This window comes from Ureibacillus sp. FSL W8-0352 (genome assembly GCF_038004345.1).
In the GTDB taxonomy this organism is placed as follows: domain Bacteria; phylum Bacillota; class Bacilli; order Bacillales_A; family Planococcaceae; genus Ureibacillus; species Ureibacillus thermosphaericus.
This window is the reverse complement of sequence record NZ_JBBOQT010000001.1, coordinates 2,921,201-2,978,871: the sequence shown is the minus strand read 5'-3', so window position 1 is coordinate 2,978,871 and position 57,671 is coordinate 2,921,201. Positions and strand designations below refer to the sequence as shown.

The following is a 57,671-nucleotide window of genomic DNA, read 5'->3' as shown; positions in this document are numbered from 1 at the left end:
AATTGAAACACTTAAAGAAATCAAAGAAATCAGTCCTGAGACGAAGGTTATAATGGCCTCTTCCGTTGGTACAAGCAGCAAATTAAAAGAAGCCCTTCAACTTGGTGCATATGATTTTATTCAAAAACCTATTCAATTTGAAACTCTTACGAACATTGTTGAGAAAGCCTTAAAGGAGGGATAATCCATGTTTAGCCAATATTTCGGTCACTACTTATTAAATCGTGGATTGATTACAAATGAACAACTTCAAGATGTGCTAGAGTATCAAGAAGCGGTGCACGTAAAGTTTGGTGTTATTGCTGTCGACAAAGGTTTGATGACTTCTAATCAAGTAAATGAAGTCCATGAAAAACAAAAACAAATGGACAAGCGTTTCGGTGAAATTGCTATTGAACTTGGATATCTAACAGAAGAACAAGTTGAAGAGCTTATTTCCCATCAAAAACAAGGCCATTTATATTTAGCACAAGCGTTAATAGACCGCGGTTATATGACAATGGACGAATTCAGTTCAGCTTTAAATGACTATAAGAACGAATATAGTCTATCCACCGAAAAGTTTGAGGAAATTCAAAGCGGAAATATCGATGCATTAGTGGAAAACATTTTAACTAAAGATCACAAAGAAATTCGTGAACAATACGGAGACTACATTTCCCTTTTTGCGAAAAATATGATTCGCTTCATTGATCGCCAAACATTTCTTAAAATTTCAAACGAAGAAGTTCATCATTCAAAATGGTTCGTAAGTCAAGAAATTACTGGAAGTGCTCCACTATTTACAGCAATTGCAGCTGATGATCAATCGTTGCTGCACATTGCATCGAACTATGCAGAAGAGAATTTAACTGAAATTGACGAACTTGCCAAAGATGCCTTTAGTGAATTCCTAAATTTACATAACGGAATCTATTTAGTCAACATGTCGAACTGGGGCACAGAACTTTCTATGAATCCTCAAAAATTCCAAGAAAATGTCAAGGTCTCAGGCGAATTTGTAACGGTAACAGTGAAAACTCAAAAAGGATCCTTCCAATTAATCCTTTCTACAAATCCCGAAAAAGTGAACATCCATTAATTTGCATCAATGGTCGAATACGGCCATTGTTTTTTTAGATGAATGAAAACTCCAATCCTTTATGATACAATAACCATATTAATGTGACTGAACATGAAAGATGGGAGTTAATTATGTTGACAAAACGAGAAATTGAACAGCAAATTGCTGAAATTAAAATGGATTATATCAATTTGCAAGGCGATATAGAGAAACTTGAAAATACTGGCCATATTGATTCGGTAATGCAAGCAGAAGAACGACTAGCTCGTATGGAAAAGAAATTAGCAGAGCTCAATAAGCTACTCGCGGAAATGTAAATCGCGAGTTTTTTCTTTTTTCAATTCATTTCCCTTTCTAACAGAAATTGTACTTTGCATTATTATAATTAAGAAATCCATTAAATTCTCTTACTCTTCCAGAAAATTTATTTTTACTGTGAAAATCAAAATTTCCCCTTCTGTAATATTCAACTAAAATAATTTCCCTAAAATTGAAACTTTCGCCCAATAAAAACGTAATTATTATTAGAAAAATGGTTATACATTATTTAGTCGTCCACTTTTTTCAAAATTGACTTTGATTTATCTTACTGGTAAGATATCTAATGCTGTTTTCTCTTACAATACCAAAACACAACTCTAAACCATTATTGGAGGCGGTATATATGACAGTTACCATCTACACCCAATCTAGTTGTTCTTCTTCACGCAAAGCAATTAAATGGCTTAAAGAACACAATATCCCTTTTACAGAAAAACGGATTACATCTCAACCACTAACATTATCAGAGTTTAAAAACATATTGCGCATGACGGAAGATGGAACAGATGAAATTATTGCAACAAACTCAAACGACTTCAAAAACTTAGATGTTGACATTGATCAACTTTCCATCCAAGAGCTTTATGAATTAATTAAAGAACATCCTCGAATGCTGCGTAGTCCAATTTTAATTGATGAAAAACGCATCCAAGTCGGTTATAACGAAATGGACATCCGTCGATTTATTCCACGCAAAGTTCGTGTATATGAATTAAATGAATTGAGAAAGCATGCTGACGAAATTGTAAGTTAAATTATCTTCCCCTACCCTTGTACTGAAAATGAAAGTGGAGCTGAAAATAATGGATAACCAACGATATGAAACCATTTCCAGCCTATTTGAAGTGATTTCAACGCTAGAGCGAAAATGGTCTAATGAATGGAATCAAATTAATGATTTAGGTTTTTCAAAAACCCATATTCTTTTGTTAGATTTACTTGCAAAAGAAGGTCCAAAACGCCCTTCTCTCATTGCGGAACGACTAAAAATTACAACAGGCGGAGTAACCGTTTTAACATCGAAACTGTTAAAAAGCGGATATATTCAAAAAACACAAAGTGCAAACGATCGCCGCGTATCTCAAATCGCAATTACTCCTGAAGGAAGAAAAGTATTAGAACAATCCAAAACTCAGGTGATGGCATTAGTTCATTCCATGTTTGGCATGTTATCAAACGAGGAAATCCAAACATTGCATAACATTTTTGAAAAATGTTTAGAAAATTATCCTTATAAATAAAAAGGGGGTGGAAGTATGTTTGTACGTCGAATGATAAGGAAAATGCAAGTTGCCTATAATAGCAGCTTGCATTTACTGTTTCCATAGAAAAAACTTGTGGCCATAGGATGACCACAAGCTACTTTTCATTGTTATACAGGCACAACCACATCTACCAAGTTGTTATCTGACATTAAAATTTCTTTCAGTCTTTGCTTCGCACGGAATAAGCGGGATTTTACAGTGCCGATTGATACTTTCATTAAATTGGATATTTCAGCTAAAGAATATTGCTCAACGTAAAAATACCAAAGCGTCTTTTGATAAATACTATCTAATTGTTTCATCTTTTCCTGCACAATTTTAGTAATGACCACTTTTTCAATTTGTTCTTCTGTGGAAACTTCATTATTTGGAACCAATTCTAGTATTGGAACGTCTAAAGTTTCAGGTTGATTCATTACATACTTACTGCGGCGCACATTTTTCCGATAACGATCTCGAAACGTATTCATCGTAATGGTCGTAAGCCATGCTTTTACATGATCAACTTGTTCCACTTGCTTTTGGTTGCGGACAACTTTTACCCACACCTCTTGCATTAAATCCTCAGCTTCTAAAGGATTGCGCGTTAATTTTAAACATAAATGATATATATAACGATTAAACTCTTCGTAAACATCACAAATTTTACTCATCGTTCAATTCCTCCGTATTTAAGAGCTTTCTGTATACATTTTCCCAAAAATTTGTATTACACTCTATATGATTAGCTTTCAATTACATTACATTCCTGTAAGATTTCTATTATTGATTTCCCCTTTTTATTACCTTTCTCAAAATGTTCTGACATTCGCTTGAAATTTCCAATTCTATGATATACTAATTTTTAGAAAATTTTTTTTGAATCGGGGGATTTATATGGACTTGCAACGTTTTCATGAGTATTTTGAAAAAAATCGCGAAAAGCATTTACAGGAGCTATTTGAATTTTTATCTATTCCTAGCATCAGCGCACTATCCGACCATAAGCAAGATATAGAGCGTGCAGCTCAATGGCTAAAAAATCAGATGGAACAATTGAACCTTGAAAATGTATCCATTGACCAAACAGCTGGGCATCCTGTCGTTTATGGTGAATGGCTTCATGCTGAAGGAAAACCAACAGTATTAATTTACGGACATTATGACGTTCAACCAGTTGATCCATTGCACTTATGGAAAACAGAACCTTTCAAACCTGAAATCATTGAAAATAAATTGTATGCTCGAGGAGCGTCCGATGATAAGGGACAAATATTCATGCACCTAAAAGCAATTGAAGCACTTTTCGCGATTCTCGGTACATTGCCTGTCAATGTAAAATTCATTTATGAAGGTGAAGAAGAAATTGGAAGCGCTAACCTTCCTTCTTATATAGAGGAAAATAAAGATAAATTAGCAGCAGATTTCATTTTAATCTCTGACACAAATATGTATGGTCCAGGTAAACCGGCAATCTGCTATGGATTACGAGGACTTACAGGCCTCCAAATCGATGTGCGTGGAGCGAAAAGCGACCTGCACTCTGGTCTTTACGGTGGTGGAGTGCAAAATGCAATCCATGCGTTAGTAGCAATTCTTGATTCATTCCGAGATCATACAGGTAAAATTTTAGTCGAAGGATTTTATGATGACGTTCGACCACTATCAAATGAGGAACGTAAAGCCTTTGCTGACCTACAATTTAATGAAGAAGCATTAAAAGAGGAACTGGAAGTTAATGAATTGTTTGGCGAGGAAGGCTACTCCTATCTTGAAAGAACTTGGGCTCGCCCTACTTTAGAAATCAATGGAATTTTCGGTGGATTTTCCGGAGAGGGAATTAAAACCGTTTTACCAAATGAAGCAGGAGCAAAAATAACTTGCCGACTTGTTCCAGACCAAGATCCCGACAAAATCATTGCGTTAATACAAAATCATATTGAAAAACATACACCTAAAGGGGTAACAGTCACTGTAACGAAATTTGACAGCGGGGCACCATATCTTACACCTTTTGACCACCCATTAATTCAAACAGCAAGCAAATCGTATGAAAAAGTGTATGAATCCCCTACTGCATTCACTCGCGGCGGAGGATCTATTCCAATTGTTGCAACCTTTGATCAAATCTTAAATATCCCTGTCGTGTTAATGGGATTTGGTTTAAGTACAGAAAACTTCCATGCACCAAATGAACACTTCCACTTAGAAAACTTTGATAAAGGATTGCGTGTTCTTTGCGATTATTTATGTGAAGTTGCCAACCTCTCTTTGTAATTGAGTAGTAAAATTTTCGTTAAAACTTTTTCTCACTAACCTAAATTTTCCATAAAAAACGTTTAAGAATTTTGTACTGTTTAGACCCCTTATGAAAAGTCATGAAATTACTTTTATATTGTCAAATATTGTATACATTTTAGTATCCCTTTGAAGTTTATAATATAAATAGGGAAGAAATACCCAGAAAACCATTGTATTTCCAAGGTATTTCTTCCTTCCTTCAAAGAGAGGGGTAGAAAAATGAACGCTCAATTGTACCATTTAACAAGGTTGGAATCGCTCACAGGAAACCTTTTTATCGATGGCAAGTATACAGAAGCTATTGAGTTGGGTAAAGAACTATTAGAAACCGCTAAAAAAACCGAAGATATTAAGGCCACGATGAATGCCCATTTGAATCTTGCTTGTTGTTATTATTATTTAGGTGAAATTGAAATCGCTTTCCAACATATTCTTGATTATAAAGTGTTGTGTGATGAATTCGGAGACGATCGGGATAAGTATTACTTATATTACCTAAGTGCTTTGATATATGCTTATGAAGAAAATTTCGAAGAAGCAAAAGAAGCGATGAAGCAATGTATACGGATTGCACAAGAATTAGAAATGTTTTATTCAGTAAGCAGCAGTTTCAACTCCTACAGCAACTACTTATTGCATGAAGGAAACTATGAAAAAGCACTTCACTATGCGTTAAAAGCATTAGCCATTGCAAAAGAACATTGCCCTAGTGAAATATTATTGCAATGTCATATCTATTTAAGTATTGCATCAAGTTATATCGGTTTGAATGAATTATCGAAGGCAGAAAAAATTATCAATCAACTAGAGCTCAACCAGTATATCAACAACCTACCTCATGAAAAAGCGCACTTTCTCCATGTGAAAGCCACATTTCATCGTTCCAAAGGTGAGCATGATATAGCATTGCAATTATTACATAAATCTTTCAACATATATTCTGAATATAATAATCAAATGAAATTAAAGTCTATATTGAAAGTAATTGCAGAAATTTATGAATCCCTTGGCAATTATAAGAAATCTTACGAAGCGATGAAAGAATATTTAACAATTGTTGAAAAACTGTTTTCCACTCGCCTTTCATCTAAAATACGAGAATTGGATGTCAATCAAAGCATTAAAGCGATAGAAAAACGGGCAAATGTGGACAGTTTAACAGGAGTATATAATCGTTATTATATTGAAACAACATGTGACAAGTGGCTCAAAGAAATGAAAAAAACAGATGAACATATTTGTTGTGTCGTCATCGACATTGACTCGTTTAAAAATATTAATGATACCTTTGGCCATTTAATAGGTGATGAAGTGATTAAAGGGGTCGCACAGGCTTGTTTAAAGGTGGCTAATGAAGATAAAGAAAATATCATCGTCGGTCGTTACGGTGGGGATGAATTTATTGTCCTCTTAAAAGGATATCCTTCACATTCCATTATGGAAAGAGCAAAACAACTTTATAATGAAATTACTTCCTTTCAGATAAACTATTTAACAAATGAAATTAAAGTGACTGTTAGCATCGGAGTAGTATGTACCAATAGCATTCCATATGCTAAAAAGTTCACTCAAATCTTTAAAGTTGCCGATCAAGCTCTCTATATGGCAAAAAGACAAGGAAAAAATCAAATTGTCTACCTCTCAAGTGAAAACTGTTAACATATCGAGTAGGAGGGAGCGATTAACTCCCGTCCTCTCACACCACCGTACGTACGGTTCCGTATACGGCGGTTCAATTAAGATAATTGACGCAAGTTTTCATAACGAGCTTCAAGACTTTTCAGCCCTTGGTTTCTCCAATAGGAGTTACCAAGGGTTCTGTGTAATATTGGACTTTTTGAAATACGCCAATAACTCTTCCGAGTATTTCCCCATTCATACGCTTGCCATTGTGGTACGCCAAGTTGAATAAGGTTGCGTATCTTTGTTTTCGGTTTCTTCCAGTTCTTCCATAGACACATTCGAAGTCTTCTACGAATCCATTTATCTAATTCAGGGAATATAGATTTGGTGTCTGCTAACGCAAAATATCCACACCATCCCATTAGATATTGATTCAGTTTCTGAATGCGGTATTCCATCGGGTAGGGCATCTTGCGTGATGTGATTTCACGAACTTTATTCTTCATTCGTTTAAGGCTTTCTTTTGCGATACGAACCTTTGGCTCTTTATGATAGGTAAAGCTAAATCCTAGAAACTTACGTTTCCATGGACGGTCGACCGCTGATTTCTTTTCATTTACTTTCAGTCGTAGTTTTCCTTCAATAAATCGCTGGATACTTGCCATTGTGCGAAGTCCTGCTCGTTTACTTTTCACGTAAATGTTACAGTCATCCGCATATCGAACGAATTTGTGTCCTCTTCTTTCCAATTCTTTATCTAGTTCATCTAGTACAATGTTAGATAGTAGCGGACTTAATGGTCCTCCTTGTGGAGTTCCTTCTAATGTGCTTGACACCACACCATTAATCATGACGCCCGATTGTAAATACTTACGAATCAATTTCAGTAATGGTTTATCTTGGATTCTCTTCGCGAGTGTACCCATTAATCTGTCATGGTTGACCTTATCAAAGAATTTCTCCAAGTCCATATCTACAACCCATCGATATCCATCTCTTATATATTCTTTCGCTTTCCTCGCCGCATCATGAGCACTTCGGTTTGGTCGAAATCCGTAGCTGTTTTCAGAGAATGTAGGGTCGTACACTTTTGAAAGTACTTGGGCGATTGCTTGTTGAATCAAACGGTCTGTTACGGTAGGGATTCCTAGTAAACGAACACCGCCATCAGGTTTCGGGATTTCGACTCTGCGGACTGGCATCGGTTCATAAGTTCCCTTGAGAATTGCTTCTTTAATCGATAGCCAATTTTCAACTATGTGCTGTCGTAGATTTTGTACGGGCATCATATCTACTCCGTGGCTTCCTTTATTCTGTTCTACACGTTTTAGTGCTTGAAGCATGTTCTCCCGTGACAGGATTTGATTCAAAAGCATCGTTATTCTCCTTCCGTGAATAGCTGTTCTCTTTATGCCAGTGGTCACTCCACCCTCCAAGAGGTCCCCCACGGGATTCACCGCTTCCTTCCTCAAGTGAGGTACTACGTTTTCTGTGTTCATCATGACTCACTGAATGCCAAGGGCTATTCTCTCTTAATTGTTCGGTCCTTCTCAGTTGTTCTAGACCAACTAATACTATGACCTCTGCTGACTTCTGATGGTTCAGCTACTTATCACTAAGTAGGTTATGAAGTGTACTTCACGTATCCATCAGACCTCCCTGGGTAAGAATGTAATCTTTCCTTCCATCTATCTGCTTCATTTACTCTGTATCACCTTCGGCAGAAAGGACTTTGTTTTGTTGTGCAAACTCATCCAATGATACCTAGCCTTGTATGAAGTTCGTGTTCCTCAGACCGGAAGTTTGCCGCTCGCTTCCTTCAGATTCCGCGTCACCACAGACACCCTTGCGTTAAGCTAACCGTTACTTCTGCCTTCACGGCTCGGGACTTGCACCCTATAGATTACATCCATGCCAGGCGCACACAAAAAGGCTGGTTCGCCAATGCGTCCAGCCTTTTCCAAACCTTATAAGCTAGTTATAAAAAATATAGGGGAGGTTTTATTGATCAGTCGAACAAATTTTAGGTTCTTATGAGCTTACATGATACTTTTACTAAAAGAGCAATTTTTTATACAGCAACTACATTTTTCGCTGTATTGTAATATTACTATAGCACCCCATCATCTCTTTGTACATCAACTCTCGAAATATGTCACATTTTTATCATATTTTTGTTCACAAATTTAATATTTTTATTTTTTCATCATTGCATTTTTTGTTACATATACAGGAATTTCCTTGCAACTAAACTTTATTGACATAGTTATGGCAGAGTTTTTATGAATAACTATGTTAATTTATTGATATATGTAAACAAAATCAGACCGAAAGTTAACAATAATGAACTTTCGGTCTCATCATACTTTAACGTAATATCATTCCTACTCCGGCATAAATAATGACTGTGGCAAACACTGCTGTCATGTAAATTAATGAATAACCAAACATTTTATTTGCCCATTTATTCCCGTCCATTTGTCTATATCCTACTAAACTAATCCATAGCCAAATGCCGCCAAGCATTAGTGAAGAAAGCGTTAACCCCCAGCTTAACGGAACAAACAGAAAGCTCGTTAGCATGAGCAAAATTAAGTACACATTCGTTTGGATATATGTGCGTTTAACGCCCTTTACAACTGGAAGCATTGGGATTTTTGCTGCTGCATAATCATCCTTCTTACGGATGGCCAGTGCATAGAAATGCGGCATTTGCCAAATGATCATAATGATAAAGAGCGCCCAACATGCTGGGTGCCAGATCGTAGGTGCAACAGCCGCCCATCCAATTAACGGTGGAACCGCACCAGAAATACTCCCCACTTCAGTGTTCCAAATAGTTCTTCTCTTCGTCCACATCGTATATGGAACAACGTAGAAAAATACACCAAGGAATCCAAGAATTGCAGCTGTTAGTGTTGTTAAGGCTAAAAATCCAAGTCCGATAATCAGTAATAGTATTCCGACAATCAACAACGTGCGAAGATTAATTTCACCAGTAACAGATGGTCTCAATTTTGTACGGGACATCTTCGCATCAATATCATGATCATATATATTGTTGAATATTCCAGCTGCTCCGATGACTGCCGCCGAACCGATAAGAGCAAAAATCATATTCGGTATATTTTCAATAAAACTTAAATGATAAGTATAAAGGGCAAGCATTAAAGCGGCGAACATCGGAATTAAATTCGACTTGATGATTCCTGTTTTCACAGCTTTTTTCCACAATTCTATTTTTTTGTTTTGCATTTTATGTCATATTCCCCTTATCATTTCATAGACAAACTAATATATATCATACCATTTTTTCTTGTGAATCAACAATCGACAGTTTTTTACTATATTCGTCTGGTTTTTATGGCGACCCTACCATTAATAGTATCTATAAATGTTACTAGAAACAACCTTTCTGATTCTTTTAAGTATTAGTATTCCTTTCATCAATATATCGGCAAGATACTTTTAATAATGGTAAAACAACGATAAAAACAAATAAAATTCGAAACATTTGAAAGACCGTCACGATCGATACATCCGCTCCAATGGCACTGGCAAGTAGACTCATTTGATCCAGCCCTCCTGCCGCTGTACTTAATATACTTGTTGACAAGGAATATTTCATCATTTGTGTTAACATCCACCCTTGTACAAAAGTAAAGAGCAACAGGAATATGGCAGTTCCAACACCTAATAATAGAACCCGCTTCCCCAATTTTAGCATGTTAGGCTTTAGCAGCTGTCCTATATAAGCACCAATCATTAACTGTGCCATATTGAGAAAGAGGTTTGGGACTTCTGGCATTTCAATTGAAAACAATTGGAGACCAATCACGAATAATACGGGAGATAAAAAAGAAGAAACCGGAATTTTTATCTTCTTCCCTATCCTTGCAGCTACTATAGATCCGAGAATCAGTAGCAATAATGCCATCATTGAAGAGAAGGATAACATCGCTTCTTTCTTATCAGCTACTGCGTGGGCATGTAATATTAAGGGAATACCAATCACAATAGTGATTACACGAACAACATGAAAGTACGTGACAATGGCAATATCAATGCCTTCTTCCTCTTCTGCAAAGGCCACAATTTGAGAAAGTCCTCCGGGAACCGTACATGTCAATGCGGTTTTTAATGAAAGCTCCCCCACTCTCACAAGTCCAAATGCTAATAGAACACTAAATATTATAATCATGATGTTCAATAACAACATGATTCCAATAAGCCAGCCCATGCCGGAAAAAACAGTTAATTGAAAGCTTTGGCCAATGGTAATTCCTACGATGATTAATCCGAAGTTGCGTAATGTCGATGGCCAATAGAGGTGTGTTTTGATAAAAAATTGACTGATTAACACTGTAAAAATCGGACCGAGTAACCAAGGAACGGGTAAATGCAAAATGTTAAAAAGGTATACGCCCAATAAACTGATAACTAGTACAATGCCCATCGATTGAATTTTGTGCACACAGAAGTCCCCTTTTCCATATTCTTTCTATTAATCTAACATAATTTAGCAATGCTTAAAATCTGCTTGCCAATATGGAGGGCTGCAATAATCATAAATATTTGATTATTATTTCTATAGATGAAAAAAACGGGAGCCTGTAAATCTTGCTCCCGTAAACATATTACTCTTCATCCATTTCATCCATCATTTGATCAAAGGCTTCTGACACTTTATCGAATTCTTCATCGGATTCAATCACGTCGAAGTCCCCCTCATCATCCACTTTCAAGAAAAAGACTTCGATATCCTCTTCATTCTCTTCATGTAAATCATCTGTAAAGGCAACTGCGACATAATCTTGTCCATCTACTGTCAGCGTTGCAACAACTTCAACTTCCTCTTCTTGTTCGTCATCCCCGATGGTAAATACTTCGCCAACTTCGATTTTTTCCATTTGAGTTCCTCCATTCTTTGCGAGTTTTACGTACCGCAATAGGTAATATACGGTTCATCTGGATATTCAGGCAATGTACAGTATTCCTCTTGTTCCGCTGAATATGCATAAGGATTCGCGATAATCGATAGCAATTTTTTCATAACGGTGAAGTCTCCTCGCTCCACCGCTGCTTCGATTGCTTCTTCTACCCGGTGGTTTCGAGGAATCACAGAAGGGTTATGTTGCTTCATTATTTGCATGATATCTATAGAATTTTGGCGTTTTAGGCGATCTTGATAACGTTGGTACCAATCTTGAAATTCTGGAGTTTGGAAAAATGGTTCTTCGAATTTTTGCAAAGTTAACGCTCTAAACGTATTTGTATAATCTTGTTTATATGTTTCCATTAATTGAAGTAAATCTTGTATGAGTGCTTCATCTTCCGCTTCTTCATTAAGGAGCCCTAATTTTTTACGCATACCGTCGAGATAATAAAATACGTAAAGGTCTGGGTAAGTTTCTATGGCTTCTTTTGCCAGACCGACCGCCTTTTCTTTATTTTCATCAAGCAGCGGAATAAGCGCCTCGGCAAACCTTGCTAAGTTCCATCCTCCAATTTTAGGTTGATTTCCATAAGCATAGCGGCCGCAAGTATCTATTGAGCTGAAGACTGTTTCCGGATGATAAAGGTCCATAAAAGCGCATGGCCCGTAATCAATGGTCTCCCCGCTAACGGTCATGTTATCAGTATTCATCACACCATGGACAAAGCCGACGAGTTGCCACTTAGCAATAAGTGCTGCTTGCTTTTCGATGACTTCTTTTAATAATTGCAGATATGGATTCTTTTCTTTTGCAAGATGAGGATAATGTCTTTCAATAGTATAGTCGCAAAGAGCTTGTAAGTCTTCTTTTGAACCAAATTTTCGTGCAAATTCAAAAGTTCCAACGCGGATATGGCTTGAAGCCACTCTTGTTAAAATAGCACCTGGAAGCAGTTGTTCTCGAATGACCGTTTCCCCTGTTGTGATAACGGCTAAACTTCTCGTTGTAGGAATCCCAAGGGCATGCATCGCTTCACTAATAATGTACTCTCGAAGCATTGGTCCAAGAGCTGCTCGTCCATCACCGCCGCGGGAATATGGCGTTCTTCCCGAACCTTTTAGCTGTATATCAAAGCGCTGATTCTGAGTATTCACATGCTCTCCCAAAAGAATGGCTCGTCCATCGCCCAACATAGTGAAATAACCGAATTGATGCCCTGCATAAGCTTGAGCGAGCGGCTCCGCTCCTTCCGGTATTTTGTTACCCGCAAATGTAGCAACCTCTTCTTCTGTCTGCAGTGCATCACTATTCAAATTCAATTCTTCAGCAAGAGATTCATTGAAAACAACTAGCTTGGGAGATGCTACTGGTGTAGGGTTTAGTTGTGTATAGAAAATGGGTGGTAATGTTGCATAACTGTTATGGAAATTCCATCCATGTTTTAATTGCATTTGAATCGTTCCTTTTTTTCTTTTTATTTTTGCAAGTAAGTGGCGGTTTATACTTTCTTCGCATTTAGGATATGTGATGAACAAATTCGTGCGGTATCGAAGGTAGTTTGGCAATTAATCAAATACTTGCGACATGCGCCCATTTACTTGCAGCTTTCAATAAAATATTCGCATCTCTCATATTAATGCAATTTTGAATCCTTGATTATCCAATCGACTGCAGTCAATAAATCCGGAAAGGTTGCATCGGCTAAAGGTTCCTCGTCTCCAATAAAAACCGTCTTTGTACCTGCATTTTTCCCTGCTAGGATATCTGTATCCGTATCCCCCACCATGTAAGATTTGGGCAGGTCCACGTTATATTTTTCAGCCAAATCTTCAATCATTTTAGAACCTGGTTTGCGACAGGCACATCCAGCTTTCGGTTTATGTGGACAATAGACAACATCATGTATAATTGCCCCTTGTTTTTTCAATTCATTCACCATATGCTCATGAACCTTTTGAAGCTGGATTTCTCTCATAAATCCAAGCCCAACGCCTCCTTGGTTCGTCACCACGAAAATATAATCAAAATGTTCATTTAGTTTTCGAATAGCTTCCGGTACGCCCGGTAAAAAGTAAAGATCTTTTGGTTTATTTACGAATTTTACTCTCTCTGTAAGCACTTCATTAATAACGCCATCTCGATCTAAAAAGACCGCTGTTTTCATTTTGCCCTCCTCCTCTTGTTATTGTTTGCGGAGAGACTTAAATTCATTAAATGAATCTGAGCGATAAAATGAACTGAACTTTATTCAAACACTTGATAATTACTTGCGGTTTACCGCTAAATACTTGCATCATCACAAATTCATACAATGAAGAGCAATAAAATAACGCCACCCTATAATAATAAAAGCATGTATAAACATGCTTTAACCAACAAGCGCTTCCTTCAATTTGACCTCATAATATCTCATGCCTCGGAGTTCACCTTGATATTCTACTTTCCCTTCGGCAATTAATTGGCGCAAGCGGTACTCAAGCCATTCATAGCTCGTATGCTGCTGCATATGACCAAGCACTTCTCCAATTAATCTAGCAGCTTTAAGGAAATCCTTTTTCCCTTGCGTTTCATGAATCTCCTTCAATTTTTCAATGATGAACTCGTCATCCCGATTACTTTCAGCGCTCAAAATTTGCCCATTTTTATACGTTCGTAAAATCGACTCGGAAGTGAATAATTGTTCCCCTTCTTTTGCTAAAGAATGGCGCATTTCTACCGTCAATTCCTTCATTTTTACAAGTTCGTAACATGCACGCAACTGTTCAATATTTAATTCTCCCGTATGGCGAGGAAAATCTTCTTCTTTTCCTTTGTAAAGTTTGTGATAAGCTTCATACGTATTGATTTTACACACCGCATTTGTTTTTTCTTTCAATAAATAAAGCACTAGGCGTAATCCTGTTTGTTCACTTGCATTTGAAGAAGTCCAAATCACCACTCGCTGCCTAGGGTTAATCGATTGAATTTTTTCAAACGCTTCTTTCATTTTAAACTTGTACCACTCTGCATGCTCTGAATCCCACTGATAGTTTTCTTTAAACCATTGATAACGTTGTTCGAAACCTTCTGGGGTATGATAATGTTTCAATGGACCTTCTGCAAAATAATCCGGTAATTCGATGATTTCCTCTGTTTGTTGATCTTTAAAAGCGTGTTTCAAACCACCAGCTGCGGAAGCACCGAATACAATATGGATGGTTTCAGGATTTTTCATGTTCGGTGTTTTTTCTCTTTTAATAAGGGCGTTTTTCAAGGATTGCATAAATTCTGGGAAGTCTTCATCAATATGTTCAGAACGGATCATAATCAAATGTAATAAACTTTTGACTTCCTGCTCGCTGAGATTTGAAATTGCTTTTTTTAATTGATTGATATCCATTTTTTACTCCCCTTTCTGAATTTCGTATTGTCAAAACTTTATATAGAAATAGGTTATAGAATCCTATATTAGAGGGCTTTATAAGCAAAAAACTTGCCACCCCCTTAAAATTAGGGTATTTATGAGGTAACCACACACTCAAAAATCCCTAATAAAGGAAGTGACAAGTTGTTACCTCAATTATTAACCTATTTGCTTGAATATATCAAGTACCAAGATCAAATGATTCGAACATTACTTACCCTTCTGATTGGAAAAAACATGTTTGATAAGCCAACTGAAAAGCCTGTCAATAAGCCTTATCAAAAACTCCAGGTGGATGAGCTGCCAATCATTGAAACTCTACAAAAGCTCGATTATCAAATTCTTCTCAAAGAATATTTGGAGAAGAACGGGAAACCTCTCAAACCTGTTCAGAGGCGTTCCAATTCAAAAGGTAAAGTACCTTCATCCATGAAATGTCCAAGGTGTGGTGCTCCGTCAGATTATCTTTATGCCAATAACGGAGGTAAAGGACAGTATCAATGCAAGGTGTGTGCGTGTCTGTTTAATAAAAAGAATCAATATGCCAAGGAGGCTATACTAAAATGTCCACACTGTTCGAAAACACTCGAGAAGATCAAGGAAAGAAAAGATTTTCTCGTATTTAAGTGCAAAAACAATGACTGTCCGTATTACAAAAAGAAACTGCAAGGAATGTCTAAAAAAGAGAAAAAGCAGTTCGAAAAGGATCCTCCGTCTTTTAAAGTTCGATACATATTCCGTCAGTTTCAAATTGATTATCAGCCGTTAGCCAAACATTCACCTAAGAAGCCAAAAGTGGATTTGTCCAGGCTTCATGTGTCACCGCACACATTGGGGCTCATTTTAACCTACCATGTAAACTATGGCTTATCGGCTCGGAAAACAGCTGCACTGATGAAGGATGTTCATGGCGTACCCATCTCTCACCAGAGTATATTGAATTACGAAAACAGCGTAGCACTTCTTCTCAAACCTTATGTGGATCATTATCCTTACGAGCTTTCTGATCAATTCTGCGGAGACGAAACATACATTAAGGTGAATGGTCGTTGGCATTATCTTTTTTTCTTTTTTGATGCGGTAAAGAAAATTATTCTGTCCTACCCTGTTTCTCCAAATCGTGATACGGTATCAGCCATTCGTGCGATTGATGAGGCCTTATGGAAGATGAAAGAGATCCCGGAAGACCTCACCTTTGTCGTAGATGGCAATCCGATTTACCTTTTAGCACAACACTTTTTTGCCCAGCACGGTATTACGTTTGATGTGAAGCAGGTCATTGGACTAACCAACGAAGACCAGGTTTCAACGGAATACAGACCGCTAAAACAAATTATTGAAAGACTGAATCGAACATTTAAGGGCAATTACAGATCGACACACGGATCCGTTTCTTATGTGACTTTGTTTGTGGCTTATTTTAATTTCTTGCGGCCACATTCAGCCCTGGAAGGCAAAGTGCCTGTAGTTATTCCAGAGCTAAAAGGACTGCCGAATATGCCTGCACGTTGGACAAAACTGATTGGTTTAGCTCAACAATGGCTAGTAGAGCAAACTGCCTAACTTTTTGTTTAGCAGAGCCCTTACCAGCATCGGCGAAGCGAACTCTTGACAAACCGAACCAGTCAATGGTTTAAAATGGGAATTGGCAAGGGCTTCTTTGGTGTGCCTTCTTTTTGTTCCCTTCGCCCTTGTTGGTTCGAAATCAAACCATTGACGTGTTTGTCAAGAGCGATTGCGGCGGCATTTCCTCTAGTTTCGCTAGATCACATCCCTCCAAAACTAAGTTTTCATAGATTTTTTGACACTACCCTGAATTTTTAGAAGGCAATTGAAGCAGCAATAATAATGAAAAGTAACGACCATGCGGAAATTTCATCGAATGCAATTGTTTGTGAAGTCGACGATGAGAAAAAATTTTAAAATAAAGCCCGATATTAGAGAGTGTTCATTTATTTACGATGACAAATGGAAAAAGTTTCAAGATTAAAATTATTCCTTACTAAAACTTAATCCCGCTTCATCTAAAGCCTCTTTCATTTTCTGAAGCGCAGTTTTACCAATGCCATGAAGGGACATGATTTCTTTCTCCGTATATTTCGAAAGTTCTTCAACAGTTGTAATCCCCTGGCTTTCAAGTGCTCTTCTTGCCGGGGCGGAAAATCCAGCTAAGAAACCCTCTGTTGGTTTTCGTTCTGCTTCACAAGTTGGACAAGTGTTGCAATCACTGCTTTTATAATATCGATGACCCTTCTCACAAACTCTTAATGTTTTTTCCGAACGCTTCATCATCATTCCACCTTCCTACTCGACGTCCAAGTCGGTATCATCCGTTAATGAAGCTCGAATGAGGTAAAGTACAGGAATATGTGTATTCTCCTCAACCAATTCTTGAGGAGGTGATTGACTAGTACGGACACTTATCGAGCTCCCGTCATGTGCTTCAAAAAGTCCCATATACCCTAATACTACATCCTCTGTCAGAGGAACCTCATCACTGACAATCGAACTCCAAGATCCCACTTCTAAAGTTTCACCCGGTTTGGAAATATGGCTACTCGACATAGAATGACCTGTTTCATTGATAATTGCACTACGCAAATAATAGTGTTCCCACTCAAGATTTTCTAGAAAATAAACGAGAATTTCTCCCTCTTCATTTTCAATGATTCCCCCGATGTCTCCAACCTGCTCAACTAAATTTCCGTATTCATAACGTTCCACCCATACCCGCAATAATTTTTCCTTTTCCGCTTTGTATTCATAATGAAAAATCTTTCCCCCAACTGCTGCCATTAACCTGTTACGTTCTTCATCGGATTAATTTTTTTGCTTAATCGTATTACTCTTTGTCACTTGATTGTTACAAGCAGCTAATATTAGAGTTGCTAATACTATAATGAACAAACGAAATTTCACTTTATCACCTTCATGTAAACTTTTAGTAATTATAGATTTTTACTGCCTACTATTTCAATCGAAAAAGCAATAAACTACTCCTAGGATGAAATTGTATGGGTTCTGGATTTTTAGGGATTTATTGTAAAATCAATAACGAAATGGGGACAAATCAATGTGGAATTGGATTTCTTATATTGGTGGAGTTTTAATGGGTTTATCCGTTCTATTAATTGCTTTCGATATAGGAATCCTAATTCCAACTTTAGTATTTATTTTTGGGTGTTTAGTTGTAATTTTCAGGAATGATATACATAAAGAATTATCCCTCTTAAAGATATACGTATATAAATTGATAAGCAAAATATTTAACAAGTTGATTGTCATGTTTTATATTCGTTGTTATTATAATGTTAAGTTAGTTAGTTGAATAACTAAGATGGGGTGATGAAATGGCAAAACCTAATGGTATCAGTAAAAGTGAACTGATTAAATATGCGAAGGAATGTTTAGTGAATAAAGGGATTGAAAATTTCACCTTAAGAGCAGTGGCTGAGACGGCAGGTGTAACACAAGGCACAATTTACTACCATTTTAGAACGAAGGAACAATTGTTAATTGATATTGTTCAGGACATTTGTGACAACAGCTGGCGGGAAATAGCGGAGAATAAAGAAAATATGATGGAGCAAGCGATTGCATCAGCAAAAAGTCGTTGTTCATATGAATCGTTTTTCCATAAATTATTTATTTCATTGGTTGCTTCCAGTTTTAACAACGATGAGATAAGAAGTAAACTTGGCGAAATCATCCAGTTAGAAAATAAAACTCTGTCCGAGAAATTATCAAACTTGTGGATGGAATCACCAATAAAAGGCGTTTCTTTTGAAACATGGGGGATTTTATTAAATGCTGTAGTGGATGGATTGGCATTGCAAGCATTATTACAAAAAGACTTGCCTATTGATCAAATATACAAAGAACTCGAGCATTTCATTAATGGGCTTAGTCATTTGAAAGGGGTAGTGTCAAAAGTTCTATGAAAAACTAGCACGGTTCATACTACCTACCATTTATTAGGTGGAAATGCCACGCTATCGCTCTTGACAAACACACCAATGGTTTATTCAGAGGTCAATCAAGGGCGAAGGGAACAAAAGAAGGCATGCTAAATAAACCCTTGACTTTTTCCATTTTAAACCATTGGTAAGTTCGGTTTGTCAAGAGTTCGCTTCGCCGATAGCTGAATAGGGCTCAGCTAAACAAAAGTTAGGCTGACTGTTGTTGAATCCAGTCTTGAGCTAACCCAATAAGGGCTGTCCATCTCGCTGGCATGGTTGGTAGCTTTTCTAATTCTGGAATTGTTACTGGCACTTTACCTTCAAGTGAAGAATGTGGGCGCAAGAAGTTAAAGTAAGCCACAAACAATGTCACAAAAGAAACAGAACCTTGTTCAGAACCAAAGCCGTGTGTCGATCGATAATTTCCTTTAAACGTGCGATTTAGTCTCTCGATGATTTGCTTGAGAGGTCGATACTCTCTGGAGACATCATCTTCATTTGTTAGCCCGATGACCTGTTTTACGTCAAACGATATGTGGTTTTCTGCGAAGAAATGCTGTGCCAACAAGTAAATAGGGTTACCATCTACTACAAATTGTAGGTTTTCGGGTATTTCTTTCAGCTTCACTAGTACTTCATCAATCGCTCGTATTGCTGTTGCGGTGTCGCGATTTGGTGACACTGGATACGAAAGAATGACTTTCTTGACCGCATCAAAAAAGAAAAACAGATAATGCCAACGACCGTTGACCCGGATGTACGTTTCATCCCCACAGAATTGATCCGACAGCTCATACGGAAAGTAGTCAATATAAGGCTTGAGCCATAATGCGACGCTGTTTTCGTAGTTTAGGATACTTTGATGGGAGACAGACACGCCGTGAATATCCTTCATGATCGCTGCCGTTTTACGGGCCGATAATCCGTAATTGACATGGTACGTCAAGATGAGCCCAAGTGTATGCGGTGAAACATACAATCTTGATAAATCGACTTTTGGCTGCTTTGGTGATTGTTTGGATAACGGTTGATAGTCGATGTGGAACTTCCGGTAAATGTAGCGAACTTTCAGCGATTGTGGATCTTCTTTAAACTGTTTTTTCTCTTTTTTAGTCATGGCGCTCAAGTTTTTTTGATAATAGGTACACATATCATTTTTGCACTTAAACACGTGAAAATCTTTTCGTTCTTTAATTTTTTCAAGCGTTTTAAGGCAGTGAGGACACTTAAGAATGGCCTCTTTCTGATAACGACTTTTTTTATTGAAAACACACGCACACACCTTACACTGATATTGTCCTTTTCCTCCGTTATTTGCGTACAAATACGCAGAAGGAGCACCACACTTCGGACAACATAAGGTAGACGGTACGGGCGTAGAATTGGCTCGACGGCGTACTGGTTTTAACGGTTTTCCTTTGGATTGAAGATATTCCGTTAATAAAAGCTGATAATCGAGCTTTTCTACCTTTTCAATGATAGGTAAATCATCAATTTGAAGCTTTCGATAAGGCTGATTAACAGGAGCTTCTTTGGGTTTATCGAACATGCTTCTTCCAATTAGTAGGGTAAGTAGAGTTCGAATAATTTGTTCTTGAAAGTTTATAAAAGTAAGTAAATAGGTTATAATTTGAGGTAACAACTTGCCACTTCTCCTTTCTAGGGATTTTGTGTTGGTGTGGTTACCTCACTAATACCCTAGAATTTAGGGGGTGGCAAGTTTTTTGCTTATAAAGCCCTCTAATATAGGATTCTATAACCTATTTCTATATAAAGTTTTGACAATACGTTGAAAGGTATGGAGGGGAAATAATGAAAAATTACTTCTTCACAGCTATGTGGGGGTTGGCAGTTTGGTTATTTGCCACATTATTTTTCAGATTTTTCGGTGAATATGTTCTCTTTAGCCCAAGTACGAATAAGTTTTTGATTAGCACTACCCTATTATTAGTTGGAACTGCAGCTTTATTGTGGGGTGTAACTTATGTTTATCACATCTTTGATAAGACCAATAATGCACCATTAAAGTTTGGATTAATCGGTACTATTATTGGTTTAGTATTAGATACATTTTCGTTATCCTTTCATCATATCGTTTTTCCGAAATTAGATGATTCGCAAGTTATTGCATTTACTGCATGGATGTCTTTTGCGTATGCGTTATATTTATTGATTCCTCTCATGATAAATCATAAGGTAAGTGGAAAAGAAAGAATTCAAGTATAAGGCAAGTGCCGTTCTAGTATTCCATATGAATGGCCGTTTTCAAAATATCTAACTGGAAAAGGGGGTTTTTTCCCCCTTTGCATCCTAATAACCTTCTTCCATCAAATAAATATTTTCCCCTCTAAATAAACAACCGCTTCGCCGGATATTTGAATTTCATCTCCTACATCTTTACACAAAAGTTTTCCTCCACGGGAGGACAATTGCAACGCTGTGAACTCCCCTTTCTTTAAAACTCTTTTCCAATAAGGAACCAATGTGCAATGGGCGGAACCTGTCACCGAATCTTCATCTATTCCAGCCTTTGGTGCAAAAAATCGAGAAACGAAATCAACCTCTTTCCCCTTCGCAGTCACAATTACGCCGAAAGCATCTAATTTCTTTAATTCTTCCACATTGATATTTAGATTTCGAATCTCTTCTTCTGTATCAAACACCGCTAAATAGTCCCTAGCTACATACACCTCTTTCGGTCTTTTGCCTAAACCTTTCACAAGAGCTTCTGGAATTTCACAAGGCTGCCCTTCCCGAGATGGAAACGACATCGTTAACAAGGAACCATTCTTTGTCACGGTTAAGATACCGCTTTTTGTATGGAATTTTACTTGTGTCATGGACCGGTTAAGATATTGAAAAACGACAAATGCTGTTGCTAATGTAGCATGTCCACACAAATCGATTTCAGTTTTCGGTGTGAACCAACGTAACTCGTATTCTTCATTTTGTTGATGAACGACAAAAGCTGTTTCTGATAAATTATTTTCCGCCGCAATTTGTTGCATTATTTCATCTGAAAGCCAATTCTCAAGAGGAACGACCGCTGCTGGATTCCCTTTAAATGGTTCACTTGTAAATGCATCTATTTGATAAATAGGTATCGTTGGCATTTTAGACAATCCCCTTTCTTTTATAAAATTTGCCTTACTTGTTATAAGAGATAATAGTCAAAGCAGCGACAATAATAGCCATTCTTCATCCGATATTAGTCAAACTCCTCAATATATTTGCCATCCGATTAAAATCGGCTCTCGTAAGAAACGATAATAGTCAAAGTCTAGAACTTTATAGTCAAATCCCAAAAGATAATAGTCAAACTCCTCAATATATTTGCCATCCGATTAAAATCGGCTCTCGTAAGAAACGATAATAGTCAAAGTCTAGAACTTTATAGTCAAATCCCAAAAGATAATAGTCAAACTCCTCAATATATTTGCCATCCGAATAAAATCGGCTCTCGTAAGAAACGATAATAGTCAAAGTCTAGAATTTTATAGTCAAATCCCAAAAGATATTAGTCAAACTCCTCAATATATTTGCCATCCGAATAAAATCGGCTCTCGTAAGGAACGATAATAGTCAAAGTCTAGAACTTTATAGTCAAATCCTAAAAGATAATAGTCAAACTCCTCAATATATTTGCCGTTGAAAATGCACAAGATGAAAACTGAAAAACTCGCACCTTAGCGAAAGGTGCGAGTAGAACATTAAATTAAATTATACGCGTACAGTCCATCCGAATGGATCTTCAATTCTTCCGTATTGGATGCCCGTTAACGTATCATAGAGCATTTGAGATACTTCGCCGATTTTTCCGTCATTTATGATGATGCGATGGTCTAAATATTTTAATTCCCCTACTGGTGAAATCACCGCGGCAGTGCCTGTCCCAAATACTTCTTCTAGCGTTCCGTTATGAGCAGCCTCCACTACTTCATCAATTGAAATACGTCGTTCTTCTACTGGGATATTTTTAGATTGTAAAACTTTAATCATCGAATCACGCGTAATACCAGGTAAGATGCTTCCTGTAAGCGCTGGCGTAATGACTTTACCATCAATTTTGAAGAAGATGTTCATACTCCCTACTTCTTCAATATAGCGTTTTTCAACACCGTCCAACCATAATGTTTGAGAGTAACCTTCTTTTTCAGCGTTAATTTGTCCAATTAAGGAGCTTGCATAGTTACCACCTGTTTTTACTTCACCTGTTCCACCCACTACTGCACGAACATATCGCTCTTCTACCATAATTTTTAGTGGATTAATACCTTCTTTATAATAAGAACCGCTCGGAGACAAGATAATCATAAACAAATAGTTTTTAGCAGGATGTACACCTAAAAACGGCTCAGTTGCAATGATGAATGGACGAATGTATAAAGAAGTTCCTGGTGCATCCGGTACCCAATCCCGGTCAATATCCACTAATTTTTTTAGCGCTTCTAATGCAAGATCTTCATCCACTGGTGGGATGACTAATCGTTCATTGGAATGATTTAATCGTCTAAAGTTTGCATCAGGGCGGAATAACTGAACTTCTCCATCTAGTGTTCGATACGCTTTTAAGCCTTCAAAAACTGTTTGGCCATAATGGAATACCATACTGGATGGCTCTAGACAAATTTTTTGATAAGGCACAATGCGAGGGTCGTGCCATCCTTTCCCTTCTGTATAATCCATTATAAACATGTGATCAGTAAAATAATGTCCAAAGCCCAGTTCGTCCGGAGCTGGCTTTTCTTTCGGTTTGTCTGTTAATTCTACTGTTATTTCTGTCATAGTAAAGCCTCCAATATTTTGTTGAATATTCAGAAAAAAAATTCTGTTATTTAAAATAGTATAATACTTTTTTAACAATTGTTAAAAGAATATTTAGAAAAAACTAACTAAATTTTATATAGAAATGCTATTTGATGAACTATTTTTATAAAATAGTATTTTAACAGAGAATTTCTATTAATATTTCAGTTTCTTTATTCTTATAAAGTAAGACAAAATTATTTTCATATAAAACAAAGATGAAAACTCAGAAAATGGTTGGGACAAATATTGATTTCCGTTCCGGGGACGCTTTCCGCGGGCCCGGCTCGAGCCTCCTCTGATTCATTCCTTCGCTCCTGTGGTGTCTCGAGAGGGCTCGCAGGAAAGCTTTGAATTTACTTCCTTGAACTTGCTCCGCTTTGCGACTAAGCGTGCGCGACAGGAGCACTCGCCCCGTCACTACAATCAATTTTTAGTTATATCAATTTTTTATCAAAACACTTTCAACTGTCCCTTTAATTTTTTGTTTATGTCCCAGCCTCCAAATTTTGTACAATCAAACTATATTACTTAATTAAGATGTAATAAAACCTTTACTACGGATATATTCTTCAAATGCTTCTTTTCTCAATGGACGGCTATAAAAATAGCCTTGCCCAAAGATACAACCATCATTGCGAAGCGCTCTCACTTGCTCTTCAATTTCTATGCCTTCCGCAATTACTTTTAACCCAATTGTTTCTGCCAAATTAATTATTGCTCTTACAATAGCTTTACTCTCCTCATTTTTATGAATATCCTTAACGAATGAAGCATCTACCTTTAACGTGTCAATTGGAAGATGCTTAATATAGCTTAATGAGCTATATCCCGTGCCAAAATCATCCACCGAGATATGAATTCCAAGACTGCGAAGGCGTTTCAATATCGGAGTTATGCAATTTAAATCTGCAAAAATACTTTCCGTCACTTCCAACTCAAGGAATTTCGGATTAAATCCGGTCTCCTTCAACACTCGCTCTACCTGTTGAACGAATTTTGGATCTTGCAATTGACGAACCGAAACGTTGACAGACACAATTAACTCCCCGAAACCTTTTTCTCGCCACTCTTTTGCTTGTTTGCAGCTTTCATTTAAAATCCATTCCCCTAATGGAATAATTAAGCCTGTTTCTTCAGCAAGAGAAATAAATTTCCCCGGAGGAATTGTTCCTAAATCTGGATGATTCCAGCGAACCAACGCTTCCATACCGACAATCTCATCATTATGAATATTGAATTTTGGTTGATATTCTAAAAAGAATTGATGTTCGTTTAACCCTTTTCGCATAGCATTCTCAATAATGCGTCGCTCTAAGGATATATTCTCCAATTTTTTATTGTAAACAGCATAATTGTTTTTACTCTTTTGTTTTACTTGAGTTAAAGCAGAATCTGCGTTTTTAATAAGCTCTTCCGGTGTTGTGCCATGTTCAGGATATGAAGCTACTCCAATACTGCAAGTCAATACATTGTCCTTTCCGTTTACAACAATGGGTTTTTGAAACTTCTCAATTATGTTATTCACTATGTTAATAGTATCTTGTTCGTCTTTAATATCACGCAACAGTACAATAAACTCATCACCGCCCATTCGAGCCACTAAATCGATCTCTCGAATTGATTCTCGAATGTTTTCAGCAGCTTTCACAATGACTAAATCCCCATTATCATGCCCAAGTTGTTCATTGATTAATTTAAAATTATCTAAGTCAATGAATAAGATAGAAAATTTTTTATTCGTTAATCGAACATCCATAACATACGATCGAAGCTCATTCATAAAAGTTGGACGATTAGGGAAATTTGTTAAACTATCATGATAAGCTAAGTGATAAAGATTCTGCTCTACTTCTTTACGAACACTTATGTCGCTCATGACAATTAGTACTAAATTGTTTAACGGATTTTCATCATTATGAATGATTTTAATCGTCGCTTCCACATCAATGTATCCCCCATCACCATGGAGCAATCGAAACTCCAACTTACGCGAAGATTTCTCTTTGGACATATTCAATAATTTTTGGATTTCCTTTTTTAACAGTTCTGAATCTTCCAAGTGAATCAAATTAAACACATTTTGTTTTTCTAATGATTTTAAATCATAATGTAGTAGTATTTGGAATGTTAGAGAGACGTAATGAAAAGCACCATCTGCATCAACTAACGCTACAAAGTTGTCGGAATGTTCGGCGATTAACTCATATTTTTTGTAGCTTCGTTCTAGTTCTTCTTCCAATTCTTTTTCTTTCGTAATATCTGTTCGAATGGAGAGATATTTATATGGTTTTCCTTTCTCATTTAAAAAAGGAACAATAGTCGCATGTACCCAATAATAAGAGCCATCTTTCTTTTTATTTTTTATTTCGCCTCTCCATATGTTCCCCTTTCCTATTTCACTCCACATTTGTTTAAAAAATTCTTTTGAATGAAAACCAGAATTGATGACACGGTGAGTCTTCCCTATTAATTCTTCTCGAGAATATTGGGCAATTTCACAAAATAATTCATTGACATATGTAATTCTTCCTTGTGCATCCGTAATAGCGACAATAGAGGATTTATCTAATGCATATTTCAGTTCTTTTAATTCTTTCAATTCTTCAGCCAAACTTTGTATGTCAATTTGCTGTTCAACATTGAACGAAACATTTGTTTTATCATCCATAAATCATTAATGCTCCTTTACAGAAAACGAAAAATATCCAAAAAATACCATTTTTCTATTATCCATACTTAAGCGCTCTTGGAAATAACACTAATTTTTTACTATTTTTATAATATCATATTAACAAAAAGCAATAATTAAGGTTAAAAAGTAATAATTAAAATGAATAATTTTTATAAATTTGTTGAAATTATGTCATAATTTCTCTAATTTTATTTGCGGAGCATATTTTTATTGGATTTCCACCTTATAGTAACGTAAAAATTAACAAAAGGTGAATGTTGAATAAATTTATTGAAAGAAGATGAACTAGCTTTTCTGTGCGAGATAAAACGAAAATGCTTAGATATATACTATTGTTTGTGAGGAGAAAAAATTCAATAAATTGATAGGAATTTTCGTTTCTGGGAGAAAACACATCTTGCATATGAGAATGAAATTGACTTGGGGGAAGAATAGCTTGTATTTCATTGCAAGAGAGAAAAATGGCTTAAAAAAAGCTGAACCGCAAACCGTTAACGGTCTTTACGGACAGCCTTTTAGAAAAGAGACGTTATGAGGTTAAAGTTGGGCTATAATTTTTGTAAAGTCGGAAAAATTATTCCTTTGATGAAAGCAACTTCATTAGGCTTTTTATGTCTTCTTGCAAGGATTTCACTTCATCTTCAAGCCGATCAATTTTTTCATGCAATGGTTGAAATTCTCCATCTAACATATTTTTTAGACGTTCTGCTTTTTCATTTTGTTCCATAAACTATTCCTCCAAACAGTTTGCTGAACTTAAAGTTGTATTTCATTTACATCTTTATTATATAACATCTTTTCTATAAAAATAGGCTTTTACGAAAATCGTCAAGTGATTGTCATTTTTCGATCAAATAAAAAAAACGCTTAAGGAAATTCCTTAAACGCCCGCCCCGAATATCAAACTGTATATGAAGCCGTAAATGACACAAACAATTGTTGCAATAATAATGAAGACACCTAAATAATATAAAATATTGATTAAGATCTGCTCAAATCCATAACCCATGGGATAATAACCCATTTCCTTCCCTCCGTTGCAGAAGATTCGTTCACTTTTGATATATGCAAAAACGGTTGAACTGTTACTTCTAGAGGAATTCTGTATTCATCGAAGAAAACTGTAAACCACCTGTTTGCTTCTTCAAATTGCGGCTCTTCACTCAATCGGATTCAACTTGATTTCTTCATCGATTTTTTCTAATAACTCTTTTGCGTTGTCTGCTGAAATTGGCTCGCCATTAACAAGGGCATAATAATGACCGTCGCAAATTTCACAATAGGAATTACACCCTGTATCTTCCACTATTACATCTTCTCTCTGTTCCAACTCATCGTATACATCTGGATGGCAATAAGCCTTGTTCGATACACAAAATTCAACTCTATGTTTGAAAGGTTCACTTTTTCGACCGAATAATTTTTTGAACATGTGCGCACTCCTTCACTATGTAAACCGTTAATTAATTATATTATACTATGTTCTACTCTTTTCATCGTGAATAAACTTTGACAAACCAACTAAAAGGATGTACACCTTTTCACCTCTTCGATATACTAAAAAACACCTTATAAAGATGGGAGAATAATGATGAACGAAACAGAATATGATCGCTTCCTCCATATTGAAACTTGTGGATCGAATAACGGTATCTATCAATCCATTCATTATAATCGCTATGAACCCACTCCTTATTCTGCCTTAGAAGAATTGCTAAAAAATTATCAAATCAACGAGAACGACTCCATTGTCGATTTTGGCTGTGGATTAGGGAGATTAAGCATTTTCCTCCACTACAAAACAAATGCGTCTGTCTTGGGTATCGACATGAACGAGCAATTCATAAAAGAAGCAATGAAAAACCGAGAACGATATTGCAAGAAGTTTAAAAAAAAGGAAGATAAAATCCAGTTTCTCCGCTGTTTCGCTCAAGATTACCCAATTCAACCGACAGAAAATAAATTTTATTTTTTCAACCCTTTTTCCTTGCAGATATTTATGAAAGTGCTACATCATATCATGCTCTCAATCGAAGAGAAAAAGCGACCTGTGGACGTAATTTTATACTATCCATCAAATGACTACATCGATTATATAAATCATTACACTCCTTTTGAAAAAGTAATGGAAATTCCCATTCCTACATTGCACGAAAAAAATTGGCAAGAACGTTTTATTATTTATCGATTAAACTAGGAGCCATTGTTTTAATGGCTTTTTTTCATTATTTTTTGCCGTTCTTTTAAGATAAATCCCCCAAAAATGACCGTGCATCCGACAATGGAAATAATTAGTGCGAAGGCTGTCCATTTTGAAAAATAAACGCCAAATAGCAATAAAAATATCCCCATCCATATAAATATGTTCATATTTTGATTCTCCCTTTTCTAATAATGTTCTATCAAGTTAATTACACTTTCCCCATTGTATGAGAGAGCCTTACTAGATATGCTTCACATGCTTTGAATATGTTTTTAAAATGTAGGACAACTTAATAAGGATGGGAATAATTTATATTGTTATATTACAATAACAAAAATTGATATAATAATCAGAAATTTGTTAATTAATTAAAAATTATAACTTTTTGATTATTCAACACTTCAACGCGAAAAAGTGCTATACTTTATTCGATTTTATTTTTAAGTAATAAAAATCACCAATAAATAAATTATTATATCAAAATAGGATGGAATGAGCTATGAAAAATCAATTATTTCGAAAATTATCTTTAAGCGAATTATTGAATCAAAAAGGCACATCACAGTTTAATAAAACAATGAATTCATTTGATTTAATCGCTCTTGGTGTTGGAGCAGTTGTCGGAACAGGGATTTTCATTTTACCAGGTACTGTAGCTGCTGTTCATGCAGGTCCTGCCATCGTTTTCTCATTTATTTTGGCAGCAATTGTATGCGCTTTTTCAGCCTTATGTTATTCGGAATTGTCTTCATCGATTCCAGTAGCTGGTAGTGCCTATACATATTCCTATGTGATCTTTGGCGAGCTAATCGCTTGGATAATCGGATGGAGTCTTTTGCTTGAGTATGGTTTAGCTGTTGCAGCAGTGGCAACTGGTTGGTCTGCTTACTTTCAATCTCTTGTTGAAGGATTTGGCATTCACGTACCGCAAGCATTATCAGGTCCATTCAGTCCAGCAAACGGAACATATATCAATTTACCAGCCATTATAATTATTTTACTTTTAGCTTCCTTCCTATCATTAGGAATGAAAGAGTCTAACCGATTAAATAAAATCATGGTTTTCATTAAACTAGGGATTATTTTACTCTTTATTCTTGTTGGAATGTTTTATGTGAAGCCTGACAACTGGCAACCATTTATGCCATTTGGTTTTGGTGGGATTTTATCAGGAGCGGCACTAGTAATCTTTGCTTATTTAGGTTTTGATGCGGTATCTTCCGCTGCTGAAGAGGTAAAAAATCCACAGCGAAACATGCCAATTGGAATTATCGGAACGCTCGTGATTTGTACAATTTTATATGTAGCCGTTTCCCTTGTGTTAACAGGGATGGTTCCATATACAGAATTGAATGTAGGAAATCCTGTTGCTTATGCGATGGAAATGAAAAATCTTGATTGGGTATTTGGTGTTATTTCGCTCGGAGCAGTCATTAGTATGATGACGGTGATTTTCGTTATGCTTTACGGAGGTACTCGCTTAGTGTACTCCTTTGCTCGTGACGGAATGCTTCCAAAAGTGTTATCAGAAATTCACCCTCGCCGTAAAATCCCGTTAAAAAATACATGGATTTATGCAATATTTGTATCTTTATTCGCTGGTTTTATTCCGATTGATAAGTTGGCAGAACTTGTGAATATCGGTACATTGATTGCTTTTGCTGCTGTATCGATTGGCGTTATCTTTATTAGAAAAATGAAAATTGATGGATTAAAAGAAGGATTTAAAGTACCATTGTTCCCAATTGTGCCAATTCTTTCTTGCCTCCTTTGTATTTTCATGATCGTCCAATTATCTACATTCACAATGTTTACTTGTCTTATCTGGATGATTATTGGTTTATTAGTGTATTTTGTGTATGGAAGGACGCATAGTGTATTGAATAAAAAATAGAATCAAAAAGCTTGTTGCCATGAGTGCAACAAGCTTTTTTTCGCTTGAGCATCATTTTAAAACAATAAGCTTTTTCTTTCCTTCATAATTAATAAAAGTTCTCTATTTGAGTCAACACCTTTGCGACGAAGATATGTTTCCCGCCGGAGTAATGTTCGGTAAAAGAAAAATTATTATCAAAAAGTAAGGGTGTCTGGAAAGTTTTCGCTTTCTAGACACCCTCTTCTTCCCCCACTAATTAGCTTGCAGGGTTCACTTCTAATTCTGCTTTTATTTTAATATCTTTTCCTACCAATACGCCACCTGTTTCAAGGGCAGCGTTCCATGTAAGACCGAATTCTTCACGGTTGATTTTTGCTTCCGCTTCGAATCCGTAAACTTCCACGCCCCAAGGGTTTTTCCCTTTACCATTGTACTCCACTTCGAATGTGACTGGTTTTGTTACATCTTTAATTGTTAAATCCCCTGTCACTTCATATTCGTTATCATCTGTTTTCGTAATCATTTTGGATTGGAACGTAATTGTTGGATATTTTTCCGCATCAAAAAAGTCTGCAGATTTTAAATGATTATCGCGATCTTCTGATTTTGTATTAATGCTCGCAACATCAAAGGTAAATGCAATTGTAGCAGTTGTCAGATCCGTTAAATCTTCCGCTTCAATTTCAGCCGTATAAGAATCAAAATGCCCTCTCACCTTTGACACCATCATATGCTTTACTTCAAAACCAATTTCTGAGTGTGATTTGTCAACAACCCACTTCGCCATTTTCATACCTCCCATATTATCCTATTTTGAATTCAAGATATATATGATTATTTTATTTTGAATTAATTTATTTTGAATTCGAGATAAATATATCATGCACTTATTTTTTTGTCAATCCTTCCATTTATGAATCTCATGTTTTATTTCATATATTCCCTCTTCTTTACGAAAAAAAACATTTAATCTACATTTTGAATCATAGATTGAATTTTCCTTTTTATGAAAAATTTCAATATATTTTTTGTTGACCAATTGTTCCAAAGGTGTTAGTATCTTTTAGTATTGGAACTGAATAGGTGTAGCGATGAATGCTGTGGGTAAAACTACACGCAGGAGCAGCTTCTGGAGAGACCACGTTTTGTGGCGCCGAAGGATTCACAATCTCAGGCAAAAGGACAGAAGAATGATAAACCTTATTATTCTTTTGTGTTTGAGATTGGGAAGCCAATCTCTTTTTTATTACATCAATTGAGGTGAAACAAATGAGTGAACGTAGAAAAGCAATTGTAAGTGTCATTGGAAAAGATCAAGTTGGCATTATCGCTAAAGTAACGACTGTGATTGCAGATCGAAACATCAATATTTTAGATATCAGCCAAACGATTTTACAAGATTTCTTCACAATGATGATGGTGATTGATGTGACCGATTTACCTAATCTTGAAACTCTACAACAAGAACTTAATGAACTTGGTCAATCAATTGGCGTTGTCATTACTGTACAACTTGAAGAAATTTTCCAAGCAATGCATCGTGTGTGGGTAGTGTCAAAAAATCTATGAAAACTTAGTTTTGGAGGGATGTGATCTAGCGAAACTAGAGGAAATGCCGCCGCAATCGCTCTTGACAAACACGTCAATGGTTTGATTTCGAACCAACAAGGGCGAAGGGAACAAAAAGAAGGCACACCAAAGAAGCCCTTGCCAATTCCCATTTTAAACCATTGACTGGTTCGGTTTGTCAAGAGTTCGCTTCGCCGATGCTGGTAAGGGCTCTGCTAAACAAAAAGTTAGGCAGTTTGCTCTACTAGCCATTGTTGAGCTAAACCAATCAGTTTTGTCCAACGTGCAGGCATATTCGGCAGTCCTTTTAGCTCTGGAATAACTACAGGCACTTTGCCTTCCAGGGCTGAATGTGGCCGCAAGAAATTAAAATAAGCCACAAACAAAGTCACATAAGAAACGGATCCGTGATCGGATCCAAATCCGTGTGTCGATCTGTAATTGCCCTTAAATGTTCGATTCAGTCTTTCAATAATTTGTTTTAGCGGTCTGTATTCCGTTGAAACCTGGTCTTCGTTGGTTAGTCCAATGACCTGCTTCACATCAAACGTAATACCGTGCTGGGCAAAAAAGTGTTGTGCTAAAAGGTAAATCGGATTGCCATCTACGACAAAGGTGAGGTCTTCCGGGATCTCTTTCATCTTCCATAAGGCCTCATCAATCGCACGAATGGCTGATACCGTATCACGATTTGGAGAAACAGGGTAGGACAGAATAATTTTCTTTACCGCATCAAAAAAGAAAAAAAGATAATGCCAACGACCATTCACCTTAATGTATGTTTCGTCTCCGCAGAATTGATCAGAAAGCTCGTAAGGATAATGATCCACATAAGGTTTGAGAAGAAGTGCTACGCTGTTTTCGTAATTCAATATACTCTGGTGAGAGATGGGTACGCCATGAACATCCTTCATCAGTGCAGCTGTTTTCCGAGCCGATAAGCCATAGTTTACATGGTAGGTTAAAATGAGCCCCAATGTGTGCGGTGACACATGAAGCCTGGACAAATCCACTTTTGGCTTCTTAGGTGAATGTTTGGCTAACGGCTGATAATCAATTTGAAACTGACGGAATATGTATCGAACTTTAAAAGACGGAGAATCCTTTTCGAACTGCTTTTTCTCTTTTTTAGACATTCCTTGCAGTTTCTTTTTGTAATACGGACAGTCATTGTTTTTGCACTTAAATACGAGAAAATCTTTTCTTTCCTTGATCTTCTCGAGTGTTTTCGAACAGTGTGGACATTTTAGTATAGCCTCCTTGGCATATTGATTCTTTTTATTAAACAGACACGCACACACCTTGCATTGATACTGTCCTTTACCTCCGTTATTGGCATAAAGATAATCTGACGGAGCACCACACCTTGGACATTTCATGGATGAAGGTACTTTACCTTTTGAATTGGAACGCCTCTGAACAGGTTTGAGAGGTTTCCCGTTCTTCTCCAAATATTCTTTGAGAAGAATTTGATAATCGAGCTTTTGTAGAGTTTCAATGATTGGCAGCTCATCCACCTGGAGTTTTTGATAAGGCTTATTGACAGGCTTTTCAGTTGGCTTATCAAACATGTTTTTTCCAATCAGAAGGGTAAGTAATGTTCGAATCATTTGATCTTGGTACTTGATATATTCAAGCAAATAGGTTAATAATTGAGGTAACAACTTGTCACTTCCTTTATTAGGGATTTTTGAGTGTGTGGTTACCTCATAAATACCCTAATTTTAAGGGGGTGGCAAGTTTTTTTTATATAAAACTAGTTATATCAACAAAAACGTAAGTTTTATTAAGTAATTTTTGACAATACGCGTGTGTGAAAGGACGTGCAAATATGAATTTTGAAATTCAAGAAATGATGGAAACCATCCGAATGGTTCGAACTGAAAACTTGGATATCCGTACAGTTACGATGGGGATTAATCTCAGAGACTGTGCAAATTCCGATTTCGATAAAATGAATCAAAAAATTTATGATAAAATCACTCACTACGCAAAAGATTTAAAGACAACAGCTGAAAAAGTGGAGAAAGAATACGGCATCCCTATTATTAATAAACGTATTGCCGTGACCCCAATTGCAGATCTTCTAGGCAATGCAACAAAAGATCAAGCAGTGGAACTTGCCAAAACATTAGACCGTGCTGCTGTAACCCTCGGTATTGACTTTATCGGTGGATTTTCGGCCCTCGTGCATAAAGGAATTGCGAAGGGAGACCAAGTATTATTTGATGCCCTACCAGAAGCTCTAGCAGTCACGGAGCGAGTTTGTGCATCCGTTTCTGTTGGAACAACAAAAGCCGGCATCAATATGGATGCAGTTCGTCAATTAGGTGAAATCATTAAAGAAACAGCAGAGCTTACAAAAGATAAATCGGGTCTCGGCTGTGCAAAGCTTGTTGTGTTCTGCAACCCTGTAGAAGATAATCCGTTTATGGCAGGAGCTTTCCTCGGATCCGGTGAAGGAGAAGTTGTGTTGAATGTCGGAGTTTCCGGACCAGGAGTTGTGTTGAATGCACTAAAGCGTTATCCAGATGCGGACTTAGGTGAAGTGGCAGATATTATTAAGAAAACCGCATTTAAAATTACCCGCGCTGGTGAATTAATTGGCCGAGAAGTAGCAAAACGCTTAGGGGTCCCATTCGGCATTATGGATTTGTCACTGGCACCAACAAATGCAATGAACGACAGTGTTGCTGAAATCTTAGAAGAAATTGGTTTGGAACGTGTTGGTACACACGGCACAATCGCCGCCCTTGCATTAATGAACGATGCAGTGAAAAAAGGCGGAGCGATGGCTTCTTCCTATGTGGGTGGATTAAGCGGTGCCTTCATCCCAGTTAGTGAAGATAACGGCATGATTCGTGGTATTGAAGAAGGTGCTCTAAGCTTATCAAAGTTGGAAGCGATGACATGCGTATGTTCAGTAGGGCTTGATATGATTGCCATTACGGGAGACGCACCTGCTAGTACCATTTCTGCAATGATTGCAGATGAAGCGGCTATTGGTATGATTAATAAAAAGACAACAGCCGTTCGAGTCATCCCTGTGCCTGGCGCAAAAGAAGGCGAAATGGTGGAATTTGGCGGCCTGCTTGGACGAGCACCTGTGATGGGCGTAAATCCATTTAGCTCTGAAAAAATCATCCGCCGAGGTGGACGCATTCCAGCTCCACTACAAGCGTTGGGGAATTAATTGATATAAGTGATAGAGCGAATGTAGAAAGTGATGAAGAGATCAGCTTTCTCATTCGCTCTTTTACTTGGCTATTATGAAATTGATCGATTGACTATTATGTTTACAGGTTTGGCTATTATCCCTTGATGATTGACTATTATTGTCATGACTTTGGCTATTATCACATGACCCGAAAGCCATTTTTTGTCGATTGGCCATTATATTCGCAAGTTTGACTATTATCTTCCGGAGCTTGACTATTATCAGCTCGATTCTGACTATTATCGCTCTTTTCAAGTGTAGATTTTTTTCGATTGACTATTATGTTCACAAATTTGGCTATTATCCCTTGATGATTGACTATTATTGTCATGACTTTGACTATTATCACATGCCCCAATATCCGTTTTTGGTTGATTGCCAATTTCACCTTAGCGGATATCTTGTAATACTAAAGATGAAATAGGCACGCCAAAATAATAAACTATCCTGCCAAAGTGCTTCCAAGACAGGATAGTATGTCTTCCATTCAGACACATTAACTTCTATCCTCAATGTAAATCCGCCAAAAAAGCAAACTTTTCAGAAAGCCAATCCAATACCCACAGCTACTATGCAACATTAAAATGTCTTACGACTTACTTCTTTAAATAATCCTTCCAAGCTGTGAGTCCCCCATCTAATACAACTACATCATAATCATGTTTGGATAGAATGTTTGCACATTTTGTTGCGGAATTGCCTGTTGTGCAAGTGACAATGATTTCGCCTTTCTCAGGTAAAGCTGATATGTTTTTATCTTGATTATTTTCTAACTCGAAAATCTCTGTTTTATGGATATTAAGTGATTGGATGTTTTCCCCTTCAATATGGAAGGTATTATATTTCTCTTGATCTCGAACATCTAAAATCGTGAGTTGCTCACCTTGCTGCATTCTTTGGAACAATTCTTCTGGTGAAATTTTTTTCAATACCATCTTAAAATCCTCCTATGAAATTATAGTGGTGGTTCCTCTACTCCTAGATTAATCCAATCTTCTTTCGGCGGCCCATAAACGCCAAACGGTTTTAGCCCTGCTTGTCTCATTAGTACTGTTGCTTGTCCACGATGATGAATAATGTGTTTAATAAGCCCCATTAATATTTGGGCATTTGTTTCTTCTCTTCCAAAAGCAATTTGCACTTCTTTCAGTGATTCATCTGTCCATTGTTCTTGAATGACTTTCGCTGCACGAGCGCTCACTTCTTTAAAAGTATCCGCAATTTCCTTCGCCGAATCAGGAACTTTATCTGCATTTTCGACTAATTCCATTCTCAAACCAAAATGCACTAAATATTCCGGAATATTAGTTGTAAAATGCCAAACAATTCTTCCGAGCGTACGCCCTTCCGGATAAACTTTTTGTTTTAGAGACTCATCGGTTAGCCCTTCCAAAACCTTTTGCGTTAAGTTCGCCTCCCAATTCCATTCTCTTATAAAATCTTTAATTGTTACATACATAAAAAATTGCCTCCATTCTTTTGAAAAGATAGATAAGAACATTCGTTCTAATATTGTACCCGTATCCAAATAAAATATCAATTTTTTCCACGTTTTTGTTTTTGGAATATTGAGACCATAAGACTACATGAAGATATAAAAATCCCTTAAGCTATCATGTTTGCTTAAGGGATTGCCAATCCTATTCTTTTTTCTGCTTAATATTTGGAAGCGGTTGGGAGTTGTAAATTCTTGAATATGGTGGAACGGATTGAGTTAACCAAATATTACCGCCAATGACGGAATCATGTCCGATTTTCGTATCTCCACCTAGAATTGTTGCTCCCGCGTAAATCACTACATTATCGCCAATGTCTGGGTGACGTTTAATTCCTTTAATTGGATTTCCATTTTCGTCCAACGGGAAGCTTTTCGCCCCAATCGTTACACCTTGATAAATTTTAACATTCTTACCAATTGTGCTTGTTTCTCCAATAACCACACCTGTCCCGTGGTCAATGAAGAAGTATTCGCCTATTTTTGCTCCAGGATGAATATCAATACCTGTTAAACTATGAGCATGTTCTGACATAATTCTTGGAATAATTGGAACGCCTGCTTGGTATAATTCGTGAGCTATCCTATGTATCGTAATAGCTGTAATGGATGGATAGCTGAATAAAATTTCTTCTAATGATAAAGCTGCAGGGTCTCCGTTGTATGCCGCTTGAATATCCGTTTGTAAAATTTCACGAATTTCAGGTAATTTGTTGAGTAAATCCACAGCGATTTCTTCTGCTCTTGCTTCAGGTTGACTTTCACCATTATTTTTGAGCACTTTCGAAATGATATCTTTTAAATCTAGTGCAGTTGATCTTAATAGATTCCCAATGTTTGTCTCAATGCGCAATTCGTCTTTAAATGTGTCGCAAAAACAAGGGTATAACACTTTACGGAAGTTCTTTAAAATTTTAATAATCTTTTCTTGCCCTTCAAAGCCGATAGATTGTTCAATTGGAAAGTGTTGTTTATGAACATCGAGCAATGAATTGGCGATGTTTGGTACACCATTGTTTAACCATTCATCTAATTTCAATGAATCCACCACCCTAATTTTTTTCGCAGGAAAGGAAATGAACCCCTTTGTTAGTAAATTCTTTTTCCTTAAATTTTATTTATTGCTATCATATAAAACTTCCACTATGTTTATCAACTATCTTAATTTTTTCATGAAATTTGTCAATTAGAAAACTATTGATAGAACTAAAAACTTGCTGGATAAAACACTCCAGCAAGCTTTTTTTACATTATTCAACTTTACTTTCAACTACTACAGCATCAGCCTTGATTGTTTCACCGAAAGCAGGTTTCAATGTTTCTTCATATGCTTTTGTAAAGAATTTTTCTTCATATAATTTTTCAATTTCAACATTTAACCATTCTAATAATTCAGTATTTCCTTTTTTAACAGCTGGAGCGATATAATCCAATTCACCTAAAGTAGGTAATGCCACTGTAAATCCTGGATTATTATTTGCCCAACTAAATAGTAAAGCGTTATCTTGAGCTAAAGCATCACCGCGTCCATCTTTTAGCGCTTCAAAAGCTTCGTTAATTTGATCATACTTCACTAATTCTACTTCCGGATAATTTTTCATGAAGAATGTTTCAGCAGTTGTCCCTTTAGGCACAATTAATTTCTTTCCTTTTAATTCTTCCACAGATGAAATTGGCGATTTTTCAGCTGATACAACACCGATTGCTACTTTCATATATGGATGTGCAAAATCTACTTGCTCAGCTCTTTCTGGTGTAACTGTAAAGTTCGCCAAGACGATATCTACCTTATCCGATTTTAATAAGTCAACACGAGCTTGCGGTTCAGTGATCACATATTCGATTTTTGACTCATCACCAAGCAAATCCTTGGCAATGCGTTTAGCTAAAACAATATCATATCCTTGATTTTCGCCTTTTTCATCAACATAACCAAATGGCGGTTTATCGCTGAATACCGCAACACGTAATACCCCTCGCTCTTTAATTTCATCAATAACGGATTTTGTTTCAGTTTGAGCAGTTTCTTCTTCATTAGCTGATTCGTTGTTATTACTATTGTTGCATGCAGCTAATACTAGTATTAATAATGCAATCAATAAGTACGAATAAATTTTCTTCATTTTTCTTCCTCCTAAAATTGTAATATATTAATAAATTGTTGCGCACGTTGTGTTTGGGGATTTGAGAAAAAGTCTTTAGCTTGTGCTCGTTCATGAATCTTCCCTTTATCCATAAAAATCACTTCATCTGCTACTAATTCAGCAAATTTCATTTCATGAGTAACAATTAACATCGTCATTCCTTGTTTTGCTAATTGTGCAATGACCTCCAACACTTCTCTTACCATTTCTGGATCAAGGGAAGCCGTAACTTCGTCGAATAGCATAATCTTTGGATTAGTACAGAGCGCACGAACAATGGCAATTCGCTGCTTCTGTCCACCTGATAATTGCCGCGGATAATCATTAGCACGATCTAAAAGCCCCACTCGATCTAGTAGTTCTCTCGCCTGTAATTCTACTTCTTCCCGCTTTCTTTTTTGTACTTTAATAGGTGAAAGGAGAATGTTCTCCATTACTGTCATATTCGGAAAGAGGTCATAGCTTTGAAATACCATGCCAATTTTTTGGCGAACTTCCCGCCATTTTGAAGTTTTCGTCAAATCCTCTCCCTCGAAAATAATTTCGCCATCTTGTACTTCTTCGAGGCCATTAATACATCGTAAAAACGTACTCTTTCCGCAGCCAGATGGCCCTAAAATTGCAATGACTTTCCCTTGTTCAACATGTAAATCTATGCCGTCTAATACAACCTTATCGCCATATTTCTTTACGAGACCGTTTATTTGCAATATTGGACGATTTTCAACCAAAGTTACTCCACCTCCTTAAGTTGCCCATTTTTGTTCTAGCTTGCGTGAGATTCGAGACAACGGAAAACAAATACAGAAATATAAGAAAAAGATGATCCCGTATATCCAAAATGAAACAGTAGGGTAGTCAGCATTGTAAAACTGAATAATTTGTTGACCTACTTTGATTACTTCTACAACTCCAATCATTGTAAGTAGTGCTGTTGTTTTAATAATTCGTGTAATAAGATTAATCGTTGGAGGAATTGAACGCTTTGCCGCTTGTGGAACTAGCACATAACGATACATTTGAACTTTACTTAGCCCAAGCGCAAGGCTCGATTCCACTTGATGCTTTGGCAGAGAAACAATGGCTCCTCGCACAATATCACTCAATTCCGCTGTGCCCCATAAACTGAAAACAATCAGTGCAACCACTTCTGCACTTAACTCCACATTAAAGTTCACCGGGACAATATAGTAGATGACAAACAACCATACTAAAATTGGAATAATACGAAATAGCTCTAAATAAATTTTGAACAGGAATTGCAAAAACTTATTTTTCGTCGTTCGTATTATGCCGATGATTGTGCCCAAAACAATCGAAATAATGATTGCAATCATTGCAATTCGCAACGTATGGAAAAGCCCTTCAAGCAGCCTGAAGAAATTGATTCCTTCAAATAAAACACTAATGCCCGAATTCAGCATAACGAACTCTCCTTTCAAGCCACATTAAAAATAATGTGAAAGGAAGTAAAATAATCAAATAGCCGATGACAAGCATAAATAATGCTTCATTCGTCTTATAATAAATTCCCATTAAGTTTTTCGTTGTATTGGTAAGTTCTAAAATGGCAATTCCGCTAAATACGGATGTTTCTTTTATTAAGAAAATGCAATTTGCTCCAAAGGCTGGCACGCTATAAGAAAAGGCTTGCGGAAAAATAACGTACCGTACTAGTTGAAAGTCGCTTAGTCCCAATGCTTTCCCACTTTCCACTTGCGATTTTGTGACTGCTTCCATGCCGGCACGAAATGCTTCAGCCATATAACTTCCGCCTAAGAAAGTCAAACCGATAATTGCACACATTTCCCCGCTTAACGTTAATCCTACTTTCGGTAACCCAAAATATAAGAAAAATAGTTGGATTAACAATGGTGTGTTTCTAGCAATCTCTAAATATACTTGGACGATTTGATTCAGCACTTTGACCTTGAAATATTGGATTACACTGCAAATGAAGCCTGTAATCGTTGCAAAAACAATGCCGATTGCTGCAAGCTTAATCGTTAGCCATAACGCAGTCTTATAAAAAGGTAATACTTCAACAATGTATTGCCAGTCCATAATCAATCTCTCCAGTTACTATCTTGTGGAGATTGTGCATAGAGCGTATCTCCCGGTTGTAAGACTTGTACACCTTGAATTTCTACCGTTTCCGGATATTTAATTCCCGCTCCTGTATTCAGACATACAACAAGCTCCTCTTCTTGAATCCATCCTTGCTCCCGTAACTTTCTTGCAGCAGCAAATGTAGTAGCACCTTCTGGACAAATAAAATTGCCCTCAAGAGAAGCTACATGTTTTTGCGCTTCCAATAATTCATCTTCTGAGACTGCGACTGCACAACCATCCGTATTGTAAATAGCTTCAAGCACTAAAAAATCACCGAGCGCTTTCGGTACATTGATTCCGAATGCACAAGTTGTAGAGTTTTCGAAAAATACGGATTCCTTTTCTCCCTTTTTCCAAGCTTCGACGATTGGCGCACATCCTTCTGCTTGTACAGCAACTAAACGAGGCAATTTCCCTTTCTCAATCCAACCAATTCCTTGCATTTCAAGTAAAGCTTTATAAATGCCAATGATTCCTACTCCGCCACCTGTTGGATATAGAATGACATCTGGTACTTTCCAACCAAGTTGCTCCACAATTTCATAGCCCATTGTTTTCTTTCCTTCAATTCGATATGGCTCTTTTAAAGTAGAAGCATCATAAATTCCTTCATGTTGAATTAAATGTGCAACCACTTTTCCTGCATCGCTGATTAATCCATTAATTAAATGTAAATCACCACCTGCTATATATACTTCTTTTCTTGTAATGAGCGGTGCATCTAAAGGCATGACAATCGTCGCTTTAATATCTGCTTTTGATGCATATAGCGCCCACGCAGCACCCGCATTTCCATTTGTCGGCATCGCTAGTTGTGTCACACCAAGTTCTTTCGCCTTCGATACACCGACACTCGCTCCTCTTGTTTTAAAAGAACCAGTTGGTATAATCCCTTCATCTTTTATGTAAAGATTTTTTAAACCATATTTCGTCCCTAACGTTGGGAGATGTTCTAAAGGAGTTCCACCTTCACCTAGTGAAATGATATGTTCTTCATTTTTGACTGGAAGAACTTCGTGGTATCGCCATAAACTTTTTGGGCGATTTACAAGCTCTTCTTTCGAAACGTTTTCCTTTACTTTTTTCAAGTTATATCGAACCAGTAGAGGCGATCCGCATTTACATAACTGTTGAACTTTACTTTCGTCATAACGTTCATTACATTTAGGACATTCTAGATGTGAAATATAGCTAAACTTCGTCATGAAAATCTCTCCTCCTGATAAAATGAAAAAAGACTACAAAATCCTCAATAAATAAAAGAATTGAGAATTTTGTAGTCTTTGGTCTGTCCAATCAACTACATCATTTATAATAATCATCATTTTATTCAAACTATTCCTATTTGTCAACTTTATTTTAAAGGTGATATATTTAAAATCATAATTAGTATCTATTTATCTAATAAAGCTCCCCTTCTTTACAATTGTCTTTGCTAAAAAATCTGCTCCATTGTATGAACTGGAGCAGATTTTATAAAGTTAATAGTTATTGCGAATTGTTTTTAAAGCTTTGGACCATTTAAGCAGTTGGTCGAGCATATCATTTACAGTTTTTGTATGCATTTCTGCTGGTTTGAACTTTGTCATGTTTTCAAAATCAGTGAAAAGAGATAACGCAGGGTGTGTCCGAACATCTGCCACCGCTAATTCTCCCAAAATCCCGCGTAGATGTTCAGCAGCACGTGCTCCTCCAACAGAACCGTAGCTGACAATGCCAGCCGCTTTATTATTCCAAACTTCTCTAGCTAAATCGAGCGCATTCTTTAAAGCCCCTGTAATACTGTGGTTATATTCTTGCACAATAAAAATAAATCCGTCTAAACTTGCTAATTTTTCATTCCATTTAGCTACTCGAGGATCTACTGTATCAGATGTTGTCGTACCAAAAAAAGGCAAGTCGTAATCAGCGATATCAACGATTTCAAATTCCGCTTCTTCACGATTATCAGCTATTTCTTTTACCCATTTGCCAACTTGAGGACTTACTCGACCTTCCCGTGTACTTCCTAAAATGATCCCAATTTTTAATTTCTCTGACATTGTAAGTTCCTCCTAATTATTTTTCTAAAAACTCTTTATGATAACAATGTTGCCAATTTGTCGAAAAGTTATGATGTCGGAAAATGCAATTTTTTATGGATAGATTTTGTCTTGATATTCACATCTATATGTCATGCTGTTTGTTCTTTCGTTCTTCCAAAATATCTTTAATCATTTCAATATGGGAAGACGCCCATGCCTTTTCCCTAAAATGAAGAAACAAAGCAAATGTAATACCTGTGATATAACAAACAATGAAAATCATCCAATTTCGCGTTCCTTCTTGAAACAGGATTTTCTGAAGATGCTCGGAAAAAATTAAAAATAAAAAAGGGATGGACGAAACAAAAATCGGAATCATGCCTGACCCATTTTCCTCTTTTACTAATCGATAGTAAATTAATTGCAACACATCGCTTTCAATTGATTCATAAAATTTTCGAACTTCATAAAGATCTTTTAAATATTTTGATTCATGAATGGCATCTTGATTTTCTTTAAGCCGCTTATAAATTTTGTGAGCGTCTCCACGAAAAATCTTCATCACTTCTCACCCCACAGCGTGAAATTTAGTGGGTTCACCATATTGTTTGCACTCCTCCTATTTTGGACTACTTTCATCCTTTTAAATATAAACTTTTCACAATTTTTATGAAATATTAGGCGTTTATCTGTTGTATATCAGTTTTATATATAATATAATTGTTATATATCACATAGGAGGGGATGGCCATGTTGAGCAATACAGAGCGTAAAAATATGGTTCAGTTTTTGGTGAAGTATTTTGGTCTTGAACCAATTCAGCTTGTAAACATTTCTGATCGCATGTTAGAAGCTACGTATGATTTTGCGTATTCTCGATTTGAAATGGAAACGGATATTTAATGGCATGAACAAAGGGGTAAACGTATAAGAGTCGTTTCTCATGGGAAGAAACGACTCATTTTATTTCATCCAAACATATCACTCTTCAATCTTTTCAAATTGTAATGTAAACAATTCAATTTGTCTGCCCCATTCAACAGCCATGTTGATTTCCGTCTCTTCATTTACATTTGTACATTCCCCACAAACATCTGTAATCATTAAGATCCCCTGATTATTTAATAAACCGATTTCAGTGGAAGAACCGGATGGTGTTTCTATACGATAGCCGATTTGTTTTGGAATTGGTTTCTTCCCGATGTATTCGATTTGAAGTATGGATGATTCCTGTTTTTTCTCCATTACCACTTCATAGACAACTCGCCAATTTTTCGTTTCACCTACAAAAGTCCATTCTTTCGTATTTTGGCATGCTGTAAGCACAATGAGAACAATGAAGACAAAAATTGCTCTTTTTATCACTTTGTCACCTCTTCATTCGTATTCCTATGAAATCATTTTGGATCTATGCATTAAAGAGAAAAATTTTGAAGGAATAGTTTCATTGAATTGACGCACGCTAAATTCAAGATTTTTGGGAGGTGATAAGGATGGCGAAGAAAAATAAGACGAGTTTTAAGAAAGATAAAAAGGAGAATAAAAGATCTAATCAACGGGAAGAATATTCAAAAGAGTTTAATCAAGTAATCCACAACAATCCTCCTGCTGAAGTAAGAAAACCCCGAAATACTTAATTTCAATGGGTACTAGCCCATAAAAAGAGCGAATGTAGAGAACGATTCGCTCTTTTTTTTGTAAAGGATGGATCACTAGCATTGCACTAATTAAATCTGATGATTCAAAATACTAAGAATGTTCATTTTTTTATTGATTTCGAAACAAAAAAATCCTTTACAATGGAAGTACAGGTGGTTCCTGTCCAAATCCAATCGTAAAGGATAAACGTTATGGACAAGAATACACTAATTTCATCATTTGGTAAATGGGTTTCACCCATAAATATTCAAAAACTTAGCGAACAAGTCAAAGAATTGAAACAGGACTATTACACAAAAAAGCTGACAACAGAAGCCTATATTAAACTTTTATTGGTAGCCCAGCTGCTCGAATTTAAGAGCTTAGAGGAAATGAGTGATGCACTTGTAGACGAAGATCTTCAAAAAGCACTCGGATTTGAATCGATAAGTGCCTCTCAGCTATCCCGAAAAAACAATCAGATCAACCCACTAATTCTTGCAAATTTGTTCTTGGATCTTGTTTGGAAAATTCAACGGTACCATTATAAAACCGGAAAGAATATGCCACTGAAAATCATTGATTCAAGTACACTCCCGTTGAATTTGACCAATTATAAATGGGCAAAATTCCGTAAAACAAAAGCTGGTGTAAAGCTACACTTACGGCTCGTTTTCATGGATAAAGACACCGTCTATCCTGAAAAAGCAGTGATTACGACAGCAAAAGAACATGACCGAAATCAACTCGAAGTCCTAGTGGATGATAAAGAAGCCATGTATGTGTTTGACCGCGGTTATGTGGACTATGAACGTTTTGATCGGATGACAGATGATGGCTATTTCTTCGTTTCAAGACTGAAGAAAAACGCAGTCATTCGTGAAGTCTATACATTTTCACTTCCTGATGATTGTCACGTTCTATCCGATAAAATGGTCTACATTGGTACCACACAAAATCGTACTGAAAATGTCTTTCGTCTACTAGAAGTTATGGACACAAAAGGGAACTTACTTCGTTTCATCACCAACCGATTTGATTTAAAACCAGAAGAGATAAGTGATATTTACCGATCTCGCTGGGCTATTGAACTCTTTTTCAAATGGCTCAAGCAACACGTAGAAATTAAGCACTTTTATGGAATGAGTGAAACAGCTATTCAAAATCAAATTTTCTTAGCCCTTATCACGTATTGCTTACATGTTCTCATTCAATTGGAGATGAAAAGTAAGAAATCTCTACTTCGAATTACTCGTTGGTTAAAGAGAGCTCTGTGGAAACCAGCTTATGTTTGGTTGCGAAAATTTGATGGGCGAGCCAGTCCATAATCTCCCTTTTGTCGTTGTCGCTCTGGTTTAACTGTATATATTTACCAAATGGGCAGTGCCACCTTTCTTTAGGTTTTGTCTTTTTGGCACAAATTCACAAAAATTAATTAACAGAAAATTCTAACTATATTTATGCAATGCTAATGAGGATGGATATTGATAATTGAAAAATTTAACATTCTCTTTAGAGAATTTTGCTAAAAAACAAAGCTCCAATTTTAAAATTCCTATTCGCTTCCTTCTATTCCTCTATTCATCGAAACTTTAGAGATTTTCCGCAAAATTTCTAACCCCTTAGCCAATTCATCAAAAGATGCATATGCGTATGAAAGTCGTATATGATGCAAGTCGTTTGCAGCATAAATATATCCGGGATTAATCAAAACCTTTTCATTCAACAGTTTTAAAAAGAAAGCTTTATTGACAATCGGCTGATGGAACCTAAGCCAAATATAAAAGCCCCCTGCTGACTTATTCCATGAGGCAATATCTTTAAACTCTTCTTCCAATATCTTTTCTACAAAGGCAACCCTCTCTTTTAGTTGATGTCGGAGCCATGAAACATGATTTTCATATAATTCCGTTGATAACCAGTGAGCCACAATTTCTTGTGAGAAGGAGCTAGACCCATAATCTGTTTGCATTTTAATATCGGCTAATCTCTGGATTACTTGCGTTGGCCCTACTACCCAACCAATGCGTAATCCTGGACTTAACGTTTTCGAAACGCTCCCGATGTATAGCACTTGTCCTGAAGAATCGAAGGATTTAATCGGCGGTGTCGGAGAATCAAATAATAATTCATGGTACACATCATCTTCCACAATCGGAATTTGCAAAGCATTGCACACTTCATACAACTGTTTCTTTTCTTCCACTGAAAAATTTATTCCTGTTGGATTATGCAATGAGGGAATGCAATAAAAAATAGACTGCCTTTTCTTTTTTAAAGATTGTAGGGTTTCTTGTAAATGCTGATTTCGCTGAACCGAGATCATTTGCATCCCCGCAGATTGAAATGGATGCACTGAAGTTAAATAAGATGGATCTTCATGAAATACGATTGAGCCTTCCTCTAACAAGCCAAGAGCAATTAATTGCAATGCTTGAAGTGCCCCTGAAACAATTAAGATATTTTCAGGAAAAGTATAAATCCCCCGCTTTTGTAAATATTCGCACAAAATCTTTCGCAATCGTTCATTCCCTAGAGGTGATGAATAGCCGATTACTTTCGCATCAAGAGAAATTGATTGAAGAGACTGCTTCAACTCTTTTGTCGGAAGTAATTCCGGTGACAACTCCCCTGTTCCAAGGCGAATGACGTCATCGTATTGCTCGTATTCATTAATCAATTGAATGGTATGAATGTTTGGTTTATGAATACTCGATTCAATATGTTGTATCCAATTCGGTTGGGATTTGTTTAACAGGGCATTCCAAGAATGATTCGCCACATAGACTCCAGAACCCACTTTCGATTCCAATAAGCCATCCGCTTTTAATTCTTCTATCGCCTGTTGCACCGTGCTACGATTTACTTTCAATTGGCTCGCAAGTTTTCGTTGGGGTGGAATTTTTGTGCCAACCGTCCAATCTCCTCTTTCAATGCGAGACCGCATCCAATTGACAATTTGTTCTTGTAGGGTTAAATGGGAATTCCGTTCTGGTTTCCAGTCCAAAAAAATCACCTCTTTAAAATTGGATGGTGCAAAATCCATCCAATTGGTCGTTTTCTTTTAGTTATAACAAAGTATGATTGATTTAGAAAGCGGGGTGAAGAAATGGAACCACTATTACACGGAATCATTTTAGCATTTGGATTGATTTTACCTTTAGGGGTTCAAAATGTATTTGTTTTTACACAAGGTGCTATGCAGCCGAATCTTTTCCGCGCCTTTCCTGCGACAATTACTGCAGCGATGTGCGATACATTGTTAATTTTACTTGCTGTTTTTGGATTATCCGCAATTGTGTTGCAATTTGAATGGTTGCGAATAGGGCTTTTAATGGTGGGAGTCGTATTTTTGTTATATATGGGGTATGCCATTTGGAAAAGCAAACCAGCAATCACTGAAACAAACAACGCGTTGCCAGCCAAAAAGCAAATTATCTTTGCGATTTCCGTTTCCGTCTTGAATCCTCATGCTATTTTAGACATTATAGGTGTGATTGGAACGAGCGCGCTGAAATATGAAGATATCGAACAATTATTATTTACCTTAGCCTGCATCAGCGTATCTTGGATTTGGTTTGTTGGCCTAACCATAGCAGGGGGAGTCTTGAAAAAGTTAGATCGCTCCGGAAGGATTTTAATGATTTTTAACAAATGTTCAGCCATTTTTATTTGGGGCACTGCTATTTATTTAATGACTGATGTATTTGGCCAGCTCTAGTCTTTTCCAATGAAATGCTTAAGAATAGGTTTTCCTTTTTAATTAAATAAAGAGCCATTGCATTTACTTCTGACAAGCTTGTACAAAAAACAAATTATACCAATTAGCTATTTAAACTTTTCAATGTTATGAACATTATCCCACTTTACTTACAAACCTTTTTCATAATCCAAACTCGAAAATGCTATACCTTTCTCTCATTTTTGATGGATGCTCTTATAATAGAGAAAATTTTCTATATAATGGTTCACGTGACAAAAAATTTGAAAGGTTGTGAAAAAGTGGGTAAATTTCATTGGTTCGTTGTCACGCTCTTGGCAATGCTATTAGCAGCCTGTGGTGGAAATGAAGAATCAAAAAACCTTGAAGAAAATGCAGATGTAGAAGTAGACATAAACGAAGAAAAAAATGAAAAAGTAAACGGAGCAACTACATCTTTTGATGAAGTAAATAAACTCATTCAAGAAGCAACAGAAGGAAATATAGAAGTTGTATACACAAACGAGAGCGCAAATTATTCCCATGATATGAAAGGTTTTATTGTCGACGTTCCTGCCTATCAAATTGTGAAAGTCACTGATATGAATCGAGATTTTCTTATTCAATTTGATGACCAACAAGAAGGTTATATCATCATTGCTAAAACAATCATAAACAATACAACAGAGAAAGATATGTACTACAACCTCAATTTTAATATTCTTTTAACACACGAAACAGATTACATCCCATTTGACCTTACATTTTTAAGAAAAGAACTTTTCCCTCGCCCACAAAACGAACAAACACGTGCTTGGGCTCCAGGTGAAATAGCGGAAGGCTATGTCACATTCACTTTAACAAATGAACAATTTGAAGCTATATCTTCTGTAAAACCAAAGTTTGTCATTGAAGGTGGCGTATCTGAAAATGAGTCATTCAAAGAAAGCTTCCTTGATGATGCTGTGTTTGACTTCGTATATAGTGAAGAATATGCAAAAGAAGTTGGAAACGCACCACAATTTTACCCAGATCGTTTAACAACGGCAAACTGGGCTGATAAAGTAATGATTTTTGAAAAATCAAATATCAATGAAACAAAACAAATTGACAATGTAATCATTACGTTAGATGGTGTTCAATATACAGAAGTCATTCCAACCGCTGGCAATGAAGAACGTTTCCGTAACTTTGGCGATAGCGGTGTCGTGGCAATTACGGTGAGACTTTTGATCGATAACCAATCCAGTGAAAAAGTTAATATTGATCAAATTGGTTCAAAATTAAGAATCGATGATAACCGCGGTACAGCTATTGCTAGCGGCATGGTGGAACCTTCTGATGAAAGAGAAGTGCAACCAGGAGAACAAGGCGTTAAACATCATGTATTTCTTTTTAGAAAAGATGAATTTGAAATTTTCAAGAGATTTGATTTAGAATTTGGTCCATTCACAAATGATGAAGGAAAAGATCAATTTAAAGGAAAGACAGTTACTTTTACATTACCAAGATAAATCGAGTAGGAGGGAGCGATTAACTCCCGTCCTCTCACACCACCGTACGTACGGTTCCGTATACGGCGGTTCAATTAAGATAATTGACGCAAGTTTTCATAACTTCCGTGAATAGCTTGTCTTCTTATGCCAGTGGTCACTCCACCCTCCAAGAGGTCTCCCACGGGATTCACCGCTTCCTTCCTCAAGTGAGGTACTACGTTTTCTGTGTTCATCATGACTCACTGAATGCCAAGGGCTATTCTCTCTTAATTGTTCGGTCCTTCTCAGTTGTTCTAGACCAACTAATACTATGACCTCTGCTGACTTCTGACGGTTCAGCTACTTATCACTAAGTAGGTTATGAAGCGAACTTCACCTATCCGCCAGACCTCCCCGGGTAAGTACATGCACTTTCACACCATCTATCCGCCTCATTTACTCGATATGACCTTCGACAGAAAGAGCTTTGTTTTGTTACGCAAACTCACTCAATCATACCTAGCCTTATATGAGGTTCGTGTTCCTCGGACCGGTGTTTTGCCTCCAGCTTCCTTCAGATTCCGCGTCACCACGGACACCCTTGCTCTTGGCTAACCTCTACTTCTGTCTTCGGGGTTCGGGACTTACACCCTATAGTTCATGTACATGCCGGGCGCACATAAAAAAAACACCACGTATTGATGCGTGGTGTTTTTTTAAAGAGGTTATACTCCTGTAGAGACATCGAAAGGTACAAACTCACCATTTATATATGCTTCTAAATATTCTTTGTTACCTTAAACACATGTTTTCTTTCTGTATTTTGCTCTTCTTGTTCATCAAGCTTTACAATTAGTGTAGTCCCGTTCAATTCTAATCTCTTCTACATTTGCAGTAGATGAATAAACAATATAAAAAACATTCCCTTTCGTATTCAATATTTGGAGCTTAGCGTATTCATCTATTCTCTCTTGCACTTTTTTCGGAACAACCTCTAATTCACTTATGCTGAATTGAGATGTCTGACACGCTGCTAAAAACATCAGCATAAAAATAAATACATATTTCTTCATCTATTTCTCTCCCCCTATTTCATTGATTCTACAAAAATTTTCCATCACCTCTTAGATGACTTAAATGCTTAGAAAAACGCAATAACTTCGTCAGATTTGTACTTGAACTCTCTATTCATAGTGCTAAAATCTATAAATAAACTACACATAGTTGGGGGTCTTTTTTCAATGAAGCTAAATGAAAAAGAATTAGAAATACTTGGAGTGTTAGAGAAAGACGCTCGAATCGAAACAGCAGACCTTGCAAAAATGGTGGGCTTAAGTATAGAAGAAACAGAATCCATTCTAAAAAAACTTGAGAGTGATCAAGTCATTGTTAAATATTTAACAATGATTGACTGGACAAAAATCGATGAACATCAAGGCGTTCGAGCAATGATTGATGTGAAAGTAACCCCTAAACAAGGCGTTGGCTTCGATGAGATTGCTGAAAAAATTTATCGTTATGATGAAGTACAATCTGTTTATTTAATGTCCGGTACTTATGACTTATCCGTTATTGTTGAAGGCAACACTTTAAATGAAGTGGCAAATTTTGTATCACAAAAATTGTCTACATTGGAATCTGTCGTATCAACAACAACTCATTTCATCTTGAAAAAATACAAACATGATGGAATTATTTTAGAACAAGAGAAAAAAGATAAAAGAATTGTGGTGTCATAAATGAAGGCAACAAAAAGTACATATATTTCCAGAACAGTTAGAGAATTAAAACCCTCAGGTATTCGTCGTTTTTTTGATTTAGCTGCAGGAATGGAAGGCGTCATCTCCCTCGGTGTTGGTGAACCTGATTTCGTCACTCCTTGGCATGTTCGAGAAGCGGCGATCCGTTCCATTGAAGAAGGATATACTTCCTATACACCGAATGCGGGTCTTCTAGAACTACGCGAAGAAATCACAAATTATGTAAAAAACCGTTATCATGTGGAGTATTCCCCTTCCGAAGTCATTGTCACAGTGGGGGCAAGTTCAGCAATCGATACAGCGATGCGCACGATTATCGATCCAGGCGATGAAGTTATTGTTGTAGAACCCTGCTTCGTATCATACAGCCCTACCGTCACTCTTGCAGGCGGCATCCCAGTCCCAGTGCAGGCGTTAAAAGAAAATGACTTTAAAATTTTACCAAGCCAAATTGAAGCAGCAATCACGCACAAAACGAAAGCGATGATTATTTGCTTCCCTAACAATCCTACAGGTACGCTATTAAATAGAACTGAATTAGAAGCTCTAGCTGAGATTGCCAAAAAATATGATCTACTCGTAATCTCTGATGAAATTTATGCCGAACTTACATATGATGATTCCTTTACAAGTATGGCCACTCTCCCTGGTATGAGGGAAAGAACCATTTTAGTGAATGGATTCTCAAAAGCCTTTGCCATGACAGGTTGGCGACTAGGTTATGTATGTGCACCGGAAGAAATTGCAAGTGCGATGTTGAAAGTTCATCAATATGCATTGATGTGTGCATCCACAAATTCACAATATGCAGGTTTGGAAGCGTTGCGCAATGGACAAGGTGAAGTGGAGAAAATGGTGAAAAGTTATCGTCTCCGCCGTAATTTCATTGTGAATTCCTTTAATGAAATGGGGCTTACTTGCCACATGCCAGGCGGTGCTTTCTATGCCTTCCCTTCCATTGAATCAACTGGTCTAAGCTCTCAAGAATTTGCAGAACGATTATTGTTAGAACAAAGCGTTGCCGTTGTACCAGGTGATGTCTTTGGCGAAAGCGGCGAAGGCCATATCCGCTGCTCTTACGCAACATCAATGGAAGAGTTAAAAGAAGCAATGAAACGAATTAAACGCTTTATTGATTCGTTGTAATATTAGACTTGATTTGTACAGGCTGTTAAGGTTGCTTAGCAGTCTGTTTTTTTGAACATGATAACTTTGGCGAAATACTTGCAACTTTATTTTACATTCATTTCTTCCCTTCCTTCTCCCTCCAAAAAAACAGGACATTTGCAACTTTCTCTTTTTTCATTTCCTTGCTACACTCCTTTATAACAAAATCCATTTTTTGAAATTTTTTACTGAGGTGATTCATTTGAAATACAAGTTATTGCTATTATTTTTTTCAATCACCCTTCTCGCCGCTTGTTCTACCACCAATGACGACGTTCCTGCAACGATAGAAGCCAACCCTGACACCGGATATGGTAAAACCTTTCAAGAACTCAGAATTGGCAACCTATTAAACTTTGATTTCCAATTAAATAATGCGGATCAAACGTGGGTAACGATTTGGGTGGAAAGTTACCAGGATGGAAAACAAAAAGAACAATCGGCCGCTCAATTGGCTTATGGATTAAGCCCTAACAAAACAGAGCAGGGTCCTTTAGGAATCGGTATGTTTGAAACCGTCGATGGATCATATCTATTTATTTATTCCAACAACATCTCATTGAAGCCAACAAAAATTGATATCCCCAATTCCGAAAACATCATTAGCGAATGGAAATATGCTTTAAATGAAGAAACATTAGAATTAAATCAGTCCTATCTATTAGGAGTATATCGAGCATCAGAAAATGAAATGGCAGTTTACGATTTACAAGATGAAAAAGAAGTCGAACAAATGATTCAAGACTCTAAGTATGTCCTACTAGTGAAAATGAAAATTGGAGAAAATGAAGATTAAAATTGAGAAGGAGTTGAAAATTTTGGATAATATTGTATCAGAAGTTTTATTTTCCATCTATGTCATCATCATGATTATTACTTCTATTGTTTATTTACGCCAATTAGAAAAAGCACGAAAACACCGAGCGTTGACTGCTTTTGAACGGACGATGTATATCCTAATTCAAGTTAGCTATTTGTTATTTGCGGCTAGCCTGCTTATTTCTGTATTTACTTAGACGTGAAAAAGCCTGATCTAAAAGTCCAAAACTTTTGGATCAGGCCCGACTCCTTATGATGAATATTTCTCTCCTTATAGTAATCACATCTAGCGTACCGCCTTGTCAAGCGGAAGTATCGGTCAAAAAGTGTGCCTTTACGGAGCAACAAGTTCCCCTTCAACTAGCCATTTGTAGTTTTTTACTTCTTCCCCTGTTGTTGTTGTAAAGTCCACCATGTAGACAGGTCCTTCTTCTGCCGTTTCAATCGTTGCCGATGCACCTCTCATGCCTGGTATATGTTCCGTATTAATTACCAATTCCCTACCAGGTTCCATTGGATCTCCACTTGCTCCTTCTAACTCCTCATGAATCACCCATTTATAATGTTTTACTTCCTCACCACCATCTGTTGGTCTAAAAGATACAGAGTAAGCCGTTGTATCATAAGCTCCGACAACTACTCCTTCTGCTCCTTCCATGCCATCCATATGGTTTGCATAAATTTTTACTTTACTGCCAACTGGAAAGGCTGGATTGTCTGCCACTTTTAAATCTAACGGTACTTTTCCAGAACGATCTTCAATGGCATCTGCTCGTTTCGTTTCTACCTGTTCTTCAGAAGTTTGTTGATTTTCCACTTTATTCTTGTCTATTTGTTCAGATGTATCCCCACATGCTGCAACAGTGAATAAAAAAGATAGTAAAAATAATGTAAAAGCCCAATTTTTTTTCATGAAAACCCTCCCCTGCTTTTTATCGTATTGTCAAAACTTTATATAGAAATAGGTTATAGAATCCTATATTAGAGGGCTTTATAAGCAAAAAACTTGCCACCCCCTAAATTCTAGGGTATTAGTGAGGTAACCACACCAACACAAAATCCCTAGAAAGGAGAAGTGGCAAGTTGTTACCTCAAATTATAACCTATTTACTTACTTTTATAAACTTTCAAGAACAAATTATTCGAACTCTACTTACCCTACTAATTGGAAGAAGCATGTTCGATAAACCCAAAGAAGCTCCTGTTAATCAGCCTTATCGAAAGCTTCAAATTGATGATTTACCTATCATTGAAAAGGTAGAAAAGCTCGATTATCAGCTTTTATTAACGGAATATCTTCAATCCAAAGGAAAACAGTTAAAACCAGTACGCCGTCGAGCCAATTCTACGCCCGTACCGTCTACCTTATGTTGTCCTAAGTGTGGTGCTCCTTCTGCGTATTTGTACGCAAATAACGGAGGAAAAGGACAATATCAGTGTAAGGTGTGTGCGTGTGTTTTCAATAAAAAAAGTCGTTATCAGAAAGAGGCCATTCTTAAGTGTCCTCACTGCCTTAAAACGCTTGAAAAAATTAAAGAACGAAAAGATTTTCACGTGTTTAAGTGCAAAAATGATATGTGTACCTATTATCAAAAAAACTTGAGCGCCATGACTAAAAAAGAGAAAAAACAGTTTAAAGAAGATCCACAATCGCTGAAAGTTCGCTACATTTACCGGAAGTTCCACATCGACTATCAACCGTTATCCAAACAATCACCAAAGCAGCCAAAAGTCGATTTATCAAGATTGTATGTTTCACCGCATACACTTGGGCTCATCTTGACGTACCATGTCAATTACGGATTATCGGCCCGTAAAACGGCAGCGATCATGAAGGATATTCACGGCGTGTCTGTCTCCCATCAAAGTATCCTAAACTACGAAAACAGCGTCGCATTATGGCTCAAGCCTTATATTGACTACTTTCCGTATGAGCTGTCGGATCAATTCTGTGGGGATGAAACGTACATCCGGGTCAACGGTCGTTGGCATTATCTGTTTTTCTTTTTTGATGCGGTCAAGAAAGTCATTCTTTCGTATCCAGTGTCACCAAATCGCGACACCGCAACAGCAATACGAGCGATTGATGAAGTACTAGTGAAGCTGAAAGAAATACCCGAAAACCTACAATTTGTAGTAGATGGTAACCCTATTTACTTGTTGGCACAGCATTTCTTCGCAGAAAACCACATATCGTTTGACGTAAAACAGGTCATCGGGCTAACAAATGAAGATGATGTCTCCAGAGAGTATCGACCTCTCAAGCAAATCATCGAGAGACTAAATCGCACGTTTAAAGGAAATTATCGATCGACACACGGCTTTGGTTCTGAACAAGGTTCTGTTTCTTTTGTGACATTGTTTGTGGCTTACTTTAACTTCTTGCGCCCACATTCTTCACTTGAAGGTAAAGTGCCAGTAACAATTCCAGAATTAGAAAAGCTACCAACCATGCCAGCGAGATGGACAGCCCTTATTGGGTTAGCTCAAGACTGGATTCAACAACAGTCAGCCTAACTTTTGTTTAGCTGAGCCCTATTCAGCTATCGGCGAAGCGAACTCTTGACAAACCGAACTTACCAATGGTTTAAAATGGAAAAAGTCAAGGGTTTATTTAGCATGCCTTCTTTTGTTCCCTTCGCCCTTGATTGACCTCTGAATAAACCATTGGTGTGTTTGTCAAGAGCGATAGCGTGGCATTTCCACCTAATAAATGGTAGGTAGTATGAACCGTGCTAGTTTTTCATAGAACTTTTGACACTACCCTTTTTATTATTAGGTTTGTCAATTTTCATCTTTATATACATAAATCTGCCTAATTGAACCCTAATTAAAACGCTTTTGAAACCAATTGGAAAAAGAATCGTAATTATGAATAAAAAGGGGAGGATGGATATGGAAACAAAAAAATGTTTTAAATGCGGAGGAACGGAATTTGCAGAAGGCACAGACTACATGCCAATTAAACCAAGCCTCATGTCGATGAGTGGTGCAAATAAAATTTACACATTTTGTTTACATTGTGGAGAAGTAGATTCCATACGAATCGAAAACACAACGATTTTCAAAAAGAAATAGGGGCTTTCCCCCCCTCGCTTTCTTAAGCTTTTAACAAACTTTCTCCTACAGTAGTCGAAACAAGTTTGCACAATCCTCGTCGCAAAGGGGCCATCTCAATATGACTTTTCAGACGGCCCCATGATAACTACTTATTGCACTCTTGCTATAACCGTTTTAAAAATGCCAAATCCCTTTAATTGAAGAACGAGCTTTTCTTTCATAGCAATAGGAGTTTGTACATAAACAGACAAGTCATCTATGGTAAACTCTCGATAGTTTTGCACATTCTTCGGTTTTCTTGGCAACACAACGAGCTCTTGGATATCTGGAGCACAACACCCTTTCACTTCTAACAATTGCACCGTTAATTGATTCCCCTTTGAACGAATCCAGTCTTTTACACCCTCATGGATTTCTACGTGCATGTTCCTCCCCCGTTTCGGTCAAATTTTTTCTTTATCATATATGATGCAAAAGATGAAGAAAATACTTTTGTTTAGGAACAGCACTTTACATTGAGAATCACACATAAACCGCAAGTCGCACGAAAACGACTTCCCTCCACTTACTCGATTCAAGTGCAATTGAAATTCATGAATTCAGGGAAACCTATCATGTCGCTTTTTTATTAACGATTTCTTTTCCAAATAAAAAACTGATAAGAAAAATTCCTATCAGTTTTCCAAATGTTCTTGATGGTCCTGTTTGTTTTCATTTTCGTAGGCTATTAATGCGACACCAAGTTTATGCTCCAGCGCCTTAATTTCTGCCAACTGTTCTTCCGATAAATGTGCGTATTGCCAATCCTCCATATTTTTCACCTCACAAAGAGTATGGTCAAAAAAAGAAAAAAATACGCTTCTTCCTTTTTATTTTGACCTTATACCGGGCACATCATCTTATACTCATACCATTTCTTCTACTCTTTATAGAATACAAATCCTTTTCGATATTTTTTTGCTTCATATAAAGCTTGATCAGAATTGGATATAAGCGTCTTTACATCAATGCCGTCTTGAGGGAAGATGGCAATACCGATGCTCGAAGTGACGACTATCGA

At 36.9% G+C, this 57,671-nt stretch carries 64 protein-coding genes and 1 riboswitch (2 of these 65 running past the window's edge); of the genes, 26 read left to right on the top strand and 38 right to left on the bottom strand.

Annotated features, from left to right (window positions below):
- The 5 genes from NST98_RS15070 to NST98_RS15050 all read left to right on the top strand — a co-directional run.
- Positions 1–184: the 3' portion of a response regulator gene (locus tag NST98_RS15070; protein ID WP_016837358.1), read on the top strand. 188 nt of this gene lie to the left of the window's left edge; only the last 184 of its 372 coding nucleotides appear in the window; its start codon lies beyond the left edge, outside the window; it ends in the stop codon at positions 182–184.
- Between the two features lie 3 nt (positions 185–187).
- Positions 188–1,081: a hypothetical protein gene (locus NST98_RS15065; RefSeq protein ID WP_340715448.1), complete on the top strand. Its 894-nt coding sequence runs from the start codon at positions 188–190 to the stop codon at positions 1,079–1,081.
- A gap of 113 nt (positions 1,082–1,194) precedes the next feature.
- Positions 1,195–1,380, top strand: coding sequence for an SE1832 family protein (locus tag NST98_RS15060; RefSeq protein ID WP_016837360.1), 186 nt, complete (start codon positions 1,195–1,197; stop codon positions 1,378–1,380).
- A gap of 347 nt (positions 1,381–1,727) precedes the next feature.
- Positions 1,728–2,138 carry a transcriptional regulator Spx gene (spx, locus tag NST98_RS15055; protein ID WP_016837361.1) on the top strand — a complete coding sequence of 137 codons (411 nt, stop codon included), beginning with the start codon at positions 1,728–1,730 and terminating at the stop codon, positions 2,136–2,138.
- A 49-nt stretch (positions 2,139–2,187) separates the two neighbouring features.
- Positions 2,188–2,625, top strand: a complete 438-nt coding sequence (locus NST98_RS15050; protein WP_168411835.1) for a MarR family winged helix-turn-helix transcriptional regulator — start codon at positions 2,188–2,190, stop codon at positions 2,623–2,625.
- A 131-nt stretch (positions 2,626–2,756) separates the two neighbouring features.
- Here NST98_RS15050 and NST98_RS15045 read toward each other — a convergent pair whose 3' ends face one another.
- Positions 2,757–3,302: an RNA polymerase sigma factor gene (locus NST98_RS15045; protein ID WP_016837363.1), complete on the bottom strand. Its 546-nt coding sequence runs from the start codon at positions 3,300–3,302 to the stop codon at positions 2,757–2,759.
- A 223-nt stretch (positions 3,303–3,525) separates the two neighbouring features.
- Between NST98_RS15045 and NST98_RS15040 the strand changes: the two genes are divergently transcribed.
- Complete coding sequence (locus tag NST98_RS15040; RefSeq protein WP_340709510.1) at positions 3,526–4,905, top strand: dipeptidase; 1,380 nt, start codon at positions 3,526–3,528, stop codon at positions 4,903–4,905.
- Positions 4,906–5,148: 243 nt separating this feature from the next.
- Positions 5,149–6,588: a tetratricopeptide repeat-containing diguanylate cyclase gene (locus NST98_RS15035; protein WP_340715447.1), complete on the top strand. Its 1,440-nt coding sequence runs from the start codon at positions 5,149–5,151 to the stop codon at positions 6,586–6,588.
- Positions 6,589–6,665: 77 nt separating this feature from the next.
- On the opposite strand, the gene ltrA is transcribed toward NST98_RS15035, so the two are convergent.
- The 7 genes from ltrA to NST98_RS15000 all read right to left on the bottom strand — a co-directional run bounded on the left by ltrA (position 6,666) and on the right by NST98_RS15000 (position 14,868).
- The gene (gene ltrA, locus NST98_RS15030; RefSeq protein WP_340715687.1) at positions 6,666–7,928 is read right to left on the bottom strand and encodes a group II intron reverse transcriptase/maturase; all 1,263 of its coding nucleotides are present in this window, start codon (positions 7,926–7,928) and stop codon (positions 6,666–6,668) included.
- A 991-nt stretch (positions 7,929–8,919) separates the two neighbouring features.
- Positions 8,920–9,807 carry a heme o synthase gene (gene cyoE, locus NST98_RS15025; protein ID WP_096550244.1) on the bottom strand — a complete coding sequence of 296 codons (888 nt, stop codon included), beginning with the start codon at positions 9,805–9,807 and terminating at the stop codon, positions 8,920–8,922.
- A 169-nt stretch (positions 9,808–9,976) separates the two neighbouring features.
- On the bottom strand, positions 9,977–11,008 hold the full coding sequence (locus NST98_RS15020) for an AbrB family transcriptional regulator (protein ID WP_340715446.1): 1,032 nt from the start codon (positions 11,006–11,008) through the stop codon (positions 9,977–9,979).
- A gap of 181 nt (positions 11,009–11,189) precedes the next feature.
- Positions 11,190–11,462, bottom strand: coding sequence for a DUF1292 domain-containing protein (locus NST98_RS15015; protein ID WP_016837368.1), 273 nt, complete (start codon positions 11,460–11,462; stop codon positions 11,190–11,192).
- A gap of 26 nt (positions 11,463–11,488) precedes the next feature.
- Entirely contained in the window at positions 11,489–12,940 is a 1,452-nt protein-coding gene (locus NST98_RS15010) for a protein adenylyltransferase SelO (protein WP_340715445.1), read from the bottom strand.
- Positions 12,941–13,122: 182 nt separating this feature from the next.
- Entirely contained in the window at positions 13,123–13,653 is a 531-nt protein-coding gene (locus NST98_RS15005; RefSeq protein ID WP_340715444.1) for a D-glycero-alpha-D-manno-heptose-1,7-bisphosphate 7-phosphatase, read from the bottom strand.
- Between the two features lie 204 nt (positions 13,654–13,857).
- Positions 13,858–14,868, bottom strand: a complete 1,011-nt coding sequence (locus tag NST98_RS15000; protein ID WP_340715443.1) for a DUF1835 domain-containing protein — start codon at positions 14,866–14,868, stop codon at positions 13,858–13,860.
- A gap of 168 nt (positions 14,869–15,036) precedes the next feature.
- On the opposite strand from NST98_RS15000, the gene NST98_RS14995 reads away from it, so the two are divergent.
- Complete coding sequence (locus NST98_RS14995; protein WP_340714909.1) at positions 15,037–16,455, top strand: DDE-type integrase/transposase/recombinase; 1,419 nt, start codon at positions 15,037–15,039, stop codon at positions 16,453–16,455.
- A 429-nt stretch (positions 16,456–16,884) separates the two neighbouring features.
- Here NST98_RS14995 and NST98_RS14990 read toward each other — a convergent pair whose 3' ends face one another.
- A complete protein-coding gene (locus NST98_RS14990) occupies positions 16,885–17,181 on the bottom strand; it encodes an RNA polymerase alpha subunit C-terminal domain-containing protein (RefSeq protein ID WP_016837372.1) in 297 nt (98 codons plus the stop codon).
- 15 nt (positions 17,182–17,196) lie between these two features.
- Positions 17,197–17,688, bottom strand: a complete 492-nt coding sequence (locus tag NST98_RS14985; protein ID WP_340715442.1) for a hypothetical protein — start codon at positions 17,686–17,688, stop codon at positions 17,197–17,199.
- 554 nt (positions 17,689–18,242) lie between these two features.
- On the opposite strand from NST98_RS14985, the gene NST98_RS14980 reads away from it, so the two are divergent.
- Positions 18,243–18,833: a TetR/AcrR family transcriptional regulator gene (locus NST98_RS14980; protein WP_340715441.1), complete on the top strand. Its 591-nt coding sequence runs from the start codon at positions 18,243–18,245 to the stop codon at positions 18,831–18,833.
- Positions 18,834–19,059: 226 nt separating this feature from the next.
- Here the strand turns inward: NST98_RS14980 and NST98_RS14975 are convergent, their stop codons facing one another.
- Positions 19,060–20,493, bottom strand: coding sequence for a DDE-type integrase/transposase/recombinase (locus NST98_RS14975; RefSeq protein ID WP_340714442.1), 1,434 nt, complete (start codon positions 20,491–20,493; stop codon positions 19,060–19,062).
- Positions 20,494–20,663: 170 nt separating this feature from the next.
- Between NST98_RS14975 and NST98_RS14970 the strand changes: the two genes are divergently transcribed.
- Positions 20,664–21,077 carry a DUF5367 family protein gene (locus NST98_RS14970; RefSeq protein ID WP_340715440.1) on the top strand — a complete coding sequence of 138 codons (414 nt, stop codon included), beginning with the start codon at positions 20,664–20,666 and terminating at the stop codon, positions 21,075–21,077.
- A gap of 101 nt (positions 21,078–21,178) precedes the next feature.
- Here the strand turns inward: NST98_RS14970 and NST98_RS14965 are convergent, their stop codons facing one another.
- From NST98_RS14965 to NST98_RS14955, 3 genes are all read right to left on the bottom strand, one after another.
- Positions 21,179–21,964, bottom strand: a complete 786-nt coding sequence (locus tag NST98_RS14965; protein WP_016837377.1) for a PhzF family phenazine biosynthesis protein — start codon at positions 21,962–21,964, stop codon at positions 21,179–21,181.
- A 607-nt stretch (positions 21,965–22,571) separates the two neighbouring features.
- Positions 22,572–23,636, bottom strand: a complete 1,065-nt coding sequence (locus tag NST98_RS14960) for a branched-chain amino acid aminotransferase (protein WP_340704552.1) — start codon at positions 23,634–23,636, stop codon at positions 22,572–22,574.
- Positions 23,637–24,192: 556 nt separating this feature from the next.
- Complete coding sequence (locus NST98_RS14955; protein WP_340715439.1) at positions 24,193–26,328, bottom strand: EAL domain-containing protein; 2,136 nt, start codon at positions 26,326–26,328, stop codon at positions 24,193–24,195.
- Positions 26,329–26,755: 427 nt separating this feature from the next.
- On the opposite strand from NST98_RS14955, the gene NST98_RS14950 reads away from it, so the two are divergent.
- Entirely contained in the window at positions 26,756–26,887 is a 132-nt protein-coding gene (locus tag NST98_RS14950) for a hypothetical protein (protein ID WP_340715438.1), read from the top strand.
- 39 nt (positions 26,888–26,926) lie between these two features.
- On the opposite strand, the gene NST98_RS14945 is transcribed toward NST98_RS14950, so the two are convergent.
- From NST98_RS14945 to NST98_RS14935, 3 genes are all read right to left on the bottom strand, one after another.
- Positions 26,927–27,079 carry a hypothetical protein gene (locus NST98_RS14945; protein ID WP_340704555.1) on the bottom strand — a complete coding sequence of 51 codons (153 nt, stop codon included), beginning with the start codon at positions 27,077–27,079 and terminating at the stop codon, positions 26,927–26,929.
- 153 nt (positions 27,080–27,232) lie between these two features.
- Positions 27,233–27,376 carry a hypothetical protein gene (locus NST98_RS14940; protein ID WP_016837381.1) on the bottom strand — a complete coding sequence of 48 codons (144 nt, stop codon included), beginning with the start codon at positions 27,374–27,376 and terminating at the stop codon, positions 27,233–27,235.
- Positions 27,377–27,511: 135 nt separating this feature from the next.
- Positions 27,512–27,784 carry a DUF1450 domain-containing protein gene (locus NST98_RS14935; RefSeq protein ID WP_016837382.1) on the bottom strand — a complete coding sequence of 91 codons (273 nt, stop codon included), beginning with the start codon at positions 27,782–27,784 and terminating at the stop codon, positions 27,512–27,514.
- Positions 27,785–27,943: 159 nt separating this feature from the next.
- Between NST98_RS14935 and NST98_RS14930 the strand changes: the two genes are divergently transcribed.
- A complete protein-coding gene (locus NST98_RS14930; RefSeq protein ID WP_016837383.1) occupies positions 27,944–28,549 on the top strand; it encodes a class I SAM-dependent methyltransferase in 606 nt (201 codons plus the stop codon).
- An 11-nt stretch (positions 28,550–28,560) separates the two neighbouring features.
- Here NST98_RS14930 and NST98_RS14925 read toward each other — a convergent pair whose 3' ends face one another.
- A complete protein-coding gene (locus NST98_RS14925) occupies positions 28,561–28,722 on the bottom strand; it encodes a hypothetical protein (RefSeq protein ID WP_157782643.1) in 162 nt (53 codons plus the stop codon).
- A gap of 332 nt (positions 28,723–29,054) precedes the next feature.
- Between NST98_RS14925 and NST98_RS14920 the strand changes: the two genes are divergently transcribed.
- Positions 29,055–30,449, top strand: coding sequence for an amino acid permease (locus NST98_RS14920; RefSeq protein WP_016837385.1), 1,395 nt, complete (start codon positions 29,055–29,057; stop codon positions 30,447–30,449).
- A gap of 238 nt (positions 30,450–30,687) precedes the next feature.
- On the opposite strand, the gene NST98_RS14915 is transcribed toward NST98_RS14920, so the two are convergent.
- Positions 30,688–31,218 carry a YceI family protein gene (locus NST98_RS14915; protein ID WP_340704560.1) on the bottom strand — a complete coding sequence of 177 codons (531 nt, stop codon included), beginning with the start codon at positions 31,216–31,218 and terminating at the stop codon, positions 30,688–30,690.
- Positions 31,219–31,550: 332 nt separating this feature from the next.
- Positions 31,551–31,627: riboswitch (glycine riboswitch) on the top strand.
- A gap of 73 nt (positions 31,628–31,700) precedes the next feature.
- On the opposite strand from NST98_RS14915, the gene NST98_RS14910 reads away from it, so the two are divergent.
- Positions 31,701–32,000 (top strand): ACT domain-containing protein, encoded by a 300-nt coding sequence (locus NST98_RS14910; RefSeq protein ID WP_340715437.1) that lies wholly within the window; start codon positions 31,701–31,703, stop codon positions 31,998–32,000.
- 227 nt (positions 32,001–32,227) lie between these two features.
- Here NST98_RS14910 and NST98_RS14905 read toward each other — a convergent pair whose 3' ends face one another.
- Complete coding sequence (locus tag NST98_RS14905) at positions 32,228–33,664, bottom strand: DDE-type integrase/transposase/recombinase (protein WP_340714312.1); 1,437 nt, start codon at positions 33,662–33,664, stop codon at positions 32,228–32,230.
- 167 nt (positions 33,665–33,831) lie between these two features.
- Here NST98_RS14905 and NST98_RS14900 point away from each other — a divergent pair, with 167 nt between their 5' ends.
- On the top strand, positions 33,832–35,193 hold the full coding sequence (locus NST98_RS14900) for a PFL family protein (RefSeq protein ID WP_016837388.1): 1,362 nt from the start codon (positions 33,832–33,834) through the stop codon (positions 35,191–35,193).
- Positions 35,194–35,813: 620 nt separating this feature from the next.
- Here NST98_RS14900 and NST98_RS14895 read toward each other — a convergent pair.
- The 10 genes from NST98_RS14895 to NST98_RS14850 form a co-directional block, all read right to left on the bottom strand.
- On the bottom strand, positions 35,814–36,152 hold the full coding sequence (locus NST98_RS14895; protein WP_340432398.1) for a rhodanese-like domain-containing protein: 339 nt from the start codon (positions 36,150–36,152) through the stop codon (positions 35,814–35,816).
- A 20-nt stretch (positions 36,153–36,172) separates the two neighbouring features.
- Positions 36,173–36,676 (bottom strand): DinB family protein, encoded by a 504-nt coding sequence (locus NST98_RS14890; RefSeq protein ID WP_016837391.1) that lies wholly within the window; start codon positions 36,674–36,676, stop codon positions 36,173–36,175.
- Between the two features lie 181 nt (positions 36,677–36,857).
- Positions 36,858–37,751: a serine O-acetyltransferase EpsC gene (gene epsC, locus NST98_RS14885; RefSeq protein WP_340715436.1), complete on the bottom strand. Its 894-nt coding sequence runs from the start codon at positions 37,749–37,751 to the stop codon at positions 36,858–36,860.
- Between the two features lie 211 nt (positions 37,752–37,962).
- Positions 37,963–38,835: a cysteine ABC transporter substrate-binding protein gene (locus NST98_RS14880; protein ID WP_340715435.1), complete on the bottom strand. Its 873-nt coding sequence runs from the start codon at positions 38,833–38,835 to the stop codon at positions 37,963–37,965.
- An 11-nt stretch (positions 38,836–38,846) separates the two neighbouring features.
- Complete coding sequence (locus NST98_RS14875; protein WP_096550229.1) at positions 38,847–39,587, bottom strand: amino acid ABC transporter ATP-binding protein; 741 nt, start codon at positions 39,585–39,587, stop codon at positions 38,847–38,849.
- Positions 39,588–39,602: 15 nt separating this feature from the next.
- Positions 39,603–40,280: an amino acid ABC transporter permease gene (locus NST98_RS14870; RefSeq protein ID WP_340715434.1), complete on the bottom strand. Its 678-nt coding sequence runs from the start codon at positions 40,278–40,280 to the stop codon at positions 39,603–39,605.
- Positions 40,261–40,920, bottom strand: a complete 660-nt coding sequence (locus NST98_RS14865) for an amino acid ABC transporter permease (RefSeq protein ID WP_340715433.1) — start codon at positions 40,918–40,920, stop codon at positions 40,261–40,263. The genes NST98_RS14870 and NST98_RS14865 overlap by 20 nt, the downstream gene beginning before the upstream one ends.
- A 2-nt stretch (positions 40,921–40,922) precedes the next feature.
- On the bottom strand, positions 40,923–42,173 hold the full coding sequence (locus tag NST98_RS14860) for a threonine synthase (protein ID WP_340715432.1): 1,251 nt from the start codon (positions 42,171–42,173) through the stop codon (positions 40,923–40,925).
- 276 nt (positions 42,174–42,449) lie between these two features.
- On the bottom strand, positions 42,450–43,010 hold the full coding sequence (locus tag NST98_RS14855) for an NADPH-dependent FMN reductase (RefSeq protein WP_016837394.1): 561 nt from the start codon (positions 43,008–43,010) through the stop codon (positions 42,450–42,452).
- Positions 43,011–43,134: 124 nt separating this feature from the next.
- On the bottom strand, positions 43,135–43,554 hold the full coding sequence (locus tag NST98_RS14850; RefSeq protein ID WP_340715751.1) for a hypothetical protein: 420 nt from the start codon (positions 43,552–43,554) through the stop codon (positions 43,135–43,137).
- Positions 43,555–43,742: 188 nt separating this feature from the next.
- Between NST98_RS14850 and NST98_RS14845 the strand changes: the two genes are divergently transcribed.
- Positions 43,743–43,895 (top strand): hypothetical protein, encoded by a 153-nt coding sequence (locus tag NST98_RS14845; RefSeq protein ID WP_016837396.1) that lies wholly within the window; start codon positions 43,743–43,745, stop codon positions 43,893–43,895.
- 78 nt (positions 43,896–43,973) lie between these two features.
- Here NST98_RS14845 and NST98_RS14840 read toward each other — a convergent pair whose 3' ends face one another.
- Complete coding sequence (locus NST98_RS14840) at positions 43,974–44,357, bottom strand: hypothetical protein (RefSeq protein ID WP_340715431.1); 384 nt, start codon at positions 44,355–44,357, stop codon at positions 43,974–43,976.
- Positions 44,358–44,485: 128 nt separating this feature from the next.
- Between NST98_RS14840 and NST98_RS14835 the strand changes: the two genes are divergently transcribed.
- Positions 44,486–44,629, top strand: a complete 144-nt coding sequence (locus tag NST98_RS14835; RefSeq protein WP_016837398.1) for a hypothetical protein — start codon at positions 44,486–44,488, stop codon at positions 44,627–44,629.
- Between the two features lie 213 nt (positions 44,630–44,842).
- A complete protein-coding gene (locus NST98_RS14830) occupies positions 44,843–45,958 on the top strand; it encodes an IS4 family transposase (protein WP_096549683.1) in 1,116 nt (371 codons plus the stop codon).
- A gap of 227 nt (positions 45,959–46,185) precedes the next feature.
- Here the strand turns inward: NST98_RS14830 and NST98_RS14825 are convergent, their stop codons facing one another.
- A complete protein-coding gene (locus NST98_RS14825) occupies positions 46,186–47,637 on the bottom strand; it encodes an aminotransferase-like domain-containing protein (protein ID WP_340715430.1) in 1,452 nt (483 codons plus the stop codon).
- 102 nt (positions 47,638–47,739) lie between these two features.
- Here NST98_RS14825 and NST98_RS14820 point away from each other — a divergent pair, with 102 nt between their 5' ends.
- Positions 47,740–48,351 (top strand): LysE/ArgO family amino acid transporter, encoded by a 612-nt coding sequence (locus NST98_RS14820; protein WP_016837400.1) that lies wholly within the window; start codon positions 47,740–47,742, stop codon positions 48,349–48,351.
- Positions 48,352–48,602: 251 nt separating this feature from the next.
- Positions 48,603–49,844 (top strand): DUF5068 domain-containing protein, encoded by a 1,242-nt coding sequence (locus tag NST98_RS14815; protein WP_340715429.1) that lies wholly within the window; start codon positions 48,603–48,605, stop codon positions 49,842–49,844.
- Positions 49,845–49,918: 74 nt separating this feature from the next.
- Here the strand turns inward: NST98_RS14815 and NST98_RS14810 are convergent, their stop codons facing one another.
- Entirely contained in the window at positions 49,919–50,062 is a 144-nt protein-coding gene (locus NST98_RS14810; protein ID WP_172597780.1) for a hypothetical protein, read from the bottom strand.
- 582 nt (positions 50,063–50,644) lie between these two features.
- Positions 50,645–50,878, bottom strand: a complete 234-nt coding sequence (locus tag NST98_RS14805) for a hypothetical protein (protein WP_168411857.1) — start codon at positions 50,876–50,878, stop codon at positions 50,645–50,647.
- Positions 50,879–51,046: 168 nt separating this feature from the next.
- On the opposite strand from NST98_RS14805, the gene NST98_RS14800 reads away from it, so the two are divergent.
- From NST98_RS14800 to NST98_RS14785, 4 genes are all read left to right on the top strand, one after another.
- Positions 51,047–51,544, top strand: coding sequence for an Lrp/AsnC family transcriptional regulator (locus tag NST98_RS14800; protein WP_016837404.1), 498 nt, complete (start codon positions 51,047–51,049; stop codon positions 51,542–51,544).
- Positions 51,545–52,711: an aminotransferase gene (locus NST98_RS14795; protein WP_340715428.1), complete on the top strand. Its 1,167-nt coding sequence runs from the start codon at positions 51,545–51,547 to the stop codon at positions 52,709–52,711.
- 223 nt (positions 52,712–52,934) lie between these two features.
- A complete protein-coding gene (locus NST98_RS14790) occupies positions 52,935–53,528 on the top strand; it encodes a hypothetical protein (protein WP_340715427.1) in 594 nt (197 codons plus the stop codon).
- A 22-nt stretch (positions 53,529–53,550) separates the two neighbouring features.
- Positions 53,551–53,748 carry a hypothetical protein gene (locus tag NST98_RS14785; protein ID WP_340715426.1) on the top strand — a complete coding sequence of 66 codons (198 nt, stop codon included), beginning with the start codon at positions 53,551–53,553 and terminating at the stop codon, positions 53,746–53,748.
- Positions 53,749–53,885: 137 nt separating this feature from the next.
- On the opposite strand, the gene NST98_RS14780 is transcribed toward NST98_RS14785, so the two are convergent.
- Positions 53,886–54,464 (bottom strand): YdhK family protein, encoded by a 579-nt coding sequence (locus NST98_RS14780; protein WP_340715425.1) that lies wholly within the window; start codon positions 54,462–54,464, stop codon positions 53,886–53,888.
- Between the two features lie 170 nt (positions 54,465–54,634).
- Here NST98_RS14780 and NST98_RS14775 point away from each other — a divergent pair, with 170 nt between their 5' ends.
- Both NST98_RS14775 and NST98_RS14770 read left to right on the top strand, forming a co-directional pair.
- On the top strand, positions 54,635–56,068 hold the full coding sequence (locus tag NST98_RS14775; RefSeq protein WP_340715349.1) for a DDE-type integrase/transposase/recombinase: 1,434 nt from the start codon (positions 54,635–54,637) through the stop codon (positions 56,066–56,068).
- A 378-nt stretch (positions 56,069–56,446) separates the two neighbouring features.
- Positions 56,447–56,629 carry a hypothetical protein gene (locus NST98_RS14770; protein ID WP_016837408.1) on the top strand — a complete coding sequence of 61 codons (183 nt, stop codon included), beginning with the start codon at positions 56,447–56,449 and terminating at the stop codon, positions 56,627–56,629.
- A gap of 131 nt (positions 56,630–56,760) precedes the next feature.
- Here NST98_RS14770 and NST98_RS14765 read toward each other — a convergent pair whose 3' ends face one another.
- The 3 genes from NST98_RS14765 to NST98_RS14755 all read right to left on the bottom strand — a co-directional run.
- Positions 56,761–57,036, bottom strand: a complete 276-nt coding sequence (locus NST98_RS14765; RefSeq protein WP_016837409.1) for a CC/Se motif family (seleno)protein — start codon at positions 57,034–57,036, stop codon at positions 56,761–56,763.
- Positions 57,037–57,285: 249 nt separating this feature from the next.
- Positions 57,286–57,423, bottom strand: coding sequence for a hypothetical protein (locus tag NST98_RS14760; RefSeq protein WP_016837410.1), 138 nt, complete (start codon positions 57,421–57,423; stop codon positions 57,286–57,288).
- A 107-nt stretch (positions 57,424–57,530) separates the two neighbouring features.
- A protein-coding gene (locus NST98_RS14755; protein ID WP_340715424.1) for a sensor domain-containing diguanylate cyclase crosses the window boundary here: on the bottom strand, positions 57,531–57,671 show its 3' end. It continues 1,104 nt past the right edge of the window; only the last 141 of its 1,245 coding nucleotides appear in the window; its start codon lies beyond the right edge, outside the window — the gene reads right to left on this strand; the stop codon is at positions 57,531–57,533.

Excerpts from the sequence above, each read along its gene's own strand:
- NST98_RS15065 (WP_340715448.1), top strand. The coding sequence starts at position 188 with ATGTTTAGCCAATATTTCGGTCACTACTTATTAAATCGTGGATTGATT.
- NST98_RS15060 (WP_016837360.1), top strand. The coding sequence starts at position 1,195 with ATGTTGACAAAACGAGAAATTGAACAGCAAATTGCTGAAATTAAAATG.
- spx (WP_016837361.1), top strand. The coding sequence starts at position 1,728 with ATGACAGTTACCATCTACACCCAATCTAGTTGTTCTTCTTCACGCAAA.
- NST98_RS15050 (WP_168411835.1), top strand. The coding sequence starts at position 2,188 with ATGGATAACCAACGATATGAAACCATTTCCAGCCTATTTGAAGTGATT.
- NST98_RS15045 (WP_016837363.1), bottom strand. The coding sequence starts at position 3,302 with ATGAGTAAAATTTGTGATGTTTACGAAGAGTTTAATCGTTATATATAT.
- NST98_RS15040 (WP_340709510.1), top strand. The coding sequence starts at position 3,526 with ATGGACTTGCAACGTTTTCATGAGTATTTTGAAAAAAATCGCGAAAAG.
- NST98_RS15035 (WP_340715447.1), top strand. The coding sequence starts at position 5,149 with ATGAACGCTCAATTGTACCATTTAACAAGGTTGGAATCGCTCACAGGA.
- ltrA (WP_340715687.1), bottom strand. The coding sequence starts at position 7,928 with ATGCTTTTGAATCAAATCCTGTCACGGGAGAACATGCTTCAAGCACTA.
- cyoE (WP_096550244.1), bottom strand. The coding sequence starts at position 9,807 with ATGCAAAACAAAAAAATAGAATTGTGGAAAAAAGCTGTGAAAACAGGA.
- NST98_RS15020 (WP_340715446.1), bottom strand. The coding sequence starts at position 11,008 with ATGGGCATTGTACTAGTTATCAGTTTATTGGGCGTATACCTTTTTAAC.
- NST98_RS15015 (WP_016837368.1), bottom strand. The coding sequence starts at position 11,462 with ATGGAAAAAATCGAAGTTGGCGAAGTATTTACCATCGGGGATGACGAA.
- NST98_RS15010 (WP_340715445.1), bottom strand. The coding sequence starts at position 12,940 with ATGCAATTAAAACATGGATGGAATTTCCATAACAGTTATGCAACATTA.
- NST98_RS15005 (WP_340715444.1), bottom strand. The coding sequence starts at position 13,653 with ATGAAAACAGCGGTCTTTTTAGATCGAGATGGCGTTATTAATGAAGTG.
- NST98_RS15000 (WP_340715443.1), bottom strand. The coding sequence starts at position 14,868 with ATGGATATCAATCAATTAAAAAAAGCAATTTCAAATCTCAGCGAGCAG.
- NST98_RS14990 (WP_016837372.1), bottom strand. The coding sequence starts at position 17,181 with ATGAAGCGTTCGGAAAAAACATTAAGAGTTTGTGAGAAGGGTCATCGA.
- NST98_RS14985 (WP_340715442.1), bottom strand. The coding sequence starts at position 17,688 with ATGGCAGCAGTTGGGGGAAAGATTTTTCATTATGAATACAAAGCGGAA.
- NST98_RS14980 (WP_340715441.1), top strand. The coding sequence starts at position 18,243 with ATGGCAAAACCTAATGGTATCAGTAAAAGTGAACTGATTAAATATGCG.
- NST98_RS14970 (WP_340715440.1), top strand. The coding sequence starts at position 20,664 with ATGAAAAATTACTTCTTCACAGCTATGTGGGGGTTGGCAGTTTGGTTA.
- NST98_RS14965 (WP_016837377.1), bottom strand. The coding sequence starts at position 21,964 with ATGCCAACGATACCTATTTATCAAATAGATGCATTTACAAGTGAACCA.
- NST98_RS14960 (WP_340704552.1), bottom strand. The coding sequence starts at position 23,636 with ATGACAGAAATAACAGTAGAATTAACAGACAAACCGAAAGAAAAGCCA.
- NST98_RS14955 (WP_340715439.1), bottom strand. The coding sequence starts at position 26,328 with ATGGATGATAAAACAAATGTTTCGTTCAATGTTGAACAGCAAATTGAC.
- NST98_RS14950 (WP_340715438.1), top strand. The coding sequence starts at position 26,756 with ATGAGAATGAAATTGACTTGGGGGAAGAATAGCTTGTATTTCATTGCA.
- NST98_RS14945 (WP_340704555.1), bottom strand. The coding sequence starts at position 27,079 with ATGGAACAAAATGAAAAAGCAGAACGTCTAAAAAATATGTTAGATGGA.
- NST98_RS14940 (WP_016837381.1), bottom strand. The coding sequence starts at position 27,376 with ATGGGTTATTATCCCATGGGTTATGGATTTGAGCAGATCTTAATCAAT.
- NST98_RS14935 (WP_016837382.1), bottom strand. The coding sequence starts at position 27,784 with ATGTTCAAAAAATTATTCGGTCGAAAAAGTGAACCTTTCAAACATAGA.
- NST98_RS14930 (WP_016837383.1), top strand. The coding sequence starts at position 27,944 with ATGAACGAAACAGAATATGATCGCTTCCTCCATATTGAAACTTGTGGA.
- NST98_RS14925 (WP_157782643.1), bottom strand. The coding sequence starts at position 28,722 with ATGAACATATTTATATGGATGGGGATATTTTTATTGCTATTTGGCGTT.
- NST98_RS14920 (WP_016837385.1), top strand. The coding sequence starts at position 29,055 with ATGAAAAATCAATTATTTCGAAAATTATCTTTAAGCGAATTATTGAAT.
- NST98_RS14915 (WP_340704560.1), bottom strand. The coding sequence starts at position 31,218 with ATGGCGAAGTGGGTTGTTGACAAATCACACTCAGAAATTGGTTTTGAA.
- NST98_RS14910 (WP_340715437.1), top strand. The coding sequence starts at position 31,701 with ATGAGTGAACGTAGAAAAGCAATTGTAAGTGTCATTGGAAAAGATCAA.
- NST98_RS14900 (WP_016837388.1), top strand. The coding sequence starts at position 33,832 with ATGAATTTTGAAATTCAAGAAATGATGGAAACCATCCGAATGGTTCGA.
- NST98_RS14895 (WP_340432398.1), bottom strand. The coding sequence starts at position 36,152 with ATGGTATTGAAAAAAATTTCACCAGAAGAATTGTTCCAAAGAATGCAG.
- NST98_RS14890 (WP_016837391.1), bottom strand. The coding sequence starts at position 36,676 with ATGTATGTAACAATTAAAGATTTTATAAGAGAATGGAATTGGGAGGCG.
- NST98_RS14880 (WP_340715435.1), bottom strand. The coding sequence starts at position 38,835 with ATGAAGAAAATTTATTCGTACTTATTGATTGCATTATTAATACTAGTA.
- NST98_RS14870 (WP_340715434.1), bottom strand. The coding sequence starts at position 40,280 with ATGCTGAATTCGGGCATTAGTGTTTTATTTGAAGGAATCAATTTCTTC.
- NST98_RS14865 (WP_340715433.1), bottom strand. The coding sequence starts at position 40,920 with ATGGACTGGCAATACATTGTTGAAGTATTACCTTTTTATAAGACTGCG.
- NST98_RS14860 (WP_340715432.1), bottom strand. The coding sequence starts at position 42,173 with ATGACGAAGTTTAGCTATATTTCACATCTAGAATGTCCTAAATGTAAT.
- NST98_RS14855 (WP_016837394.1), bottom strand. The coding sequence starts at position 43,010 with ATGTCAGAGAAATTAAAAATTGGGATCATTTTAGGAAGTACACGGGAA.
- NST98_RS14850 (WP_340715751.1), bottom strand. The coding sequence starts at position 43,554 with ATGAAGATTTTTCGTGGAGACGCTCACAAAATTTATAAGCGGCTTAAA.
- NST98_RS14845 (WP_016837396.1), top strand. The coding sequence starts at position 43,743 with ATGTTGAGCAATACAGAGCGTAAAAATATGGTTCAGTTTTTGGTGAAG.
- NST98_RS14835 (WP_016837398.1), top strand. The coding sequence starts at position 44,486 with ATGGCGAAGAAAAATAAGACGAGTTTTAAGAAAGATAAAAAGGAGAAT.
- NST98_RS14830 (WP_096549683.1), top strand. The coding sequence starts at position 44,843 with ATGGACAAGAATACACTAATTTCATCATTTGGTAAATGGGTTTCACCC.
- NST98_RS14820 (WP_016837400.1), top strand. The coding sequence starts at position 47,740 with ATGGAACCACTATTACACGGAATCATTTTAGCATTTGGATTGATTTTA.
- NST98_RS14810 (WP_172597780.1), bottom strand. The coding sequence starts at position 50,062 with ATGATGAACACAGAAAACGTAGTACCTCACTTGAGGAAGGAAGCGGTG.
- NST98_RS14805 (WP_168411857.1), bottom strand. The coding sequence starts at position 50,878 with ATGAAGAAATATGTATTTATTTTTATGCTGATGTTTTTAGCAGCGTGT.
- NST98_RS14800 (WP_016837404.1), top strand. The coding sequence starts at position 51,047 with ATGAAGCTAAATGAAAAAGAATTAGAAATACTTGGAGTGTTAGAGAAA.
- NST98_RS14795 (WP_340715428.1), top strand. The coding sequence starts at position 51,545 with ATGAAGGCAACAAAAAGTACATATATTTCCAGAACAGTTAGAGAATTA.
- NST98_RS14780 (WP_340715425.1), bottom strand. The coding sequence starts at position 54,464 with ATGAAAAAAAATTGGGCTTTTACATTATTTTTACTATCTTTTTTATTC.
- NST98_RS14770 (WP_016837408.1), top strand. The coding sequence starts at position 56,447 with ATGGAAACAAAAAAATGTTTTAAATGCGGAGGAACGGAATTTGCAGAA.
- NST98_RS14765 (WP_016837409.1), bottom strand. The coding sequence starts at position 57,036 with ATGCACGTAGAAATCCATGAGGGTGTAAAAGACTGGATTCGTTCAAAG.
- NST98_RS14760 (WP_016837410.1), bottom strand. The coding sequence starts at position 57,423 with ATGGAGGATTGGCAATACGCACATTTATCGGAAGAACAGTTGGCAGAA.